Below are 55,295 nucleotides of genomic sequence, written 5' to 3'. Positions count from 1 at the left end.
TCCAAGTTTGATCCACGTGATTACCTGAAACCAGCGCGTGAAGCAGCGAAACTGGTGTGCAAGGCGCGTTATCTGTCTTTCGGTTGCGAAGGCCAGGCAGGCAAGATCAAGCCTATGGCATTGGAAAAAGTGGCAGAACAGTACAAGAAAGGCGCTTTGGCGCAGATCGTCAATTAAGAAATAAGTTAGTTTGTTTCCTCATTCCGGTGTTTGCCGGAGTGAGGGAGTTCAGGGTTTAGACAAAATTGTTTTGTACATCCGTAAATTTGCCGTGATATTCCCTCCCCTTCAAGGGGGGGGCTAGGGTGGGGATGGGTTTCGGTTGATTGACCGTTAAAAAATTATGACAGAACCCCATCCCCATCCCAACCTTCCCCTTGAAGGGGAAGGAGCTAAAACCACCACCAACAATTTTGTGTAAACCCTATCCAGATCGAAATAAAGAAATCCCTCATGACTACGCAAATCAATTCCACTCTTCATTCCCTGCCTTTGCTGGGCCGTGGCAAGGTACGTGACAATTACGCTGTCGGCGACGACAAGCTGCTCATCGTCACGAGTGACCGCCTGTCCGCATTCGATGTCATCATGAATGAACCGATACCCGACAAAGGCCGCGTGCTGAACCAGATGGCGAATTTCTGGTTTGAAAAGCTGGGCCATATCGTGCCTAACCACCTGACAGGTGTCGCACCAGAATCCGTGGTCGCAGCAGATGAAGTGGCGCAAGTCAAAGGCCGTGCGGTCGTTGCCAAACGCCTCAAGCCCATCATGGTAGAAGCAGTGGTACGTGGCTACATCATCGGCTCAGGCTGGAAAGATTATCAAGAGACTGGCGCAATCTGCGGTATACAATTGCCAGCAGGCTTGCCGCAGGCAGCCAAGTTGCCAGCGCCGATATTCACCCCGGCTGCCAAGGCAGAAATGGGTGAGCATGATGAAAACATCAGCTATGCAGAAACCGAGCAGCGCATAGGCGCAGAACTGGCCGCCAAAATTCGCGACATCAGCATACAGCTCTACACTGAAGCCGCAGAATACGCCGCCACCCGCGGCATCATCATCGCCGACACCAAGTTTGAATTTGGCCTTGATGACAATGGCGTGCTGCATTTGATGGATGAAGTGCTGACTGCCGATTCTTCCCGCTTCTGGCCTGCTGACTCTTATGCTACCGGTATTTCGCCACCGTCTTTTGACAAGCAGTTCGTGCGCGATTATCTGGAAACTATTACCAGCTGGAAAAAGACCGCACCAGCCCCAGCCTTGCCGGATGAAGTCGTGCAAAAAACTGCCGCCAAATACCGTGAAGCACTGGAACGCCTGACTGGCGAAAGCCTGAAGGACTGATGATGACTACAAATAAAATCGTCGTCGGCGTCGTCATGGGGTCATCCTCGGACTGGGACGTCATGCAAAACGCCGTCGCCATTCTCAAGGAGTTTGGCGTAGGCTTTGAAGCCAAGGTCGTCTCGGCCCACCGCATGCCCGATGAAATGTTCACCTATGCAGAAACCGCCCGCGAGCGCGGCCTGCGCGCCATCATCGCCGGTGCTGGCGGTGCAGCCCACCTGCCAGGCATGATCGCTGCCAAGACCATCGTGCCAGTATTGGGTGTGCCCGTGCCATCCAAATACCTGCGTGGTGAAGACTCATTACTGTCCATCGTGCAAATGCCTAAAGGCATACCGGTGTCGACTTTTGCAATAGGCGAAGCTGGCGCAGCAAACGCTGCCCTGGCCGCGATTGCGATTTTGGCGACGACCGATGATGCGTTGGCCGCGAGGTTGATCGAGTTCCGCGAAAAGCAAACGCAAGTTGCACGCGATATGGTGTTACCGGTTTGAGTGTGTTTGTAGGTTGGATTAATTTTGTAGGTTGAGTTAACTCCGTGAGTCGGGTTAATCCCGTAGGTTGGGCCGGGCCCCGCTGGGCTACGTCTTATCAGCCCAACATTCGGCGTTTGAATCACGTATACGTTTGTTGAGGCCCAGTGTTGGGCTGGTGAAGCGTAGCCCAACCTACGGCACGGCCCAATCTACGTACACGACCAATTAACGAAACTTGATATCGCAACCCGGATTTCTATCTACCTAAATATCCGTACCTCATTTGATTTGTACTATTGTGTACAAACAATCCCTAGTTTGAAATCACTACCATGACCACTCATTCACAGCCCGCACAGCCCCGCCAGCCATTGTTACCCAACACCCCCGCCAGTTGCCTTGGCATCATGGGCGGTGGCCAACTTGGCCGCATGTTTGCCCAGGCGGCACAAGCCATGGGTTACCGGGTCGCCGTGCTGGAGCCTGAAGCCGGCTGTCCAGCCGCACAAGTGACAGGCCAGCATATCCAGGCTGGGTATGAAAACCACCCTGGCCTGATGGCACTGGCCAAGCTCAGCAAAGCCGTCACCACAGAATTTGAAAACGTCCCAGCAGAAAGCTTAAAGCTGCTGTCACAAACCAGCTTTGTCGCCCCGGCTGCTGCCTGTGTCTCCATCGCGCAAGACCGTCTCGCAGAAAAACACTTCTTCACCCGCTGTGGCGCGACCACGCATGTGTACCCGGCACCGCATTGGGGTATCACCAGTCAGGATGATGTCGCCAAGGTCAGCGATGATCTCTTGCCCGGCATCTTGAAAACCGTGCGCATGGGCTATGACGGCAAAGGCCAGGTCCGCGTGCGTGACCGTGCCGAACTCGCCGCAGCCTTTGCTGGCATGAACGGCCAGGTCTGCGTACTCGAAAAAATGCTGCCACTGGCTTACGAAGTGTCCGTTCTGGTTGCCCGTGGCGTCGATGGTGAAGCGGTTGTGTACCCAATAGCAGAAAACGTCCACCGCGACGGCATCCTCTTCACCACCATTGCCCCCAGCACCCATGTATCGGCAGATGTCGCCAGCAAGGCACAAGCTGCGGCCCTGCATATCATTGCAGAGATGGGCTATGTCGGTGTGCTGTGCATAGAATTCTTTGTGCTCAAGGATGGCAGCCTGGTTGTCAATGAAATGGCACCCCGCCCGCACAATAGCGGCCACTACACGATTGATGCCTGCGTCACCAGTCAGTTCCAGCAACAGGTCAGGGCGCTTGCGCAACTACCGCTAGGTGATGTGCGCCAGCATTCGCCAGCCGCCATGCTCAATATCCTCGGTGATGTCTGGTATGAAGGCGACACCGACAACATGCGCGAACCTGCGTGGGATCAGGTGCTGGCCATTCCTGGCGCTCACCTGCACCTGTACGGCAAGGCAGAAGCCCGCCGTGCCCGCAAGATGGGTCACATTACCTTCGTCTCACCGACGATGGCAGAAGCCCAGGCCAATCTCAGCAAAGCCTGCACCATCCTTGGCATAGCAGCACCGGAGTGGGCATGAAGCCAGTCGCCAGCACGCCTTGCGCTATTGCCGAAGCGGCAGAAGCACTCGAACGCGGCCAACTGGTCGCCTTCCCGACCGAGACCGTGTATGGCCTGGGTGCTGATGCAGAAAACCCCACTGCCGTTGCCAACATCTACGCCGCCAAGGGCAGGCCATCGAATCATCCTGTGATTGTCCACGTTGCCCCCGGTGCGGACATCAGCTACTGGGCCAAGGAAATCCCGGCAGAAGCGCACCAGCTCATCGCCGCCTTCTGGCCCGGCCCATTGACGCTGATTTTAAAACGCGCCGACCATATCCCCGATGCCGTCTCCGGCGGGCAGGACACGGTAGGCATACGCTGCCCATCGCATCCCGTGGCACAAGAACTCTTGCGGGCCTTCAAGGCAGGCAAGGGCGGTGTCGCTGCACCATCGGCCAATAAATTCGGCCACGTCAGCCCCACCATGGCAGCGCATGTGGAAGAAGAATTCGAACAAGAGATACAACCCGGCGGCCTCATCGCCCACATACTTGACGGCGGCCAGAGCGATGTCGGCATAGAATCAACCATCGTCGATCTCAGCCGCCTCGCCACCCACGGCCCCGTTCTGCTGCGCCCCGGCCATATCACCGTCGCTCAAATGGCTGCCGTGCTGGGTGTTACACCAGCAGCCCCAGACGCCGCCGCACCTCGCGCTTCCGGCACGCTGGACGCCCATTACGCGCCGCATACACCTATAATTTTGGTAGAAGCTGCAGAGCTCGACGACACCGTCAACCGCCTGCACGCCAAAAACAAAAAACTCGCCCTCATGAGCTACCAGGCCCATCCTGCTATCCAGGCAGAAGCATGGCGCCACCTGCCCGCCGACCCGGTAGGTTATGCCCACGACCTGTACGCAGGCCTGCGCGAACTTGATCATGCCAACGCTGATTTGATTTTGGTGGAAGCCTTGCCACAAGACAAAGACTGGCAAGGCGTGAATGACCGTCTGCGTAGGGCGGCATTTGACTCGCGGGATGTGTTAAAGGGAATGCTGGGATAGCGGGGGCTACTTTACTCTGACAGACTTGCATCTCATTCCAGCAATGATTAAATGGCTAAAGCACAAAAGTAAACGATGGAACTGGACGAAGCGCTACGATTGAGAAAGTGGATGGCCTTATCCAGGATTGGAGAAAATGCGGAAGCAATTTCCGGCGGGTTTTTTAGTCTTGGGGCAAATCTTTATGTCAGCACCCAAGATTATAATAAAAATCTGGAAAGAGATAACCCGCTGGCTCCATTCATTACTGGCGTATATTGGGCTGCATCCGTCGCAGCCTTGAAATGGGCATATCTGGATAGTGATTTGCCAGCAACCTCAGATACTTCTCTGGCTGCTCCCCCGCAAGAACTGCTGCTGGAGACTTCTGGCACCTATTCTGAACTGCAGCATCAGATTCCTAAAAATGGAAATCGAATTTTTGAACGGGCCGAGTATTCAAATAAAGGTTTATTTTTATTTAAAGAGCTTAACATCGATGGTTTTAAGTATCTATTCTTTGAAAATAAAAATAAACCAAAAGAGCGAGTCTCAGTTATTGGTTTTTCCTTGCAAACTGAATAGGCGCAGGAAAATGATGCATCCCTACAGTGACGTGTAGATATGGCCCAGATTTCTACTAACCCGTAGGAGCGGCTTTAGCTGCGAGTCAAGGTGTGCTCGCTCATATGGGTAATATATATTCAAAATTCAAAGACTATTTGAGTTTCAACTTTTCAGTTGATAAGTGTCAGTTGTTCAGCATGTTCAGTGAGAAAGAGGAGTATTCCATAAGTTGGGCATATTACAGCGTTGCAAAAATCATCTTCTGGCAAATCAGTCTCTAACAAAACATGAACAATACTGCCCTCTTAAATGAAATTGCATCTTCATTCCAAGTAGTGCCTATGCCGCTCAAGGGGGCACTCTCGGTTCATCAGCGTGATTGCCCACAATGCGCTTACTTGAGGAATTATCTGGAAGAACAACGAGACCGGAAGATTACTGGGGATGTTATCCGCTATCTGCATAATGAGTTGAGTTGCTTATCGACTGCCGGATTAAAATGGATACTTCCCCACTATCTGGAATTCTGTCTGACGCCAGAAGCAGAGTACAGCAAGCTGGAAACAGAGTTCTTGATTTACCATCTTGGGCCGGAGTTGAAATTCCAGCATGACGCGAAAGCGCAGCTTTCGGGTTTGCATCAAAAACAGATTGACTGTCTTGTGCACTTTCTGGAATGGTGTGAAATTCATCCCCGCTGGAGTGAATATTGTCCTGACGATATACAAAGAGCCTTGAATTTTATGCGCACATTGCTTTGACGCTTCGTCATTCAATGATCAAATGTCTCTACTCTGGAGTGCATTTGCTTGCGCTCTGGTACTCTTCTCCAGTCCTGAAAGTAAATTTACTATGTTCGATTCCTTCAAACAATATATCTACATCCAGATTGCTCCTGATCGCTTAAGCGTGAAGAATCTTAAATCTGGCGAGTGCATTTCAGAAGTGCCGGAACTGGCGATCAGTGCACCACCTGATCAAAAGATCCTGGGTGTTGGTGCTGCGGCGCGGTCTTCGATAGTGGGAAAAGCCGGTGCCGTTGTGCTTAATCCTTTTGCTCATCCTCGCTCACTAGTATCTGATTTTACCGTGGCACAGCAACTCATCAAGGCCTTTGTTAAGCGCGTCAAGTCCAGTTCTGCCATGGCGATGAGTCCCATCATCATCTTCCACCCACTCGGCAATCCTGACGGCGGTTTTACCCAGGTAGAAGGCCGCGCATTTCGTGAGTTGGCGTTCGGGGCTGGTGCATACAAAGTCATACTCTGGTACGGCGACGAACTGACTGATCAGGAAATATTGTCCGGCCAGTACCCCGCCTATGGGCGTGTTATCGAGTAACGCAATTGGCATGAATGTCTAGTGTTTACCGATGAAGTGAGTAGAGTACGGTTAATGCAAGGTCTTTGTACGCATGGCAATTAAGTTCAGGCGACTTGATAGAAGATAAGGCTCGTGAAATTAATGTCAATCCGAATAAAAATCGTCAATCTTCGCAGCTAAATAAACTAAATGACTTTGAAATTGATTTCGTAGGGATTATAGTTGTTGCAGTAAATTATTGCTTTCTGCATCGCCTGATTTGCACAGAGATTCTTTGTATTTAAATTTTATGATATGTAGAACTATGAAAATTTTTCCAGCGGGCTTAATTGCTGCCACCCTTGCCTTATCGCATTTGACCAACGCAACTGCTGCATCAGGTACGCCGCCTTCACCAAAATCGAAGCAAGTGCAAGGCATTAAATTTTCGATTGACATGCTGGAGAAAAACAAGCTTCCCTTGAATATGAAGGGTGCCAATCTCATGGAGACAATCAATGCGTTGGAAAAAATTTCGCTCATGAAAAAGGGCGAATTTGAAACAACAGTTGATTTTGAAAATCGCAAGTCTGCAGCATATTCGACTAAGCTTCCAGATGGCCTAAATCTTCAAGATTATTTTGCTTTCGATTTTCCAGTAAAAGCCGTTCGCGATATTTCGTCCGGGTTGGTGTACAACTATGACGCAGACTCTAGTGAAGTGCAATTTTTTGCACTTCCTCTTACTCCTCAACTAAATGGCATAGGTTCACCAGATCATGTTACTCAGAGTGATTCGGTACTTAAAAATCTGGATGTTTTTGATTTTTATTCAAAAATTGAATCTAATGAGAAATTCCGTGGACGCAATGCTTATGGGGTGACTATTAATATTCAAAGAATCAGTTCGATCGCATTTGGTATTGTGTCAAAAAATATTTCATATCTCTATTTTAAGCGCCATACTTCCTACTACGATCTTCCGACCTCAGTTGCCCGGATGAATATGGCAGGCACCACCGCTGCAAAAGAGCTACCTTCTTTAAGAGCCTTAATGGTAACTAAAGTGGTTTCGCCCTACCTTATCTATCATTTCAGTTCTTTGAAACCTGCGATAGACAGACCAAGGGAAAGTTTTCTAGAAAAAAAATACTTGAATACAGCTGTATCTGGAGTGATTTTTTATTCAGGCAGGACTGGTGAAATTTATGCCCGCGTACCAGAAAATTTCGGTTTGCAACCTAACGAGTAATTATTGTAAAGACGGATATTAGTCCGCTTGTACTTAACGTTGGGCGTAAAAATAGTAGAGCAGCAGTGTTTGTTATGCTTGTTGATGTTCCCCTTTTGCCATATCTACGACTATGTTTCAGTAGCAGTAATTGGGCTTGCTATTTGAATGTCGGTGTCAATTCAAAGCAAAGAAAGAGTGTGCATCTGGCGGATATTTTAGAGCACGTTGTCCCGACAACTCCAGACTTAAGTATTCATGCCTTGCAAGGCACCTGACAATCTCATCAATGAGACTGTGTTATCGTCCTATAGCCGCTTACCGATAATGCATTTCTATCGTCGAATGCACGATCTCTTCATGAATGGCTAGCTGTTCTCGTATTTGCGTCGCGGTGAGGCTGGCGTTGCTGGTCAGTATGCTCAGTGCGCATGAATAGGATTGCCTGCCTACGCGCCAGACATGCAGGTCAACCAGTTTGGTGTTTTGATCTTCCACATCGTTTTCGATGACTTCGCGGATCTCATTGACCACTGGTGCATCCATCTCGCGGTCAAGCAGCACTTTGCCTGTTTCTACCATCAGGTTCTTTGCCCACACCGCAACCAGTACTGCACCGACGATCCCCATGACAGGGTCGAGCCAGGCCCAGCCATATATCCAGCCACCGATCAGGGCAGCAATCGCCAGAACGGACGTTGCCGCGTCTGCGATGACGTGGATGTAAGCAGATTTAAGATTTAGGTCGTGGTGTTTGTGTTGATGCTTCTTTTCCTGATGGTGATCAAGATGATGGGCATGATCATCATCGTGAGCATCATCGTTCTTGCCATGGGCATGGTGGTGCGCATGGTCATGACCGTGATGATGGCCGTGGTCACCGTGGTGATGGGCGTCGCCGAGGATGAAGGCGCAGACGATGTTCACCACCAGACCAATGACGGCAATGATAACCGCATCCTGATAATGGATAGGTTGCGGCGAGAATAGCCGTTCGACTGAACCAAATGCCATCAACACCGCAATGCCAAGCAGGAAGATGGCACTGGTATAGCCAGCCAGTATTTCTATCTTCCAGGTACCAAAGGCAAATCGTGGGTCTTTTGCATATTTGCGTGCAGCGGAATAGGCAAAGGCACTTAAGCCAATCGCAAACGCGTGCGAACTCATGTGCCAGCCGTCGGCGAGCAAGGCCATGGAATTAAACCACCAGCCTGCCGCGATTTCCACCACCATCATCGCGGCGGTGATCCACATCACCCAGCGCGACCCCCTTTCTGCCGTAGTGTTACCTTCATCAAAGAGGTGATCGTGGTGCAAGCCCGCGCGCTTTATATCTTGTTGTTCAGTGCCAGACATGCGTGTTCCTTTTTTAATGACTGCGTCATAGTTTGGTCAGTTTTTTCTCGCGATGCGAGCGATCATTGACAATCTGATGGCGGCGGTGGTCTGTCATTTTCTTCCACTCCCGCGCTTCCTTGAGAGTGCGCAGGCATCCGGTGCACAGCCCTGACTTGCCATCGAATTTGCATAATTCTATGCAGGGTGATTTGACGCTCATTGACTTGTAACCTAACCGCTCACTTTAAATAAGTACGGACAATTTCGACCAGTTCGTCTGCACCCTTTAATCGTTCTGCCGCGCTTTCTATGTCGGGGCTGGCGACATGCTCGCGGATGTGATCTTCCATGACCTCTGCCATCAATCCATTCAAGCCACCGCGGGTGGCCGCAAGCAAATGCAAGACTTCTGCGCATTCAGTATCTGCTTCCAGGGCACGCTCCACAGCTTCAATCTGGCCTCGTATGCGCCGGACGCGATTCAACAGCTTTGATTTTTCCTTGATGGTATGCGACATGGCTTGATTCTAAAATAGTATAGGGGGGTAGGGTATCATGAATTAAAGCAATCCGCTTGTCTTACTTTTGATTCTTACTTTTTATGATGATGATGATGATGATGATGATGATGGCAAGAGCTACGACACGCTAGACCGTTCTACTCAACCATTGGTCAATCGCGCTCAATGCATGGAAATTGGATGGGATAAAAGCATGGCTTGCCGGTACAGGTATCGCCTGCGCCTGTGACGATGGAATGGCTTCATCAGCAGCAACCATGCCATCGTGTGGCAAGTCAAAGCCAAAGAAAAAACAGAAAGCACCAAGCCAGGGCCATGTGCCATAGACGTGGGCGCAGGGAATGCTGAGCATGGGGACTTTGCTCATTCTGTCTTCATCAGCGGCAAACTGGCCGCATTCGCCAGTCAGTATCTGATAGATTTTCCAGTGACGTAATCTGCGGGCGAGGCGCATGGCGCGCAGTGGTGATGCCAGCAATACTGCGCGCCTGGGCCGCAAGTGCGGCTCCAGTTGCTCGTTCAGGCTCCTGAGAAGCACGCCGCCAAAAGAATAGCCAACAGCATGATATTCACCTTGACCACCAACCGCAGATAAAAATTCGCTCAGGTTCTTTTTGATTTCATCCAGGGATTGGGAGGATACCTTGTAATCAAAGCATAGTACATTGTAGCCGCGTCGTTCAAAGTAGCGGACAAATGTACCGCGCATATAGCGCTTGCCGCCGACTCCATCGATAAAAACAATTTGGCGGGTACTATTGTTCATGCAAACGCTCCGTTAAGACCAGGACAAGTTCTCAGTGCCCGTCGTACAGTTCTCTGTCATTATCCCTGGCATTGATGCAGAATAATAAATTCTGTGATTATTGATGATGGCTGTCTCGGAAGTGGTTTTTCCCCTGAGAATTCTTGTAGTATTGTAGCCTGATCCAGACTTTGACAGTGCAACAGGCGGGCGCACATTTTTGTGATCTTCGTTTGCTCAGGTCTATACTTTTTCCCGGTTGGACAGTTATGGTCTCTGCACACTTTGTGCAGGGCATTTTTTTGCCAAATTTCACCCGCTGTGCTTATCGACTTTTCTTATCAACTGCTTTCATCAATTCTTTAAGATCATGAAAATTTCCTCAACGCTGTTAATCGCAGCTAGCGTAGTCTTGTCAAATTTTGCAGTGGCAAGTACAACACCGAGCGCAAAGCCTGCCGCGCCAAATGCCAAACAAGCGCAAGCTGGTAAGTTCTCCATCGAGATGCTGGCGAAGGACAAACTCCCTGCCAATTTCAAAGGTGCGAATTTAATTGAGACTATCAATGCGCTTGAGAAAATGTCCCTTATCAAGAAAGGGGAGTTTGAAACCACCGCAGATTTCGACAACCGTAAAGCCAAGGCATATGCAGCTAAATTGCCCGGCGGGCAGGGCATTGATGATTATTTTGCTTTTGCTTTCCCGGTATCTGTTGCAGATTCTCTCCCTGTGGGGTTCAGGTACAAATACGATGCAGACGCTGGTGATGCGCTGTTTTACATGCTCCCCACCAATGCGTCTCTTAATGGTATAGGCTCACCTAACCATGACATCAAAGGTGTAAGAGTCGATAGGCTGGATGCGCTTGATTTTGATCTTAATATTGACAAGACCAGGACATATCGTGGAAGCAATGCCTATGGCGCAACGGTCAATGTTGAAGAGACCTCGACGACAGTATTTGGCCTGGCGTCACCCACTATCCCATTTCTCGACTTCAAGCGTGAAGTCGGTTATTACAGGGACTTGATACCCGTTGGCCGCGTCAGCATGCCAAGCGCCATTGCAGCAAAAGAGCTGCCAGCGATAAAAGCACTGGTCATCGCCAAGGTCACCCAGCCTTATCTCATCTACGACTTTTATCACTCAGAGCCAACCAGGGATAATCCAAAAGAGAGCTATCGCCAGAAGAAATATTTAAGCACAGCTATCGAAGGCGTGATTTTCTATTCTCCAGCGACAGGTCAGATCATTGCCCGCCTGCCGGATGGTTTTGGTCTGCCAGCGAAACAGTGATTACAGTGATTATTGTCAGGCGATGAAGAAGAAGCCCTGGTGTGCCCTGGGATAGTAGCGTTTCATAGGATTAGCCTGGCGTTGATTGATATGCTTAAGATGTCGATTGCGACCGGCTAGCCAGTGTGAGCGCAAGCTTCGCCGTTTTAACCCCTGCACTTGAGCATGACACATTTTTTAACAAATGTTATGATAGCCAGCTTTATCGCTTAAAGAAGTGTGCAGAAATAAATGAAGAAACTTTCCTCTTCCCTGTGGATGGCTGGTCTGCTGACGCTGTTGTCTGCTTGTGCAACCAAGCCGGCTATTACTTATCTAAACCCTGGCCAGAACAAGGCGCGTGAGATGAGTGATCAATTGATGGCGCAGCAAAGGCTCAGTAATCAGGAGAAGGCGAAAAACATAGACCATCACCGTGTCTGGTACGCCGGATTTGGTTTACATTCAGGCTCCAAGGCATTTTTGGGTGATGTGCAACTGGCCAAACAAAGGCTGGAAGAAATCAATCCTGAACTGATCAGCTATAGCTTCAATAATGACCCGCATCCGGACAAGCTTGATGCCCCTTTTGCCCACCTCGGCAGCCTGGACCAGACGGCCAGGGATATTGCCAGCCAGGCCAGGGAAGGGGATGTGGTAACTATTCTGCTCAGCAGCCATGGCTATACCGATCTGGTCGCTGTTGAAATAGGCAATAAACCCACGGCACCCATTTGGACGCGCTATCTCAAAACGGCACTGGCACCTCTGGAAAAATTCCCGACGGTGCTGATTATTTCTTCCTGCTATTCGGGTTCCCTGATCTCGCAATTGAAAGCACCGAACCGCATTATCGTGACTGCGTCGGCACAAGACAAGGTGTCTTATGGCTGCCAGCCGCTGGCAAACAATACCTTTTTTGTCGATGCCCTGTTTGGCAGCAAACTCGATTCAGGTCAAAACCTGATGCAAGTGTTTGAACATACCAAAGAGCTGGTGACTGAGCGCGAGAAGAAAGCGAAATTTGATCCCTCGTCACCACAGATTTTTGTTGGCGAGAAAATGCAGGCTTATGCGCAGCAGCCTTTGAAGTCCTGGTTGCAATAGGGGCGATGTATTCATTGCGCAGCCACCATCAATGAGCAGCCATCATCACTGCGCAGCTACCGTAAAATAAACAGGGCCGTCATCAGATGGCCCTGGCTTTTTTTGGCGTTGCTGAGGTCCTAGCGCAACACGGTCAATAGCGGTACTGCCTTCACCACTGGCAATTTTGCTGCTTGCCATGCAGCGATGCCGCCGCGATACCAGTACAGGTTGGAGTAGCCCATGCCCTTGAGGCGCACCAGGGTATTGACGCTCATCCAGCATTCTTCAGAAACACAAAATACCGCGATGGCAGCCTCTTTTTGCGGAAAGTTTTTTTTCATGACCGCACGCAAATCTGCATCCAGGTTTTTATTGAAGGCAGCTTCAGGGTCGTCTGCAAGATTGGCCGCACCGTCAAGCGAGATGGCAAACGGCAAGGTCATGCCGCTATTGTCTATACCCAGCGCATCAATCACGCTGATCTGTTTTTTAGCCAGTTTTTCTGCCAGCTCGGGAGTGCTGATATTCTTTATGCCTTCTATGCTGGCAGGTGTGGCATAGTGGAAGCCTTCACTACCAGGGCGCAAATGCTTCACCGGGGGTAAAAACCAGTCGGCATTTTCAAAATCCTGATAACCATTCTGGACCTTGAGATTTTTTATTGCACGCTCAGACTCTGTCAGAAAAAGTGCATACTTGTCCTGGAAGGCCTGATCATCAAGGTCATAGAGATTGCAGTTGACCTTGCTGCGTCGCTGGCAATTCGACAGGGCTGAGCGCACGGCCAGGATGTCGTTACTCATGCCATAAGCTACGCCCCAGGCGCCGTCTGGCGCCACGGCAAACGCTTTCTTGGTTTTATGTTCCTTGTATTTTTCAAATCCAGTCTGGGCGCTCTTGCCCAGTTCAATCGGACCTTGCCATAACTCCTGGGCATGGACAGCGCTGAGTGCGCAAAAATAAAACGTCAGGACAGCAGAAATTTTCATGGTTCACAATAATGAAATATGGTCACATTGTTTGATGCCCTGCATGTACGGCTAAGCAGGGAAATTCAAATATGATTGCCATTTTACATTATTTAACTTTCGCGTGAGTCGCGCTCTTGAGCAGGGCACTGGCTTTGCTCATCTACTTTTTAAGCGCTGCTTTTTTGCGCAATACTTTTTGCGTGATGCTTATCGCGGGAAACGAGTGCAGCGCCTGTGTTTCAAGCAGACGTTTATACAAGGCTTGAGTCCTGCCTGCCTATTAGCAATGCTCATGGCCCCTGCGCTGGCTATCGAAAAAGATCAAGATACAACTACAACAAACTCTCCCGCAGTTCAAGAATTTGGTTTTTGTCTTTTTGCTTTTCAAAGACCAACAGTTTTATATCGCATTGATATTCGCCAGGTACAAAATCGATAAAGTCATTGTCATACGTCAAAAACGTTGATTTGAATGTGCACCTATTTTGTGGGTGTCAAAGTAATTGAAGAGCGCTTTCCTGGCGTGACATTCATCACGCATCCAAATGAAGCGTCATCATCCCCAGCCTTTGTGAGCAAAGCCCCTGTGACGTCGACAGGATAGGTTATCTCAATCGGGATATCTGTTTTAATTTCAATATCGACAGGAAATTTATGAACCATGCTTGAGCAGGTATGGCTATTGACTGGTTGAGCGACGATATACATGGTGTGGTTTATATTATTACTAGCGCCGTATAGACTATCATTAATGCACTTAATCTCAGGTCTCGCTGATTAATTTTTTCATCTATTAGCTCCCTCGGCTAAAATGCCTGCAAGCTTTGATGCTGTGGCTCTCTCTGCAGTTTTAATGATGATACGGACCGTGTTTTCGATTGAATTTTTACCTACGCGTGGTCCATATTTCTATCAGTACCAAGTGCAAATACTCACAAGTAAATTCGCGTCGATGGCTAAGGCTTGCCCAATTCCGTATCGATCAGCAATTTGTACGCCTCTGTATCAATGGTCAAGATATCTGGACCAGGTTGTCTTGGCAACTTTCCATCCGTTGGTGACAGATTTGTAGCGTAATCGATATTCCAATTCAGACGACCATCCTTTAAATCCGGAACGGGAGCTTTATGAAATTGTTCGAAAATATTCGACGAAAATGTATTTCTTGCACCAGGCGGAGTTTGTTGGAAAATGTAAAAACCATTATCCAGAGCATGACTGTTATTGACGACGCTGATTGTAGATTTAGTTGCGGTCATACATTCTCCATGAACGAATTGAAACTTGCCGTAGATTAACCGTCTCTATATGCATTCATGTCGCTTCATCTGTGATTGAGAGAATGCCAATTGAAATCAGAATATAGCAAATAAAATAATAAATTGCTACGATCAGCAAGCACAGGCGCAATGAATGTACCGAAATCGCCCGCATATCATGCGCTGAAAAATACGGGCCCCGCAAATATGATTGACTTTGGGTAATTGTACTTTTGGCGATTCACTGCAAATACGTCGAAAAAAGATAGCGACCACTGTATTCGATTGAATTCTCCGTATAAAAGCAAAAAACCTGGACCCGTTTACCAAAGGCAAACAGGTCCAGGTTTTTTTACTATTTCCTTTAAACCTTAGCTAAAGTCTTATTGCCCAGGCTTGACCGGCACAACCAGTTCACGCGAGATGCCGCCGCTTTGGGCGCTGCCGGATTGTGTTCCCTCACCGCGCATGCGTTGCAGGCAATATTCACGATCTGCTGGTGGGAGGGCGTTGCAGCGGAGTTCGCGGTTGCGCTGGAGTTGGTCTTCGCTTGCTGTGGTGAGGCTGTCTGATTTGGCTTGTTGCCTTGCTGCACCGGCTTCGCGCAGGCAGGTGTCTTTTGATTGATTGGATTGGCCGTTGAGGCAGAGATTTTTCTCATGTTCGTAACGTGCGCTCGCGCTGGTATCCTGGCGATCTGCTGCCACGCTCACATTAATGAACAGAAGTGAGGAAATAATGCCGGCAATCAAGCCTGCTGTTTTTTTTGCGGTGTGCATGCGTGATCCTTTGTGCTGGCTATGGAGAGCGTTGATTTTTGTTTGACCGTGTTTCATGGCATGACCTCATTGAGATGGTAAAGATGCTGTACATGGAGGCATAGGGCAGTTGGAATATTGCCACAAGCCAGCAGTTTATCTTGTCACTGGCTTCAGTGTAGGCGAAAGCAGTCTTTGTTTCTGCGTGCTACCGCACATTGGAAATGAAATCTTTGTATGCCGGGGCAAGGGGGTTGCGAGTAACAAATCAAGTATCATATCTTGGTCTACCCTGTGAATGGCAACGTCACTGGGCAGCATCCGCACTTATCCATCGTATTTGAAAGATCAAAAATCCATGAAGCTTGCTACCTCTACTAACTCTATCCAATTCGCAACCCTGTTACTGGGCGTCGTGCTGCATAACAGCAGCCAGGCGCAACAAAGCCCACCCTTTGGCAAAAAACTGCCAGCAACGGCGCAGGCACTGCGTGATTTTGTGCCATCTGGATGGACGGTGGAAAACCAGGTCAGTGGTGACCTCAATGGCGATGGCCTGGCCGATATTGCTGCCGTGGTGGTGGAGGGCAAGGGCACCGCTGAGGCTTATGACCGGCAGCGTGGCCTGATCGTCTTGCTGGCGGGTGCGGGCAAGGGATACAGTTTATTGGGCAGCAATGACAAACTTTTGCAATGCCAAGGTTGTGGTGGCGTCAAGGATGGTGTCAATGTCGCGGTTAAAAACGGCGTGCTGGTCGTTAGCCAGTACAGCGGTTCGCGTGAATACTCAGTCTATACCTGGCGCTTTCGCCTGGATGCTGCCAGCCAGCGTTTGCAAATGATAGGTATAGATGAAGAAGAGGCAGATGGCATGGTGGGCAAGGGTTCTACCGTCAGTACCAACTTGCTGACTGGCCAGCAAATCAGCGAAAGCTATCAATATGATGAGAAACGTGATCGTAAAGTCATATTGAGTTCAAAGAAAGGCAAGGTCGCAAAAAGCATGACTTTGCTGGAGGATGCCGCCGGGAGTCAATAGGGATTTTGAGGTGAGCTTAATGCGGCGTATTCGAAAATATACTCAAGCACTCCAGTCGCCTCAATTGACAATGACCGAAGTTATCGGGGTATAGTGAAAGCGCATGATTAAAGTACTTACTTGGAATTGCAACGGCGCGTTTCGGAAAAAATGGTCAACAATTGCCGATTTAGGTGCTGATTTGTTGATTATTCAGGAGTGCGAGGACCCATCAATGTCTTCAGATGGGGTCTATCAAGATTGGGCTGGAGTTTACCATTGGACAGGATTAAACAAAAACAGGGGCCTTGGTGTTTTTGCTCGCAACGGCCTTGTGCTTAATCGAGTGCCCCTTTTCCTTGACCCGTTGGAATTATTTTTGCCTCTACTGATTGACGATAAGTGGCCGTTGCTAGCAACATGGACTAAGCAAGCCAATTCCCCTACATTTGGCTATATTGGACAGGTCTGGAAATTTTTGCAGTCAAATAGAGAATTTTTACGCCATCCAGGAGCGATGCTAGTCGGTGATCTCAACAGCAATGCGAAATGGGATGTGTGGGACCGCTGGTGGAATCACACGGATGTAGTTAACGATTTAGCGGATACTGGCTTAAGAAGTGCTTACCACGAACATTTTTGGGAAGCGCAAGGGCAAGAACAAAAACCTACGTTTTATATGCAACGCAAACTAGACAAATCGCATCATATCGATTATGTGTTTTGTGGATCTCTTTGGACCGTACTGGATGTGGAGATCGGATATCCAGAGGACTGGTTGCAACTCAGTGACCATATGCCACTAATTGCGACTTTGGAGCTTAATAGTAAAAGTGTGATTGCCGCTACGTAATTGCACTAATATTAATAATCTTTAGACGCATTCGTGAAAGAAGTTTCTTCACTTTATCAAAGTGTATCTAGATAGTAAGTTGCATTTCTCTTAGGCGAAAATACAAGCCGCCATCTATAGCATATTGGTCGGCCGCTGTATTTCTGAGGAATGGCAAATTTGCGAATCATAAAAATTCATCCCGCTTGCCCAAGGGCAAACGGGATGAACAAGCGACTTAGTTAAAACTTGCAGAGCTGGTGTTCGTATTCGTCAGCGTCTGGTTCTTGAAATTGATGGTGAAGCGGTCGCTGGGTTTGCCTGAACCCAGTCCTTTGAGGATGCTGAATACTTGCTTGAACTGGTTTTGGAAAACCACATTGACCGTATTCTGGTCTGAGGGTTTTCCATCCAGCATGCTGATGGCAGCCGGGTTGGCTGGGAAGGCGTTCATCAGAACCTTGTATTGCTTGACCCGGTCGGTGCCCATGTCACGCAAGGCGAGTTCGCCGGCATAGACGGTGCGGTGGAAGTCGCCATAGAATTCATAAGCGCTGATCTTGGCGAAATCATCCAGCTTATAACCGGCAGCAGTGGCGAGTTGCGTGGCCTTGTTGGTGGCTACTGTCCAGTCGGCAGTCAATTGGCTGGCGGAGACAGGCGCGCCGCTGTTGGTACCGCTATTGCCTTTAGACATGCAGGTGGCCGTCAAAGGCAAAACGCCGGGGATGTCTTTCAATTGTGCGAACGTGACCTGGGTTTGCAATTGCGACAGGATCAGCATCTGTTTGGCGTCGAGGCTGGTGGCGGCTTCTTTCATTTCGCAGGGCCAGTATTCATCCATGAAGCGCAGGCGTGACAGTTCACCAAAATAGAAGCGGGTAAATTCGCCATAGGATTTGGTGGCGAGGATGTCTTTGCTCCAGCGTTTGCTCACATCAGCGGCGAGGCTGCTGTTTTGCAGGTAGTCGTACTCGGTCTGGTAATACTTGAAGAGTTCGTTATAGCGTGCCACGTTGTTGAGGGACACGGTTTCGATATCGACAGTATCCTGGTCCTTGTATTTGACGATCTTGTAGGCGGCACCAAATACGGCCAGTGAGGGTGACTGCACGTTGACGAAGTAATTGCCAGATGCGTCCTTGTAATCATTTGTGCCATTGAAGTGCATGTGACCGCCCATGTGCAATTGCATGCCTGTGGCTGCGAGGGCGGTGGTGGTTGCCTGATCAGGCACACGTGCTACCTGGAAGGCGCCGGACTTGAAGACGGCCTTCATGGTATCAGTCTGGTTGGCGTAAAAATCCATGGTCGGATAATGCGAGAAAGCAATCAGGCGCTTGCCCTGAGACTTGGCGCGGGCAGTGACAGTCTTGATCCATGCCAGCAAATGTTTTTTATGCGTCAGCACTTTGTTCCAGCCCGCATTGCCAGCGCCATCAAAGCCTTTGAATGCCTTGGCGTTGACAGGGTCAAATGCGCTGTTAGGGATGTGGACATTGGCGTCAATCGAGAGCAGCCAGACACCCTTGACAGGTTCTACCAGATAGCTGGAATCGATGATGTTGGTGCATTTGGTAAATGCCTTGCCCAGATTCTTTTCGCCTTCGGCCTTGTAGCTGCCGCCTTCGCCTTCTGCGCAAATTTCAAACTGGCGGTTTTTTACGTCGGCACTGCTGAGTGCTGCGTCATAGGTGTAGGTAGCATTGGCATAGCTGGAAAACGGGGTTTCCCAATACACGTCGGCCTTGTTGGGCATGTAGCCAAATTCACCCAGTTGGGCGATCAGCTTTTCGTAGCCGAGTTCCATGAGCTGGTTGGTGCAGGCGACAGTGGCGTCCTGTGATTTGCAGCCGGAATAATTGACTGCATAAACTTTTTGTTCTTTGCCTTCTGCCGTCAGGAAATCGTTTTTGCCAGCTTCGTCATCGTCATAAGGTTCGTTAGGATCGTGATTGCCGGGCGCGATAAAGAAGCGCATGCCTTTGGCCTGGTATTCTTTCAAGATGGCGGCAATGCCATCGATGTTGACGGGTTGTGCATCGTCAGAATAATCGCCTGACAATGCCACCAGCCTGATGCCGCGTGCATAGGCATCGTCCAGCGCACCACGAAAGGCAAAGTAGTTTTCATTGAACAGGCGGGTGGAAGTCAGTTGCGCATACATGGTACGTATGGTGGCAAATTTGCCGTCACCAGTCGGTATGCCTGAGAATTTGGCATTTTTGAGATCACCATAGACGTTTTCAAAATGCACGTCAGACATGACGGCCACTGCAGGCGTTTCGGCCACGGGTTCTGGTGTGGGTGCTGCTGCATCCTTGCTGTTGCCGCAGGCGACCAAAGCCAGTGGCAAACATAATGAAAGCAATTGCCTTGCAGCCTTGCGCTCATTTAATAAACGAAAATTCATGGTCTTTCCTGTCACAGGTTCGGAGACACACCAGGCACATTTGCGCCAGGTGGAGATGGGTAGCGGAACTGTTTTGGGGCGGAAGTTAAAGGCACTAGCCACCCACAGTGGCTGGCATTGTAAAGTTGCCTTGTGACAAGTTAATGACGATGGTCCTGTAGGTGTTGCTGGAATTGCGGTCATGCTTCATTTGACCAGCATGACTTGCATAAAGCGGGGGAGTAGCAGCTGTCGTGAATTGCACTGCTGCCAGGTGTGATCGACTCGACGTCTCTTTTCATCGGTGCGTTGTCGGTAACGTCGAAAAACTTGACGGCTGGATCGGCGCACATGGACGTTGCTCTACAAGTTTGGTGCCTCCACTTTATGGGGGGGCAGCAAGAAATTGCAGAGGGGCGTGTCAGTTTATTTCTGACAAGTTATATATTTGGTTGATTGTGCATATAAATTGCTTTTAAGACACTTTATTTAAAAAAGAAAAGATACTATGCTGCAAGTGGTTCTGGTTAGGAGCATTGGTTCAATATTTGATTTACCGCACTTTGTCTAAATGCTGGAAGGCTTCGCCGCTCTTTTCTTTTCTATTGCTTCGCCTTGTATTTCTTCATGTTTTTTTGTCGCGGATAGCCACGAAATTGTTATTTTTTTAAGCTGTTGCGAATACGGCGAAAAGTTCAATTCTGTTTGCAAACGATTGTAATTTTCTTGCCATGTATCAATTTCTTTCTGTACTTTTTTGCGCAGGGTCAACAAACTAGGCATCATCATGTCAGGCGTTATTGGGCCGCAGGTCGTATCCCTTTTGGGACAGACTCCGGCTTTTTTTACATCTTGGCATCTCGTTAAATTTCGAATAATAAAAGGGGGGGAGTATGCTTGTTCAGCATGTTATAAAAACCAGGCCGCTTAAATTGGCGGTTGCGATCGCACTCATTTTCTCCTTGCCTGCTTATGCGGCGCAGTCGGATAAAGAAAGAATTGCAGAGCTGGAGAAAAAGCTGGAGCGTAGCCTGGCTGTGATCGATAAATTAAGCCAACGAGTTGATCAGCTTGAAGCACAGAAAACGATTGCAGCCAAGGTATCAGAAGGTGATGCTGAGTCGCGCGCCAAAATGAATGAGTCTGTCAAACTCGCAACGGAAACGAGCCAGCAGCAAGTTGCCCGTATTGATCAGTTGGAGAGAAACCTGGTTCAGGTATCTGAGCTGAGTGCAAAAAAACGGGAACTGGGCTTGCCTCTGCACGGCTTTGCTGATGTGGGTTATGTGCACACCTCCAAAGTGATCGATGGGAGAAAATCTGGTTTCGCACTTGGCAATCTTGATTTGTATCTTACGCCCGAATTTGGCGACAGGATTAAATCCTTGTTCGAGCTGACCTTCGAGTTCAATGAAAAAGGCGAGTCAGTAGCGACAGACCTTGAGCGCTTGCAAATCGGTTATACCTTCAGTGATGCGCTGACCTTGTGGGCTGGCCGCGTGCATACGCCTTACGGTTACTGGAACACTGCATTTCACCACGGCGCGCAATTGCAACCATCGATCTTAAGACCCAAGATGGTCGCCTTTGAAGACCAGGGCGGTATTTTACCCGCACACTCGGTTGGTTTGATGGCGAGCGGCGCTACCAAGGTTCAGGGCGGACGTCTGGAATATGATTTTGCTGTGGCCAACGGCAGCCGCATTGTTGGTGAGGCCGGTGACCAGGTGATCGACTATAACGCTGGCAAGGATGATAATTCCAACAAAGGGCTGGCTGCCAACGTGCGCTACCGGTTTTCTGGCAGTCTCGACGGTTTGACCGTGGGTATGCACGCGCTGACTCAGCAGGTTAATCAAGAAGGGACAGCGAATAAAACCGAGCTCAATATGTTGGGTGGCTTCCTTGTTTTTGATACCGATGACTGGGAAATCATCAGTGAGTACTACAAGTTCAGGAACAAGGATTTGTCTGGCAACACTGGCACCCACAATAGCTGGGCTGGTTTCTTGCATGCGGGCTATCGTTTTAACGACCTGATACAGCCCTATGCAAGACTGGAAAAGGCAAGCCTTGACCAAAGCGATAATTATTTTGCAGCACTCAGGAGCGGCCGCTCCTACAACCGCCAAATCCTGGGATTGCGCTACAACTTGTCGCCGATTTCTGCATTGAAATTTGAATTAGGTCAGACCAACGAGAAACAAGTCAATGGTAGCGAATTTAAATACAATGAAACGCGCCTCCAGTTCTCTGTTCGCTTCTAAGGAGATGAAAATGACATTTCTTAAATTTACCTTGGGTGCGATTTCTGGTCTGGCGCTTGCAATGCCGTGTGTTGCCGCTGATATTTATGTGATAGGTCATAAAGGCCTGGGTGTCGCCGGGGCGGATATTCGTGATGTTTTTGTTGGTGACAAGCAGGTTGAGGGCGGCACAAAAATTGTCCCTCTGGATAATTCAGCTGCACAAAAAGACTTTCTTGAAAAAGTCGTCAAAGTTGAGTCAGCCAAATATGCATCAATCTGGGCCAAAAAAGGGTTTCGAGACGGTTTGAACCCCCCTGCGGTTAAGTCGGGTGATGCTGAAGTGATCGCTGCCGTGAAGTCAACGCCGGGTGCAATAGGCTACGTGACGAGCAAACCGCCGGAAGATGTGAAGCTGATACAGAAGTACTGATGACAATAACACCCCCGGCATTTTCTGCATGATAGCCCGGGGGTGTTGCCTTACTGATCTTGGTCTTGATTTTATAGCGATCCAAACATGAAAAATCCCCCGTCCAGTCAACCTTGGTTTTTACGTCCTGGTGTTACTTTATTTAGGAACTTGCTGTTCAGGACGAAGTCTGTCCTGATTTCTGTGGCGTTTCTGGTGCCCATTTTTGTGCTCGGCTATTCATTTGTGCAATCAAAGTGGGAAGGAATAGCCGTTACACAAAAAGAAGTACGGGGCCTTGAGTACGCAAAGCAAGTATTGCCTGCTGTGAGGCTGAGCAGACAGTACCGCCGGTTTACCATGCAGGAGCAAAGTGAAGGTAAGACCCCAGCAGAACTGAAAGAGGTAAAAGCCAAGCTGGAAGCGCAATTTATTCTCATGCAAGAACAGGATAGAAAGTGGGGTGCCGAATTTAAAACTGACGATGATTTGGAAGCCGCATTGACAGCGTATAAGGCGGCGGCACCCGCTAGTGACGGCCTGTTCAAGGTTTTTGCCACGCACACAAAATTCAATAGTCTGATGGGGAAACTGCTCTCTGAAGTGTCTGACGGCAGCGGACTGACTCTGGACCCCGAGATCGATACTTATTATTTGATGGATGCAAGTGTCAATACCATGCCGGCGTTGCTTGAAGCGACTGCCAAAATGCGGGTGCTGGCGGCATCTGTTGCAAGATCGGGCAAGGACGTTGAAATAGCAGCACAAGAGCTGTCGCAGGAAGAGGGTCTGATTGATTATCTTGAAGGCGTGGTCCAGGCCGACCTGGCCAAAGTCATTGGCGAACACCCGGAATTAAAAGACAAGCTCAGCATAGATGAATCCCTCAAGGATATCAAAAAATTACGTGATACTGCCAGTGACGATGTTGGTAAGGGCGGGCCTGAAGCGGCAAACAAAATAGATGCGTTAGGGGCAAAAGTCATCAATGGCCTGGAAGCCATACAAGGTACGGCAGTTGATTACCTCGACCAATTCCTCAACAACCGAATCACTCGCTTCAAAACCGAGTTGTATTCTGGCATTGCCCTGGTGGTGTTCTTTATCCTGGTTGCTGCTTACATGTTCGTTTGTTTCTATCGTGCAATGAATTCGGGCATGTTCCATGTTGGTGAGCACATGCGCTTTATGGCTGGCGGTGATTTGTCTATCAAGCTCACACCTAAAGGTGCAGACGAGACCACGGCACTGATGCAAACCATGATGGAGATGCAGACAGCAATAGGAAACATAGTTGGCTTGATGCGCAATAGTTCCGGACAAATCGAGGCAAGTAGTATAGAAGTCTCTGCTGGGGCCGCAGATATGGAAGAGCGCACTGGGGTGACCTTGCAAAGATTGCAGACCACGGCATCGTCCATGGTGCAAATTTCCACGACGGTGCAATCTACAGCTGATAATGCGCAGCAGGCTACCAGGCTCGCCAAAGAAAATGCCAGTCTGGCGACCAAGGGCGGCGCGGTGATCACCGAGATGATGGAGACTATGGAAGATATACGTCAGTCTTCTCACAGGATAGGCGACATTATTAGCGTGATTGACGGCATTGCCTTCCAGACCAATATCCTGGCATTGAATGCTGCTGTGGAAGCAGCGCGTGCGGGCGAAGCTGGCCGCGGTTTTGCTGTGGTGGCGTCGGAAGTGCGCTCACTGGCACACCGTTCTGCAGAAGCTGCGAAAGAAATCAAGCAGTTGATTGGAGAGAGCGTCGATAAGGTTGAGGCCGGTAACACTACGGTGCAAAATGCTGGCGTGACCATGGAGCAAATTGTTCAATCGGCCGAGGGAATCAGTCATTTGCTTGGCGATATCAGTGCCGGTGCGCATGAGCAATCTCTGGGGGTGAAAGAAGTCGAGCGTGCTGTGCAGGAACTTGATAGCATGACCCAGGAAAATGCCGCTTTGATCGAGCAGACATCGGCTACGTCAGAGAACCTGCGTGATCTTGCCGTTGAGCTGGTCCATGAGGTGCAACGATTTAAACTTGGTTGACGCCTGTCTTTTTCTGCCTGCTCTGTTTCATTTGCTGGCTGGTAGTCCTTGTACAAACTCTTCAAGGTTACCGCCAGCATTTGTCATGTTGCGGATGACATTGCCGTCTTTGTCCAATAGCGTAATCATGAAATCATGAATGACGTGGTCGTGGTAGATCCAGTAGTTGATCCCCAGATTCCCGGCCAGGGATTTGGTATCAGCGGGGTTGCCCGATAAGAACGACCAGTTACTGCGTTGCAGCTTGCGCATCTGTCTGAAGTCTTGCCAGTCTTCTGGCTTGTCTGATTTTGGATCCAATCCCACCACAATAAAATTCGCATCGACATGACGCTGATCCAGGATGTTCTGGATTTGCTCCATGCGGAAAATCGTCGTTGAGCAAATCCGCTTGCACGCACCGTAGGCCATCGCCAGCACCATGGGCTTGCCACTATACGTGGCAAGCTTGACTGCTTGTGTTTTTTCGGTTTTCCATTGCAGCGGTAATTGATAGAGCAGGCCACTGGCAATGGCTACATTGCAATCTGCCAGCATCAATAACAGGCTTGCGCCGATGAGAAGTTGTCGTCTTGCCTTGACTGTTTTTTGCATGACGACCTTTCTTTGTAACTTGACTTCGAGTCAGTGTAGTGAGCATTGTCGTATTGTTCCAGAGATTGTTGCTTCTGTGCACGCCCGAATGAAAACTTAACATTCGGTCCAGGCTGGCAGAAGAGCGTTTTATTCATTTGTAGGGATGTGCGCAAGCAGGATAAATTTTTCTTGTTGATGAAATCTGTTTGGGAGCAGGGGCATCTCTCACACATCGCAGCCGTGCTCACCTCGTTTACTTATCAATGGCCCGGTCGCAGCCAAACCCAGTGCAAGGAGCAGCATAAAACTCGCCACCAAAAAACTGATGCGCATGCCGTAGGCAATGGCGACGGGAGATGCAGTCCGAATATCCATGCTGCCTGATGCCCAGGCGAATACTGCCCCCATCAACGTTGCGCCGGTGATCAGGCCAAGGTTGCGGGAGAGGTTGAGCATGCCGGAGACAAGGCCGCGCTGGTTGGGGGCAATGTCTTGCATGACGGCGGTGTTGTTGGCCGCCTGGAAAAGCTGGTAGCCGGGTGTGAGGATGGCTATGGCGATGATGTAGCCGGTGATTCCTAGGTTAGCGGGCAGCAGGGCGAGGGCGAATGCACCTGTGACCATGGCGACGAGCCCGGTGGTGACTGTGGCTGGTGCACCCATGCGATCTACAATGCGGCCTGCGACGACACCGCTGCAGGCAGAGATGACAGGCCCGATGGACATGAGCAGGCCGACCATGGCATCGCTGAGTGCCAGTGAGCGTGACAGGTAGAAGGGGCCGACCACCAGCGTGGCCATCATGACGGTGGCGACCAGGGTATTCATGGCCAGGCTGGTGCTGAGTGTGATGTCGCGGAACAGGGCGGGGCGTATTAGTGGTGATGCGACTTTGGTTTCTACCAGCATGAACAGGGCGGCACCAAGAATGGCTGCCAGCAACAGTGCCAGGTTGAGCACTCCAAAATGGCCGCGGCCCAGGGTCATGGCGAGGGCGTAGGCGGCCAGGGTCAGGACCAGCAAGAGCGTGCCTATGTGGTCAAAGCGCGCGCTGGCTTTGTTATTGGCTTTGTTATCGGCTTTGTTGCTGGCTTGCTGGTCTTGCGGCAGGTAACGTCGTGCCAGAAAAAAACTCAGGATGCCCAGCGGCAGATTGATCAGGAAGATGGCGCGCCAGTCGATACCTGCAATCAGTAAGCCGCCCAGCGAAGGGCCAAGCGCAGTACCAACGGCAGACATGGTGCCCAGTAAACCCATGGCGCTGCCGGTTTTTTCTTTGCTGACGGTTTCACTGACAAAGGCCATTGTTAGCGCCATCATGATGGCAGCACCCAGGCCTTGCAGGGCGCGGGCAGCGATCAGCATATTCAATGTGGGTGCTGCGCCGCACAGGGCAGAAGCTACCGTGAACAGGGCAATGCCGGCCAGTAACAGGCGTTTGCGCCCCATCATGTCGCCCAGGCGCCCCACGCTGACGATGAGGGTGGTGATGGCGAGCAGGTAGGCAACGACTACCCATTGTACTTGCTGGAATGAGGCATTGAATACGTGGGTAAGGCTTGGTAATCCTACATTGGCGATACTGGTGCCCAGTGAAGACAGCAGCATGGACAGCGACAGGCTGGCGAGTATCCAGCGGGCAGAGGCTGATATTTGCTGGCTGCCTGTTTGGCTCGTGGCAGTCGCAGGGATGGATTCTGGTATGGCTTTCATTTTTTGCTTGCGTGGGTGGCGATACCTGATCATAGGCTTTTGTCATATATGGCGGAAGACGCACGGTTTGCACTTTATTCATGCGTATGACGCCATATCACTTCAAAGGGCGTTAGAATAAATGCATGTCTATCCCCGACCTGAACCTGTTGATTACCCTCGATGCCGTACTTGCCGAAGGCAGCGTGGCGCGTGCTGCTGCCAGGCTGCGGCTAAGTCCATCTGCCATGAGCCGCGCGCTGGCACGCCTGCGCGAGACCACGGGTGACCCTTTGCTGGTCAGGGCAGGGCGCGGCCTGGTGCCCACACCCAGGGCGCTGGAATTGCGTGAACAGGTCTGTCAACTGGTGCAGGATGCGCAGGCGGCATTGCGCCCGGTAGCTGAGCTTGATCTTGCGAAATTGACGCAGACTTTTACCCTGCGCACCAGCGATGGCTTTGTCGAAAACTTTGGCCCCGCCCTGATCGCACGCGTAAGTGCAGACGCGCCAGGTGTGCGCCTGACTTTCATGCCCAAGCTCAACAAGGACAGCGCGCTCTTGCGTGATGGCACAGTCGATCTGGAAACCGGCGTGGTCGGCGATTCCATCAGCCCTGAAGTACGTACCCGCGCCTTGTTCCGTGATCGTTTTATTGGTGTCATGCGCATGGGGCATCCTTTGAGTCAGCTTGTGATGACGCCAGCCGTGTATGCATCTGGCCAGCATGTGCTGGTGGCTCGCCGCACGCAGAGCAAAGGGCCGATGGCGGATGCATTGAAGCCGTATGGACTGGAGCGCGATGTGCTGACTACCGTGGGAGGCTTTTCTGCGGCGCTGGCCTTGGCGCGGGCTTCTGATTTGATTGCTACTGTGCCTGAGCGACACACGGGCAATTTGCGGGCGGGCATGCATAGTTTTGAGCTGCCATTTCTTGCGCTGGAGATTACTGTCTCTATGTTATGGCACCCGCGTATGGATGCTGATCCTGGGCATCGGTGGTTGCGGCAGTGTTTGTGGGAGGTTTGTGCGGGGTAGGGCGGAGATGAGTGGGACTTCTGTCAGCGGACGCGCTTAAACGTACTTCACGGCTTAACGATACTGGATGCCAGATCGAGTCTCACTGCTGCCCGGAATAATTATCTTGACTCATTTGGAGAGTCAAGTACGAACAGCGTCGCGGCGATTCTTCTACGTCGAAGACTTAATTCTGCAATTGAATAATTTTTGCCAGCGATCATGCTTGAAGCTCCTTCCCCTTCAAGGGGAGATTTGTGGGAATTCGCAAAGCGAAGCTTTGTGCCACAAATATCTAAGCCGCTTGCAAGCGGCGCGGTGGAATGGTTGGGATGGGGATGGGTTTCTGTAGCAAAATCATGTACAGCCAATCGACCGAAACCCATCCCCACCCTAAGCCGTCCACTGCGCCGCTTGCAGGCGGCTAAGATTCTGTCGGCACAAAGCATGCTTTGCGAAACCCCGACGACATCCCCTTGAAAGGGAGGGAATTTACTCGTTATTGTTTGTCAAGGACATTATTCTGGACAGCAGTGAGATCGAGTCTGGCATGACGGTTGGGGGGGGGGCTGGTGCTTGGTGGTGGAGATTGCCGTGTGTTGGCGAGCACGGCAAAGGCTATATTTATCTGGCACGGATAATCTATGTTGGCTGCCGCTTCTAATTTTATATAAAAACAAAAGTAAAATATATTTTGTTGTAGAATAGGTACCGCTGACGCTTTTCCCCCCTTGCCACATACTTCAAGAAGTGGATGCCTATGAATAACTACTTTCCTGGCAGTTTTCGTTTGTTGAGCAGTCTTGTTCTTGGAGCAGCCTTGTTGCCTGCTATTGCCATTGCGCAAGTGACGGCCAAATCAACTACCTATATCACTGAAGCCAGCCTGCATTGTGATGAGCTCGATGTCACTGTCGAAACCTATTGCGAAGCTAATGAACGTCTGGATGGCGCATGCTTCCTGCAAAAGGTGAAGCTGCGCCAGGCGGGCACAGACAAGTTTTCTGAAAAACTGTACCTGTATGAAGATTACCTGAAAGACCGTTCACTGATTACGCAACTGGCTTGCGTCAAGGGTAAAGGGGGCAAAGGTAAAGAAGACAAGGGGCGGAACAAGATCGTATTGAGTTCCACCAATCTCGGTAACTGCAATTCTTGCGAGTGGGATGACTATTTTTCTGATACTGGTGTCTTCCTTGGGTCCAGCCGCGAAAAATTTGGCGCGACGAATTTCAAGCCCAGGGCCCTGCCCGGCAATCTTCTGCAAAAGCACGGTTTTGTGCTGGACGACAATGGACGTTTCACTGAAATTGAAAAAGTATCAGTAAAGCGCATACAGCGCGAGGGGAAATAAGATGACAGGCGCAAAACATCATAAAACCAAGAACTTTAGCCATAACGGCGATCCACTGACGGCAGACTCCCAGGGCGACAGTCGCACCTGGGGGGACGCGAATGATCACGTCAAGTTTGAAGTGCAAAAAGAAATTGTGCAGCAGGCGGGCAAGGCCAAGCTGTCGCAAAAGGACACTGCCAACCTGCTGGCGCTGGCGGAGGTGGAGTCTGGCTTCAACCCTGACGCTGCAACGACTTCGCGCAAGTCGTCTGCCTCTGGCGTGTTTGCGATTACCGACAGCACGGCCAAAGATGCAACAGAAAGGCTGAGCGGCACCAAGCGCATAGGTGGTTATGAGGTGGCCGACAAATACGACAGATTCAACACGGCATCGAATGTGTCTTTCGGCATTGCGGTCTATCTGGATAAAAAGAAGGTCGCTGGTTCTGATGATGTCGGCGATATCTACAAGGCCTGGAATACCAACCCGGCAGAATACAATAAATTGCTGACACGCCTGGACAAACATGCGACGCAATATGACAAAGACCTGACCAACAAGGTCTGGGATGGCCCAGGCCCGGCAGCACCCGTCAAACCCGCAACGCCCGCCAAGCCTGGTGAAACAGCAGAGCCAGCTAAATCCACCAAACCAGAAGTAGAAACACCAAAAAAATCTGGCGATGTGTTGTCATCCATCCCGCTGTTGAACAAGGCGGGGCAGGATGCCGACAAAAACTGGAATATGCTGATGGGTACGGATTCACCCTCCAGCCGTATGATGATGCGGGTGCCAGAGCCGGTCAAGAAAGAAACTGTCAAGCCGCAATAGCTTGAAAATAGATGCGAGTATATGGCGGACGCTGCGAGGGTTTCCGTCATAAATATCATTGTCTGCGTAGTTCTACGTTTTCCGTAATTGGTCCCACGTAGTTCCAAACGCCCACTTGACGCTCCGTATGCCGCGTTGCATGGCATTGCCCAACATCAGCACTTGTTCGCCTTCTACATTTGTGCCACGCAAAGTTGGGTCGAGAATTTCAAATGCCCGGCCAGCCTGGGTTGGGCGATACGGAAAAGCTATTTTCAACTGCAACGGCGATGTGCCGTAAGTATAAAGAATGACTATCACCGCATCGAAACGGCCTTCTTCAATATCAGCGTAACCATCATAAGAAAACACTTGCCATGTTGCGCCGTCCTGGTTTTTTTCCAGGCAATCAACACCATACTGCAAAGCCTGTTCAGGGCTTTCACCTGGCAGGCCAGACATCAGCGCGCACCAGGACATGGGCGCAGTTGAGCGCAGCATCAAGGGTAGCACTGCACCGCCGTCAGCCGCCATCATCATTTGCCATGAGGCAGTCCGCCCCAGGGCCTGCATGCCTGTCCACCAAATGACAGGTGCGTTACGCTCGAGTTGCTGTATCAGGCTTGTGACATAGTCTGCAGCTTTTGATTGCTGGCTGTCTGCAAATATCTCTGCTTCTATCCAATCCAAAGGCATAAATGCGACGCCCTGGTCAGGCGCAAGGGCAATCAGCCGGGCAAACGGCTCGTTGGGTAATTGCATGCCAGCCGGTAATTCCTGGAGTGCCGATGCCTTGTCATGCCAATCGATATGCGCGCCAGTACGGCGACGCAGGACTTCAATCACATGATAGGCAATCAGGGCGCAAAAGTTGCGACCTTGCAGCGACCCTTGCATGTCTTCTCGGGATGGCTTTACACGTTCCCGCATGGCCGCAAATAATTGGTCCAGCCGCTGTAAACCTTTGTCCGAATAATCAAGCTGGGCTTGCTGCAAAGCTTTGGCAAATTTCCAGCCACCTTCTATTTCGCCACCGCTGGCATAGGCATCCAAAAAACTTTTGGCTATTTCATTCATGTCGCAATCTTTCGGTGTGTTACTGAGGTGCCCAAGGTAAAAGTATCTGCTGTCTTTCGTCTTGGGAACGCCATTTTTTAGATGGATTGTAACGTATCAGTCAAATAGCAAAGATGTTGCCACCCATATTGAGAGGATAAGATTAAGTGATCAGGGCTTAAAAGAATTGCTCTGACCGATGTCCCAAATTTATAGTGTGGCTTATGACAATACCTGCTAAAGAATTGAAAAATAACCACAGGCTGCAAGCATCTGGCGTGTACTTGAGCAGGGCCTCATTGCTCTTGGTATCGCGATTTTCATGATACTCAAGCCAGCATTAATGCTGGATATTTTCTCGTAAAGAAGTTTACTGTTCGCGCATACCTTCCAATCATCAAGAAAGCCTTGCTTGACATGCAGGCATTTGCCTGCCTATAATTGGAAATGCAGGTGTTTGCCTGCATATTATTGTGTTTCAGCCATACATGTCCTGTACATGAAGCCCGTTTAAATTTTCAGATGCTATACATCAATGACAGAAATAGACAAAGTCTTCAAGGCACTGGCTGACCCCAGTCGTCGCAAATTGCTCGACAGCTTGCATGCCAAAAATGGGCAGACATTGGGCGAGCTATGCAATGAGCTGAATATGGCGCGGCAGTCGGTGACCCAGCATCTGGGTTTGCTCGAAGAGGCCAATCTGATTTCTGTCGAGCGTCAGGGGAGGGAGAAGCTGCATTACTTCAACCCTATACCTATCCATGAGATTTATGAGCGCTGGATACGTAAATTTGAACGACCCCATCTTGAGGCCATGCACGACCTCAAAACCAAACTGGAAAGGAAGTGATCATGAACCAAGAGAAGTTTGTCTATGTGAGCTATATCGCCACGACAACCGAGAAAGTCTGGCAAGCCTTGATGGACGGTGAGCTGACCCGGCAATTCTGGAAAAGCGAAATCGTCTCAGACTGGACACCAGGTTCAAGCTGGCAGCATATTAAGGATGATGGCAAGGGCACGGTAGAGCATGTGGGCACGGTGCTTGAATGCATACCCGGCAAGCGTCTGGCACTGACCTGGGTGGGGCCAGCGAATGCGGCAGACCCGGCCAAACATTCAAAGCTGGCGATCGATATTGACAAGGGTGATCCCAAGTCGGGTGAACTGGTGCGCCTGACGGTGACGCATGAAGAGCTCAGCCCTGAAGTGCATCGCGGCATCAGCTTTGGCTGGCCGCTGGTATTGTCCAGCCTCAAATCACTGCTGGAAACCGGGCGTGGCATCGATTACTGAGCTGGTTTTTGCGAGTCTGCGCAATATTGGCTTTATCGCCTGATCGTGCCTGATCGCGCCTGATATTGTCTGGTTGACCATCCCCCCTGGTCATCGTATGCTGCTGCTTGATTATCTTTGCGCAGGAGCGTACATCTTTCATGCCGGTTACTCCATTTCATTTTGGTCTCGGTGCTGCCCTCAAAGCGGCAGCGCCGCGCCACGTCAGCTTTTTGTCTTTCGCTGCCGTGAATGTGTTCATTGATGTGGAGTCTGTGTATAACCTCATGCATGCGCGCTTCCCTGTGCATGCCTTCTTCCATACCTATCTTGGCGCACCTTTGATGGCGGGTTTTACGGTTTTGCTTTTCCTGCTGGCACGCTGGTGCGCGCGACGATTTTATCTGCCCAATTTTAATCACTGGCAGCAACTGACGCTGCTGCAGGTTAGCATGGGCGCCTTGCTTGGTGCCTTGTCCCATGTGGTATTCGACAGCATCATGCATGCAGACATACGGCCCTTGCATCCTTACAGTGATGAAAATGTCTTGTATGAAATCTTCCCTTTGATCTACCTGCATTTGCTCTGCGTGTTTTTGGGTGTGCTGGGCTTGATAGGGGTGTATGTGCGTAAGGCGGATGAAGTTTGATGTCTTGATCCACCTTGGCGCAACCGGATTTTTTTTAACAGGAGGGTAGTTTTGCCTTCCAGCGAATATTTCAAATTTAGGAGAACTTATATGGGTGCCTGGGCTGCCGATTCTTTTGGAAACGATACTGCATGTGACTGGGCTTATGCCATTGAAGACTGTAATGATCTGTCACTGGTAGAAGAAACGCTTTACAAGATATTGCAGGAAGGCGATGGCTATATTGATGCTTCTGATGCAGAAGAGGCAATTGCCGCTATCGAAGTGATTGCCAGGTTGCAGGGCAACTGGGGCATGCGCAATGCGTACAGTGAAAGCGTCGATAAATGGGTCAGAAAAACAAAGCTGGTGCCGGGCAAGGAGCTGGTCGAGAAAGCCCATCAGGTGATTGCCAGAATCCTGGGGGATGAATCTGAACTCAAGGAACTTTGGGAAGATTCCAAGCTGTCGAATGAATGGAAAGTGTCGGTGCAGGAGCTGTCGGATCGGGTGAAGCTTTGATGTTATGGATGAAGATAAAAATAAGAATTTTTTGTTGCTGATTTTTTCTCTTGTCGAGTCAAAGTATCTCTCCGTTGCAGAGATCAACAATCTCGCAAGCGCGGCAGGCGTGGCAAGTGAGCTTGAAGTGATGCCAGAATTTTGGCTCACTGAACTGGCTGTGTGCCAAACTGCAGATGAGGCGCAGGATATTTTACTGGAACAAATGAGAGAGCAGCATGTTGTTTTTGACGAGCGCTATGTGTCGCTTTTTCTGGGTTTTTTGTATCTGGGTGTTCAGGAGGGGAAAATATCTTTATCAGAGTTCGAAGCTGAGCTAGTCGATCTTATTGATGGTTATAGTAACTACATGATTTTGACGATAGAAGACTTCTGTCATGATTTCTCGCCGTTGAATTGCCTGCCAGACCAAAACACAGCGTTAGGTTGTTACCTGATTGATGCAGCAGAAAAATCCAAAAATGCATTTTGTGCGGCAATAAAACCATTGCTGAATACTTGATTTTATTGATGGCAAGAAAAATATGGTGCAGGGATATGCACACGTCAATGCCAAAGACATCACCTAGAAAGTGAAGCGGCTGGCAAAGATTGTCCGTGCGATATAGTGCGCGGTAGGCATCATGCGGCCACAGGGGGAGTCCCTGGTGAAGCCGCACGGCTGTTTGCAGCGAATTTTATAAAAAATTACTGGAAGATCATGCCGGGGCAAGCTCATAGTGTACTGATACTTGCCCTTTTTTTTCCTTGATCCTGGTAATGTTGACCTGGCCGATTTGGCCAGTGGACAGCACATGCGTACCTCCACAGGGGTGGGCAGGCAAGTGGCCAAAGCCAATCTGTCGTTGCCCTGCTTGCAGGCTGGTGTGGCGTGGCAGGTCTGTTACTATCCAGGACTGGATTTGTTGCGCCAGTTCGTCTGCGGGCAAGGCGGTGGTGGCACCATCATTTTCAAAGACTACCCTGGCTTCGCCTGGCCAGTGATGTGCCTTGACGGGCCGCCATCCAGCCAGTTCTCCATAGCAGCCTATCAGGTGGCCTGCTGAATGGAGCTGGGTATGCAGCCTGCGAGTTTCTGGACAAACTTCAATCAATGCGCTGCCGACGGCGACAGGATGCCCGGTAAGATGAACAATCTGTTCACCATTTTGAAACACCCGTTTGACCTTGACCCCGGCAATGCTGCCTACATCGGAAGGTTGCCCGCCACCTTGCGGATGAAACAGGGTGGCTGCCAGAATGATCTCATATTCGCCCTCCTGTGTTGGCGTGCACAGTTGTACTTCCGTGTGCATGCTGAGCTCATCGCTCTTGAAATAATGGCGCTCTGTCGTCATGCAAATTCTCCTTGGTGGTGGGCATGAAAATCCTGTTTTTGCCTGGAGCATGCTCCAATTGGGGGGTATGATAAGAGCAGGACTGGCGCTGTGGATTGTAAAAAATTGACTATTAGAACTCATTTCATAAATAGGGTGAGATGCGTTTGCCTCATAACGTGGGCTGGCAAGGCGGACGAGGCAGTCAATAGCTTTGCCTATTGATAACGAGTCCAACGCTGTCCAGCACGCGCTATGAGGTAAACCCTCCGGGAACTGACGATTTGGGCGCATTGCGGCGTTGTGGCCCTCGCTAAGGCAGGAGCCTTAGCAGCGGACCACGCCTTGCACTGCATCCCAAATCGTCTTGTTCGCACTCATCCTATTTATGAAATGAGTTCTAGTATGAGGACGGTGCGACCCCGTAGGCCTGTCTGAAAGCGCGGTTAAAATGGCTTTGATCATAAAAGCCCACCAGTTGTGCCACATCGGCGATGGTCTGCGGATTTTTTCCCAGTAATGAACAGGCGTACTCAAGTCGCAGCCTGACCAGCCAGGCGTGGGGTGTCATGCCTATGCTGTTCTTGAATTGACGCAAAAAATGGAATGGGCCGAGGCCACAAATGCCCGCCAACTCATCCAGGCTTATTTTTTTTGATAGATGCGCCACGCAGTACTCCTTGATGCGCCGGTATTGCCAGGGGGCGAGAGCACCTTTGATGTTCTGGGGCCGTATGGTTTTTGATTGCGTGAAGATAAAATCCAGCAGGGACAGCCAGTCCGACTGTATCGCCAGAGGAGACGCATCTTTATCCGCATACATGGTGTCATGCAGACGCAGTAGATGGGCGGCCTGTACGGGGTCTTCCAGCATCGTTCCCATCAGAGCCGGTTCACGGTTTGTTCCGGAGAGTTCTTCTGTGACCTGGTTCACAAGGTCAAATGGCAGGCGAAAGGTCTTGAGTGTATAGGCATCACCATCCTCTGCCATGCCATCATGGATTTCGCCCGGTGGCATCAGGACGATGCAACCGTCGCCCACCAGCACCGAGTTCCCCCGGAATTCCTGGCGTTGCACGCCTTCCGTCACCAGGCCGATGTGGTAGTCGAGATGATAATGGCGGTCGAAGTGAAATTCCGAAATCCGGCTAGCACTCAGGACCAGTCCCGGCACCTGTGGAACGCGTTGGTAATGTATCTGATCTTTCATTGTATTAATAAGGCATGCTGATACAGCAACGACTGGATTTATTAATTGCGTGCTTCAATTTGCTTGCACCACCTGCAAAGAGAAAATGGCGTTACGTGCCAGGTGAGCATACCTCAATTTCACCTTGGTGGTTTGGCGGTAGTTGAGTCCTGCTTGAAGAAACAAAAACAAGAAGCAAGGAACAAGAAGCAAGGATTTCATGTCTGTAAGGCTGGGTGCGCCAGCGTACAGATGATTCTACGGAATGCGCCTATCTTGCTAATAAGCACCCTCATAGGCTCACAGACCAATGCGGGTTTTGCAACCAGGATGGAGAGCATCATGACACATATTATTGCCGGAAGGCTGCAGCAACAGGACCAGGTACAGCAGGCTATCCATCAACTGATGGTACTGGGCTTTGCCCCAGGACAAATCAGCTCTTTTTATCTTAACCCGCCGGGGCAGCATGATATGTATCCACTTGGTGGTGACCGGGATGAGTCTCCAGGTGCAAGCAAGGCGGGCAATGGCGCTGTCAGTGGTGCTGCTGCGGGTGGGGCGGTTGGTGCTGCGGTAGGTTTGATCGGTGCGCCTGTGACAGGGCCTGTGAGTACGGCATTGGGTGCGCTGGTTGGCGCACATGTGGGCGCGCTGATAGGCAGCTTGTCGCAAATGAAAGACAAGGGTGAGACCACAGATGATGACGCTGAAAATGCTGCATCCGTGCGACGCTCCGGCATGATGGTAGCAGTGAGCGTCAACGAACCTGAGACCGAGCAGCATGTCATCAAGCTCTTGACAGACCTGGGGGCAGACCAGATTGAGCTGGGCGAAGGCACCATCAGCAAAGGTGACTGGACAGATTTTGATCCGCGTGTGCCACCGAATCTTATCCCTGGCGGTTTGCCATCAACGAATTCGGTGGCTGCCGCAGTCGCTGGTTCAACCAGCACTCCTACAGTTGAGCAGCAGGCGGCTGATCAGGAAGTGACTGGCCGTGAACTCTAAACAAGTGAATCTGGACAATAAAAATCGCAAGCAGAATAATGCTGATGAAGCTACATATCAGATTGCTGATGGCTCTGATAAGGCCGCAAAGGTCAAAGACAATGAAGCCTTGCTGCCACACGAGCGTGATCAAACGACCGATGACAGCACTAAGCCACGCAAAGTCATGAAGCAGGCACTAACTGACTTGCAGGATGGTAAGGTCGATACTGACATGCATGGTGCAAGGGGTGTTGAGTCGGTTGTAAAGCCAGTGACGAAAACTGCTACCAAGCCTTAGCCCAGGGACGCTAGAAAAGTCCCGGACTGTTGGCTGGGACTTTTTTAGCATAATTGATTTTGCAGGTTCTAGCCTCGGCACATCCTGGTCTATCTGTTGTCAAGTTTCGATGGACGGTCAGAATAGGTGGTGAGTCTTTGGTACTTCACGCCAGGTGGCAGTGGTGTCGTAATGAAGTTATGGATCAGTCTTTCATTGTCTGCCCGTCTTTCACGCTCAGCATGGCGCTTGTTAAAGGCTTCATTCTGTGCTGCCCAGTTGGTTTCCTGTACTTTTTCTGAGCCTACATATTTTTGATTGGCCTTGACCGACTTTTCCTTGACGCTGGACTTGGGACAGACATTGTCGGTAAAAGTCACACGGCCGTCACTATCAACGCATCTTTGCACTTGTGCTGATGCGCTGTTTGCCAGTGCCATCACGATGGCGGCAGATAAAATATGTGAGAGATTCATGCAGGATGCCTCAGGTTCCGGGTCGTGATCAAGGCCCAAGCTTCTCACATCCTGGCTTTGGATTCAAGCAATCGCCAATATATCAATCAATCGGCTGTTTTTGCCCGTTCTAACTGTCATTGCTGTTGCTGATGACGCTGCTCCGCACGGTTTTTCATGAGGCCGAGGATGGATTGGTGAAAATCGTTGAGCACCATCTTGCCCCACAGGTCACCATAAGTCTTGAGTTGTGACTTGTTGAAGAAGCGGGTGCTCAGGCGCAGTGCTGTACCGCCATCTTTTGCCTTCAGGTCGTAGCCGCCATCAATGACATCAAAGTATTCTCCACCCATTTCCACATGCTTGTCGAGAGCATACTTTGGGATGCCACCGGGCAGGATATGAAAGCGGTAATGCATGGCGGCGGGTCTTTGTCAGGTGGTGATGATTTCTTCAAAGCGCACATCTTTTTCCCTGCGCGAAGTTCTGGCTAGAGCCAGGACTGGAAAATTTACCTGATTTACTTATAGACTAGTTTCATCACGAGGATAAACATGGCCAGCATGAGCGTGATCATATTGGCGATGATGATGGGCAGGGCGCTGAGCATGAGGCCATACACCAGCCACAGAGTGATGCCGAGGACGAGGATGATGTACATGCCGAGGGAGACACCTTCCGCCCGTTTGCGCCGCCAGGTCAGCCAGGCCTGGGGTACAAAGGCAGTGGTCGTCAGACAGGCGGCAAAGTAGCCGACCAGGTCGACAGGCAAAATACTGATCATGGATGTATCTATTCTTTGGTAGGGCGCAGGAACTGGCCGGAATGGAACACCAGCGGTGCCTGTTTGGTGAATTCGCAATGCTCGACTTCGCCGACGAAAATGACATGATCACCCTCAGGATAGCGGCTGCGGTTATGGCATTCAAACCAGGCCGAGGCACCAGTCAGGATAGGGTGACCGGTACGTGACAGGGTGTAATCAACACCTGCAAAGCGGTCAGTCTTGCGGCTGGCAAACTGCTCGGCCAGCCAGGCTTGTTCGGCAGACAGAATATTGACTACATAATGAGAATTGCCGCTGAACACGGGCAGGCTGTTGGCGGCCGTGCCCAGGCTCCAGAGTATCAGGGGCGGGTCCAGCGAGACAGCGTTGAAGGAGGATGCGGTCAAACCCAGGAACTGGCCATCTGCCAGCCGGGTGGTGATGACAGTGACGCCAGTGGCAAATTGCGACAGGGCATCCCGGAAATGGCGGGTATCAAATTCTCGCTTTTCAGAGCGGGGTGAGCGGGTGTGCATGAGTTTCCATCGTTCTTTTTTTGCCATTATCACAGATTTTGGGTCATTTTGGCTTTTTGCGGCTGCAAGTGCTGCTATGCTGCAATAGGAAGTGCGGCGCTGACTGTGTTAAACTTACAGGCTTGCCGGTTTCCCGAGGTTTTGACCTAAGTAGTTGATTCCTTTGAATTTAATCCCCACCAAGAGGTGCCGAGGTATGCCTATGCTGCTGGCTTTACGCCGTGTAATGATGATGTTCATGCTGGTCTTGCTGGCAATGACGAGTTTGCAAGGTTTTGCACAAATACCGGATGAACGTAATTTTCCGGAGAATACCAAGCGCGGCGTATTGAATATGTCGCAATATCCTGACGTACTGATTGATGGTAAAGCCAAAAACACGGCACCGGGTTTGCGTATTTATGATGACCAGAACCTGTTTATCTCGCCTACGCAGATTACCGGCAATTACGTCATCATCAATTATCTGGAAGATAATTATGGTGATGTTGTCAAAATCTGGGTATTGACCGAGATTGAACGTAAAAAGGTATTACCCGCCGCCAAGGAATGGGTGCCACAAATTTTTAAAAATACGAACATGTGATGTAGCGCTGGCTCAGGGGAGTAGTGCAAGGCAGCATGGACAATGTCAGTCCCTTGAGCAGGTAGAGCTTGTAGAAAATTATGCAAAAAAAAGTATTTATCAAAACCTTCGGTTGCCAGATGAACGAGTATGACTCGGACAAGATGGCAGATATCCTCAATGCCAATGACGGCATGGTGAAGACCGATAATCCCGAAGATGCTGACGTGATCTTGCTGAACACCTGCAGCGTGCGCGAAAAAGCATCTGAAAAAGTATTTTCTGACCTCGGTCGCCTGCGCGAACTCAAGCGCAAAAAACCAGAGCTGCTGATTGGTGTCGGCGGTTGCGTGGCATCACAAGAAGGCGATGCGATTGTCAAGCGTGCGCCTTATGTTGATGTTGTCTTTGGCCCGCAAACTCTGCACCGCCTGCCGCAGATGATAGATGCACGCCGTAGTTCTGGCCGTTCGCAAGTCGATATCAGTTTCCCTGAAATTGAAAAGTTTGACCACATGCCGCCAGCGCGTGTTGAGGGCGCGAGTGCCTATGTATCCATCATGGAAGGTTGCAGCAAGTATTGCAGTTATTGCGTCGTGCCTTATACCCGTGGTGAAGAAGTCTCGCGTCCGTTTGATGACGTGCTGGCAGAAGTGGCTGGCCTGGCTGAACAGGGTGTCAAAGAAATCTCGCTGCTGGGGCAAAACGTGAATGCCTACCGTGGTGTTATGGAAGATGGCGAGATTGCCGACTTTGCTCTGCTGATCGAATACATCGCTGAATTCCCGCAGATAGAACGCATACGCTTTGTCACCAGCCACCCCAAAGAATTTACCCAGCGCCTGATCGATTGTTATGCCAAGGTGCCCAAGCTGGTCAATCATTTGTACCTGCCTGCCCAGCATGGCTCTGACCGTATATTGTCGGCGATGAAGCGTGGTTACACCGCCATCGAATACAAGTCCGTCCTGCGTCGTTTGCGAATGGTGCGCCCGGATATTTCTGTGTCGTCTGATTTTATCGTTGGCTTCCCAGGTGAGACAGATGAAGACTTTGATGCACTGATGAAGCTCATCAACGACATTGGCTTTGATAACAGCTTCAGCTTTATCTTCAGCCCGCGCCCTGGTACGCCAGCGGCGAATCTGGCTGACGATACACCGGCAGAACTCAAATTGCGCCGCCTGCAGCATTTGCAGTCAGTGATTGATGCCAATACCAAGAAATACAGCAATGCCATGATAGGTACGGTGCAGCGTATTCTGGTAGAAGGCCCATCGGTCAAAGACCCGAATGAATTGCAGGGCCGCACCGAGAATAACCGCGTCGTCAATTTCGCGGGTTCCAAAGACCTGGTCGGTACGCTGGTGAATACCCGCATTACCGAATCCTATAATTATTCCTTACGTGGCGAACTCGTCGAAGAGGCAGTGACAGCATAATGGCAAAAACACCCGTGCCGGTAGCGCACTTCATCCCTCAACCTCTGGACAATACCCGCCTGGCACATCTGTGCGGGCCTTTGGATGAGAACTTGCGGCAGATATCATCGGCACTGGATGTGACGATATTTCGCCGTGGTGAAAAATTTATCGTCAGCGGCCACAATGCCGAGAAAGCGATAGAGATACTTGAGCATTTCTATGGTCTGGCGAAAAAAATCATCACCATCGATGAAGTGCAACTGGCCCTGGTAGAGCAACGCGCCAGCAAGAGCCTCAAAAAAGGCAAGGGCGGCAAAGATCAGGAGGATGTTATTCCTGCCGATGTCGTCGCGGTGGATGCACCACTGCCGGAAGATGCCGACATCGAAAGCCCTATGCTGAAAACCCGCCGCAGCGATTTGCGCGGGCGCACGCCGCATCAGAATCATTACATCAAGACCATACTCGAACACGACATCAGCTTTGGCATAGGCCCGGCTGGTACAGGCAAGACTTACCTCGCTGTGGCCTGCGCCGTGGATGCGCTGGAGCGTGATGCCGTCAAGCGTATCGTGCTGACCCGCCCTGCGGTTGAAGCAGGCGAGCGCCTGGGTTTCTTGCCGGGTGATCTGGCGCAAAAGGTCGATCCTTATCTGCGCCCGCTTTATGACGCCCTGTATGACTTGCTGGGCTTTGACCGCACGCAAAAAATGTTTGAAAAACAGGTCATCGAGATTGCCCCGCTGGCTTATATGCGTGGCCGCACCTTGAACCATGCTTTCGTCATTCTCGATGAAGCGCAAAACACCACGCCGGAACAAATGAAAATGTTCCTGACGCGCATAGGTTTTGGCAGCAAGGCGGTAATTACTGGTGACCCTACCCAGGTTGATTTGCAGCGTAATGTGAAGAGTGGCCTCATCGATGCCTGCCAGGTACTCGATGGTGTACGCGGCATAGGCTTTACCCATTTTGGCAGCGTCGATGTGGTACGCCATCCGCTGGTCGCCCGCATAGTCGATGCCTATGAAAGTGCCAACGCCAATGCCACCGCCAACAGCGCCGCCATCGGCTTGCTGAAACCTGCAACTCCTTTAAGCTCTGCCCATCATGGTCGCAAAAAGTAAAACCGAAATTAAACCCAAGCTGACGCTGTCAGTGCAATATGCCGACAAGCGCCTGCAAGATATCCTGACCCGCCCGCTGATACGCAAGACCGTGCAGGCGGCGCTGTTCTTCCCGGCAGAAATCACCTTGCGCTTTGTCGATGCTGAAGAAGGCAGGGTGCTCAACCATGATTACCGTGGCAAGGACTACGCCACCAATGTGCTGACCTTTGCCTATACCGAGGATGAAGATGCCGAGGTGACCCAGGCTGACATCATCCTGTGTACCGATGTGCTGGAGAAGGAAGCAGCCGAGCAAAAGAAAACCGTGCTTGAACATGCCCAGCATCTGATTGTGCACGGCGTCCTGCATGCCCAGGGTTATGATCATGAAGAGGATGATGATGCTGAGGAGATGGAGGCGCTGGAGATAGAGATACTGGCGGGGATGGGACTGAGTAATCCGTATCTGTGACGTTTTTTAAACTCCTTCCCCTTCAAGGGGAGATTTGTGGGAATTCGCAAAGCATGCTTTGCGCAACAAATTTATAAGAAGCCTGCAAGCTGCGCGGTGGAATGGTTGGGATGGGGATGGGTTTCCGACGTAAATTAATCTATCGCTAATTAACCGAAACCCATCCCCACCCTAACCCTCCCCTTGAAAGGGAGGGGACTTCATCAGAAAGCCCCCAACATGACCCAACACAAACCGCATGGCCGTAGCATCAGCATGGGTGGCCGTTCTGTCGTTGCCTATGGTTTGCGCACGCAGTTCTGGCAAGATATTTATTACTATGCGATGACCTCCAGCTGGCCAGTGTTCTTTGCTGGCGTCGGTGTGGTGTTCCTGGTCTTGAACCTATGCTTTGCCTCGCTATTCATGCTGGGCGATAACCCCATAGGCAATTTGCATCCGAATAATTTTCTGGGGGCGTTTTTCTTTAGCGTAGAAACCTTGGCGACTGTCGGTTATGGCGACATGCACCCGCAAACTGTGTATGGGCATAGCATCGCCACGCTTGAGATTTTTGTCGGTATGGCGAGTGTCGCACTGATTACCGGCGTCATGTTTGCGCGTTTTTCACGCCCGCGCTCCAGCATTATTTTTGCGAATCACCCTGTCAGCCACATCATGGATGGCAAGCGGGTCTTGCTAATACGCCTGGCCAATGCGCGCATGAATATCATCAGCGAGGCGACCGCCAAACTACGCCTGATGCGGGATGAAAGCACGGCCAATATGGGCAGTTTTCGTAAGATCATCGACATGAAGCTGGAGCGTGAGCAGCACCCTATCTTTATCCTCGGCTGGACGGTCATCCATGTCATTGATGAAAGCAGCCCGCTGTTTGGCATGGATGAAGAAGCCCTGCACGCTTGCAGGGCTTCGCTGATACTGAGCATAGAAGGGGTCGATGACACCACCAACCAGCCGCAAAGGGCACGCCACTATTACCCTTGCAGCCAGATACACTGGAACCATCGCTATGTCGATGTTTTTGAAAGCAACCGTGATTCAGACCAGGTCCAGCACATCCACTATACTCGCTTCCATGACTCGGAAGAGATCGTCGATGTGCCGGAAAACTGAATTAAAAGTGCAGCAGCACTAAAGCCAGCAAGGCTGGTGCCGCCTGTATGTAGAGGATGCGGCGGCTGACGGAATATGCACCATAGGCACCAGCCACGATGACGCAGGTCAGGAAGAAAATCTTCACATGAAAACCTTCGTGGCCACCCATCAGCAAACCCCACACCAGGCCAGCGGCCAAAAAGCCATTGTATAAACCCTGGTTGGCTGCCAGCACCTTGGTGATTTCTGCCTTCTCGGGTGTGTTCTTGAAAGTGCGCAAACCCATGGGCTTATCCCACAGGAACATTTCCAGCACCAGGAAGTAGATATGCAGGGCGGCGACGATGCCGGTCAGTATGTTGGCGATGAGATACACTGTGACTCCTTGTTGTCTATGTTATCGATGTTGTCGAGATTGTTTTCCATGCCCTGATACTAGTTGATCCCCGGCGATTTAAACAGTGTTGAAACTGACAGTCTTGGCGGTTTATGTGCGTGCCCGCATAATAAATTGCGCATAGTCTTGCCACGCAGTCTCCATGCCATACAGGCAGCTCCTGATCTGGTTCAGCAATGCCGTGGCGTGCAATTGCCGTTGTTGTGTTTGCCTTTGCTGAAAATTTGCCCTGGCCTGTAGCGTGCCCAGCTCAGCTACACACAGTGCTTCTGACAAGCCACAGGACAAACCCTGGGACGACAGAATGTCACGCGCCAGCGCTGCATCACCGATCAGTACGCTGCGCTCAGATGTGGCCCATTGCAGCGACACCGGGTAAGCCATGTCGCTGTGAAACTCTACCAGCGTGGGCAAGCCTTGCAGTACCCAGTCAGTCTGAGTGCTCTGCAAGAGTTGTTGCAATTCATCTGCGCTGCCTTTGACTGCCTTGCCGCGCCCGACAAAAACCACATTCTGTACCTCGGGCGTAGCCAGGCTATACACATAACCCTCGGGTAGCGCTGCCACCTTGAAGTGAGAATGGAAATGAGATTGAAAACTTCCGGACGGCCTTGTGTTGCCAGCCAGTGTGAACAGGCGGGCTACCCAGGGGTGCGGCGATTTGTCTATGTTGCTGGCGCTCCTGGCGGCGCGGCCACTGGCATCAATCAGCAGGTCGGCGTGCCAATCCTTGCCATTGCCACCATCAAGGCCATTGGCACCGGCATCATGCAATTGCAGACTTTGCTCGCCCAGGTGCAGGTGGATGCGCGGTTGCTGCAATAACTTTTGCCACAGGGCCTGCTCCAGCGCCGGGCGGTGTATGTGGACGGTCCTGGGGGTGGGCAGGGACATGCTGGCTTTGCTATCCCACTGTATCTGCCTCACAGCATGCGTCTGCCCGGCCCCGATCAGGTGAGGGTGAATACCATATTCGAGCAGCAATGCCAGCAGGCTGACAGGGACAGCCTCAATACGGTAGCCGCCGCCTTCAGCGTCAGCATTGGGTGGTGGTTCGGCTGCCAGTAGCAATACCGGGCCATGACCCTGCCTGGCTGCGTGCAAGGCAGCCAGTATGCCCACCGGGCCATTGCCCAGCACGGCAACACGGTAATGCTTCATAAGCCGGGTGGCGGTGCAACAGGGGCAAAGCGGGGATCACTGATGGTATCAAAAGACAGCAAAAAGCCCGCATTGATGACCGCCCTGGCAACACTGCCAAAACCACTGGCAGCCACCATGTCACCACGGGCAGTGTTGATATCCACCGCGCCCTGCGGCATGCCCGCCTGATAACCGGCGTACAGTTTTTCCAGCAGCTTGCGGTAAGCATTTTGCAGTGCCTGGTAGCTGCTGTTGCTGGCCGGTGCCTGTACCAGGGGTTGGTGCAGATACTGGCCCGGCTGGAAGTCTCTTAGCCATACCTGCATGTTCTCAAAGGTTTCAAAATGGTCCTGCCCCTCGGCCATGATGTAACGTATGCTCTGGCAGTCAGCATCGCTGCCAAAGCCAGGCTGGCGCAGGGTGGCGTAGATGCGTGCATATAATTTGTCAGCACCTCTGTTGGCCTGCTCCAGTGCCAGGAAATCCAGCAGGGCTTGCGGGTCAAGTATCCGCGCATGTGGCGGACGCTGATTGCCAGCAGCATCAGGTATCGTTTTGGCGACTTGCAAGGCAGGTGTATAGGCCGGGCCGTTCAGTGCTTGCAGCACATTATTGACAGCCCGCAGGTGGCGCATTTCTCCATAGGCGATACGCATGAGTTCAGCAAAACTGGCTGTGACCCGGTTGCGCAAGCTGCCTGCTGCCAGGCTGGCCGGGCTGCGCAGCGAATAGGCCGCCGACAGGTATTCCTGTATTGCTGCCAGTTCCAGCCCGGCGGCATAGCGCAGGTATAGTTGTAATTCTTCCCGTGATGCCAGTGGGACGGCAGTGAACTTGCCTGGCTTGTAGGGGCGTATGGTTTCGCGGCCTTCCAGCACAAAGTTCAGGCTTTGCCACTGGTGGTTGATCGCATAATGGCCCAGTTCTTCCGGGGTAGTTGTATTGGCGGGTGAGGGTGGTGTGCTGCCTATGCTGCGGTCCAGCCTTTCCCATGGCACTGGCGCCAGCCATGGTACCCCGGGCTCACTGGCATCTGGTGTCGGTGGCTGGGCAATGTCGGGATGATTGCTGGCCCAGTAAAAACAGCCACAATCGCGAAAATCATGGGTCCAGGGGCTGCACAGGGATTGCGTGAGCTCACCAGGTTCAAACATGGCAGCCAGGCTGCCTGTGCCACTCAGATAGGCCGAGCGCCTGCCCTCCAGGCTGATGCTGCGGGTGCCCAGCCGTATCGTCAGGCTGATGGCCGTATTTTCTGGCAGCAGGCGTATTGCGGTCCAGGCGTCCGGGGGTGCAGTGCTGACGCTGGCGCTGGTACTAGTGCTAGCTGCGCTCGGTGGGCGCAGTTGAGCGATGTTCAGATCATGATTACCAAAGGGCCCGAAATTACCGTTGATCCTGCTAATGATGCAGGGCTGGTTCTGGCTGATGCCCAGCGCCAGGTCGCGGTATTTTTGTGCGACTGCATCGGGTAGGGCCGCTGCCGTGACCGCAGTACTATCGACGGCCACGATGCGTATTTCTGTATCGGCGATATCGACTTCAAGAAAGGGGAAAAAACGTCTCTCCAGATTGCGCAAATCAGCTTCCAGGCCTGGGTAGCAATTGCCGACACCAGATTCCAGACGGGTAGAGACGGGATTGCCAGCTACAGGTTTGATGGCGCTGTCGGCAGTCTGCGCACGGCGCAGGGCGGCAGCATTGCGGGGGACCAGTTTGATGATATCGGGAAGGCTCATTTTATATTCCTTGTGTTCCTGGCTATGCTGGTTTGCTGGCACGTGAAGTTGGCAGGCAATGGGCAAAATAATCCGGTCTGGCTTGACTGAGTTCACAATACGACTGCAGGCAAAAAGTCAGCCACTGACGGATGTAATCGCAAGAGGCCTGGCTGCGGCTGGCTTTTTCCTGATGGCAGCCGCCAGAACACAGATAGCGTGCCCAGCAAGTGTGGCAATCGGTCTGGGCATGGACGTGGCGTTCCTGCAAAAAATGCAGGCGTTTGGGCGCATCCAGCGTGTGCCGGTCACCCAGCCTGTAATCATGATTACCGATCGCACGATGGCAGGCATACCAGTCGCCATCGCTGGCAACAGAAAAATAACCACCGCCTGCACCGCAGGGGTAAGGGCTGCTGGCACCCACATGCAATTGCTTCAACGCAGTGGCGAAATTACTCAGGCGTATCTGCTGGCCCTGCAAGGCGCGTTGCAATTCACGGCTAGCCAGGCTGACCATGGCTTGCTCATATACTGGCCAGTCTTGCTCCTGTAATGCCAGTGCCGAGCCACTGCGCAAGGGTGAAAAGCCTATGTCCTGAAAGCCCAGTGCAGCAATGGCATCAAACTGCTGGCCCAGGTCAAGCGAGAGGCTGTTGGCCGTGGCGCGGGCCGCAAGTTTGCACATGCCGGGTTGGGCGAGCAAGGGCTGGCAGTATTCGATGACTGCAGCATAGGAATCGCGCTTGCCATTGAGCATGGGGCGCTGGCGGTTCTGGACGACACTGCCGCCATCTATGCTGACGGTGACTGCAAAGCGATACTGCCGCAATAGCTCATGGTCTTCTGGTCGTAACAAGGTGCCATTGGTGGTGACGGAATAGCGCAAGTCCAGATGCCGCTGTTGTGCCAAGGCTGCACTGTAGTGTACGCATTGGTGTATCAGGGCGCGATTGACAAAGGGCTCGCCGCCTATAAAGCCCAGGGTCAGTGGCGCTTGTGGATCGGCTGCTGCCAGCAGGCGGTCTATGCTGCTGCGCGCCTGTTCCCAGCCCATGCCCTTGCTTTGCTTGCCCTCAAAATTACCCTGGCTGGCATAGCAATAACTGCAACCGAGGTTGCAACTGGAACTGACATTCAGTGACAGGCTTTGTACAGTAGGCAGGTTTAGTGCGTCGAGGCTGACTTCACTATCCAGAGTGCGTGCCAGCATCTGGCTGAGCGCATGATCGAGGCTGATATCAGCATCAGTTTCCTGTTCGGGCAGGTCATAAATCTGGCTGTGCTGTACCACCAGCAAATGCTGACCCAGGCTGGACCTGAAGCGATAACTGCCAGGAGCTTGCGCCGCAGACGGGAGCGGTAACAGACTCATGGCTGGCCACCGGGCGCGGGTGTGTCCATGCCGGCGAGGATTTCATCCAGCCTTTCATCCGCCCTCCTGGCGACGATGGCAGAGCGCCCCAGCGGTGAGGTAACGGGGGTCTGGACAATCGCATCCACCCAGCTCATCAGCAGATCATATTGCCAGGTACTTAGCGTCAGCGGCAGGGCATTCGAGTTGCGCATCAGTGGCGGCATCTGCATGCTGGTGGCATTGGCTGTTTCTGGTGATCTCAGGTGAAAACTCTGGCGTATCAGTTCTTTCAGCCGGGTGGGGTGCAACTGTACAAAATCATGCAGGGCCTGCAAGTCAGACAGGTAGCGGTGGCGCGAACGAGCATGGCTGGTCAGTGGCAGGGGATCATCGGTATTGCCATTGGATAGTGCGAAATCGGGATTACGCAAAGGGTCACTGGCACCAAATGCCCTGAGTGGCAGGCGCATGCTGTCACCGGGGATGGGCTGGGGACGCCGTGCACCGACGGGCAAGCGCATGGCCCTTAGCTCACGGTAGTAATCGAGGTTGAGCAGGCTCAGGGTTTCATAAGCGCGCTCGAACAGGTCTTCTACCCAGCGCTCGCGCTCGGCTGTGCTCATGGCGGCATTGCGCTGGGCGATGTCGGCACTGCGGTCATTGATTTCATCCGCCATGGACAGGAAAGGCCGGCGGTCCGGGGCAAAATCGGGTGGGGCGACAAAGACATTGGCGGTGCTGCTGATGGTTCGCCCGGTCGCCCCAGGAAAGCGCAGAGTGGCTTTGACCCTGGCTTCGCAGGTATCATCGACGACACCCAGCGACAGCTCGTCATTGGCATCATTGTCGTTGCCATCATCTGCGCCATCATAGGTATCCCAGGGGCTGACGATAGATGCCTGCGTGCCCGTGGTACCGCGCCAGCCAGCATCAGGGTTGAGGAAGTTGAAAGGCTCCAGTACCGGTGGTGCCGGGGCACCCGTAGGTGGCTGGTGATCCTGGCTGGTATCTGGCGGGCCATATACGCGACCCCGCGCCGGGTTAAAGCGAAAGCGAAATACTTCGACATTGACTGCTGCCAGCCAGGGCTGGCCATTGCTGGGTTGGGGTTTGCTGAGCAAGAACTGTATGCTGCCAAGCGGGATATTGCGCCCCGTCGGTATCATGGGGTTGGCTGCTGTGGGTGGGCTGACAGCCAGCAAAGGAGTGTTGGCATGATTGTCTGCCCTTACTACCACAGGTGGATAGGTGCCAAAACGTAGCAGCGGGTTGGAGGCACGCCGGGCCGCCTTGTGGTTTTGCGCATTCACTTCCAGCGACAAGTTGGCAAGCGGTATCTTGAAGCGCTTCAACAGGGCTGGGGTCAGCGGTACATCTGTCCAGCTGCTTTCTGCCGAACCGGGCTCGCCCATTCTTGCCCAGATTTCAAAGAAGGGTGCAACAGGCCTGATCAGTTCCCCATCACGCAGGCTGATTTCTGTTGGCATATACGGCTCCGCCGAACTGTCAGGCAAGATGCGCAGTGACCAGTCCGGGGCAATGACGGTTTCTGCATTGGCGCGCGGTGCAGGATTTTGTATCCACTGGAAAGCTTCTTGCGGCGTACTGCTGCCACCCAGGCGGGCAATTGCCATGGGCGGATTGATAAAGATGGCCTGGATGATTGCTGACATGGATACTCTCCATTGGTAATTTGCTGTTACTGCATCTGGCACTTCTGTCGCTTTTATTACTGCTTTTATTTCAATGTCAGTGCAATTACCAGCGCCAGTGCGGTGTTTGCGGTATGGCCTGGCTTTTTGCCGGTGAGGATGGTGGTTGCGCTTGTGCTTACTTAGGCTTGTACTTTGTCAGCCACCAGCATAAGTTGTCGAAAAACCAAAGGCAATTGTTTTTTTAATCTTTTATTGTCATTGGGTTAATTGATGTTTTTGTACCACGGCAGCTAGTTTGTTAGCCGCCTGATGTGCCTAAAACTTGATCCACAGTCAGGTCGCCAATATGACAGTGGGATGACAAATGGTGTTTTTCGCGGGTTTTGGTCTGCGCTTGCGCATGTTTTGCTGTAGTTTTTGTAACTGCCCATATCAAAATTTGGGAAACCACTCCCATTTGTTGTATTCTGTAGGATTGAAACAACGGCGTTACGCCTATTATGCAAGAGCACTCTAGTAAGGTCAGACCATCTGACCTTAAACCCCACAGGTCATTGTTTGAACGATTGACCGCCCTGATTTCTCCTGAACCTGAAAACCGCGCAGAGCTGCTCGAAGTATTGCACGACGCGCAAGAACGCAACCTCATCGATGCTGATGCACTGGCAATGATAGAAGGCGTGTTCCAGGTATCCGACTTGTGCGCACGCGATATCATGGTGCCGCGCGCGCAAATGGACGTCATCGACATTTCCAACCCCATAGAAGAATGGATGCCAGAAGTGCTGGAGACAGCGCATTCCCGCTTTCCTGCCGTTGATGGTGACCGTGACAAGGTGGTTGGTATCCTGCTCGCCAAGGATTTGCTGCGCTATTACGCGTCTGATGCATTTGATGTACGCGACATGCTGCGCCCCGTCATCTATATCCCTGAATCCAAGCGCCTGAATATCCTGCTGCGCGATTTTCGTGCCAACCGTAATCATATTGCCATGGTGGTCGATGAATATGGCGGTGTCTCCGGCCTGATTACTATTGAAGACGTGCTCGAGCAAATCGTCGGTGACATCGAAGATGAATACGATTTCGAGGAAGAAGAAGACAATATCCTGGCGCTGGAAAGCAAGGGGAATGGCAAGCGCTGGCGCATCAAGGGCCTGACCGATCTTGAGCAGTTCAATAACACCCTGGGTACGACGCTGGGCTCAGACCATGCTGAAACCATAGGCGCTTACGTGGCCGACTATATGGGCGAGTTGCCACACATGGGCGACGAATTTTCTATCGGCAACCTGTACTTTGAAGTCTTGCGCGCCGATGCGCGTGAAGTGCAGATGCTGATGGTAGAACAGCGACCTACCGTGCGGTCCGATGATTAAGGCTGTGCGGTCTTTATTGTCTTCCCTTTCTGTACGTTCATCCTTCCTGCTGGCACTGGTAGCAGGGGGGCTGAATGTATTGTCGTTTGCCCCCTTTCATTTCTGGCCTGTACAGATACTCAGTCTGGCACTCTTGTTCAGCCAGGTTTTGCGTGAAGGCGATGCCGCCATCAGCCGCAAGCGCGCAGGCTGGCTGGCCTGGGCCTATGGCCTTGGCTGGCTGACTGCCAGCACCAGCTGGCTGATATATGCGATGACGGTGTTTGGCGGCTTGCCAGGCGTTTTGTCTCTGCTGGCGTTGATGTTCCTGACTGGTGCGTTGTCCATATACCTGGCGGCCGCCGCCTGGGGCACACGCTGGCTGCAACAACGCTGGAAGATTTCTGCCACCGTCGCCGGCCTGCTGGTCTTGCCTGCTTTGTTTACCATCGCCGAGTGGCTGCGCATTTGCTTTTTGACTGGTTTCCCCTGGACTATCTCAGGCTATGCCCACACTCATAGCCCGCTCGCCGGATTTGCACCTGTCATCGGCGTGCTCGGCCTGTGCTGGCTCAATGCGCTGCTGGCCGGGGCGTTTGCCCTGTTATTGGTCAGTGCTGGCAGCCGCCAGCAAAAAATGGCGCTGCCAGCCCTGATCGTGCTGGTATTTGCCGCTGGTTTTGGCCTGCAACAAATCAGCTGGACCAGGCCGCAAGGCCAGCCCATACAGGTGCGCCTGTTGCAGGGCAATGTCGCGCAAGACATGAAGTTCAGCCAGGAACATCTGAACGACTCGCTGGCGCTGTACCACGACATGATCACGCAAACCCCGGCTGATCTCATCGTCACGCCCGAGACAGCATTGCCCATGCTGACTTCGCAACTGCCGCCAGACTATCTGCCCATCCTCAATACCTTTGCCCAGGACAGTGCCAGCACCGTCATCCTCGGCGTAGGCGTGCATGATGGCGCTGACAAATATTCAAACAGTGTACTCGGCATGTCACGCCAGTATGCCCAGCCTTACCGTTACGACAAACACCACCTCGTACCTTTTGGCGAATTCATCCCGCCGGGTTTCCGCTGGTTTGTGAACATGATGTCCATCCCCATGGGCGAGTTCTCCACCTCTGGCCCGATACAGCCGGCGATGAAAGTCTCAGGCCAGTGGGTCATGCCAAATATCTGCTATGAAGATTTATTCGGTGAAGAAATTGCTGCGCAACTGTCAGCCCAGCACGCTGCAGGCCAACCGGTCGCCAGCATCTTGCTGAACGCATCCAACCTGGCCTGGTATGGCAATTCCTTTGCGATACCCCAGCATTTGCAGATATCACAAATGCGCGTACTCGAAACCGGCCGCCCGATGCTGCGCGCGACCAATACCGGTGCCACCGCTGTCATCGTGCCAGGTGGTGTGGTCGAGCAGTTATTGCCCGAAAATACCCGCGACGTGCTGGCCGCAAACGTGCAGGGCTATACCGGCATGACGCCTTACATTCTCATCGGCAACCTCGGTGCTCTGGGCTTGTCTGCAATGGGAATATTGCTGGCGTTTGTGCTGGGGCGCAGGGCAAGAAAATAGACGGCTTGTAGCATTCTTTGTAGGAGTGGCTAAATCCGCTCCTACAAAGAGTGACAGCCAGTGGCAGGTACAATGAGCGCATTGTACTTCTCCCGTTCTACGTAAATCATTGCAGGAACCACTATGACAGAAGACCTCTCCATTCTGACCCGCAAGGGCACTCCACCTGACCACAACCTGATCTATGGCAGTCATGCCGACCAAGTAGCCGATATACGTTATGGCAGTGACGGTGCACTGCGTCCATTGGTAATGTTGATACACGGCGGTTTCTGGAAGCCAGAATACGACAGGCAGCATACCGAGGCGATGTCCAGCGCACTGGCCGCTGAAGGCTGGACGGTTATCACGCCAGAATATCGCCGCATCCCTGGTAATCCCGACGCCAGTCTCGAAGACATCGCCAGCGCGATAGAAATGCTGCCACACCAGGTGGCGCGACACAACGGCAAGATCCTATTGGCCGGGCATTCTGCCGGTGGTCATCTGGTGCTGTGGGCCGCCGTCAAATGTGCAACGCCCGCACTCGCCGGTGTACTTGCGCTGGCACCAGCCGCCGACCTGCGCATGGCCCATGATTTGAAACTGGGTGATGGTGCAGTGTTGAAGTTTCTAGGCAAGAATCCGGCTGAACGCCCGGACGCCGACCCCATGCAGTTACCCGCACCTGCAGTGCCAGTGACGGTGCTACAAGGCAGCCTCGATAAAGTTGTGCCACCGGTTGTGCCTGAAGCTTACCGCAAGGCTTTCCCCAAAACGCAATTGGTATTGTTGCCTGACGCCGGGCATTTTGCTGTGATTGATCCACAAAGCAATGCATGGCCTGCGGTGTTGTTGGCCTTGCGTGGTTTGTCGGAACTTTGAAAAATTCCCGGACTAAATTCAGCGATAACCGAAGAGCTTAAGAGCTAATCGTATCTACGGGCTAATATGCTGCTTGAAGGCATCGTGTTACATTGTTTCAGAATTAGTGCACATCGTTTCAAATAACGAGTCAAAACTTCTTTTGAGAATTAATGACATGAGACTTTTCATCCAATTTAAAGCCTATTGTCTATCGCTTATGGTTGAATTTAAAATAATGTGAATACTTTTTAAGAGTAGGGGGGAAAATGGATGGAATCGGCGGGCTTGTAGCTCATGAAATACTCTCCAGTTTTATTGAATCATTTAAAGAAAAAATCAATGAAAAACTTACTAGCCATAGAGCGAACTCATATTTTCAAATGTTGATTCAAGAGTATCAGCGGGAGAGAGAGCAAAAACATGATTCAGCAAATTTAAATGAGGCATTAAATAATATCGTCAATAATCCAAAATATTCAGAACTTTTTTTTGAAACATATCGAAAGGTATTGTTTGCTGCTTCGAAGGATATAGGACCAAGAATTATAGGGCTTTTGGTCGCTGACATAACATCAAATGATAGAGTAACCTCAGAAGATGATGAATTAATTTTCATTCTAGCGTCGAATTGCAGTGACAGCGATATGGCCGCTGGTTATCGTTATTTTTGCGAGTGTTCAACTTCGTCGGATGGCGTCAAATATAAATTGATAAGAGAGGTCATGGCGAATGCTTTGCGGAACGGACGTCGAATAGATACTTCACAGATTAATTTGACTAGAGAAGTCGGGGTGTGGGCTTTTCAGTTTAAAAATGCAGGCTTTTTATGGGAGGAAGATTGGCCAGGTGAAACAGAAATTCCGCAGAAAACACGAAAAATGCTTGTTTTCGCAGGGATGTGTGACCGCTTTTTTCAATTGTATCAACGTGCTCTCGCGGCTAGTTCAGCAGATTAGAGTTTTATCTGAAATTTTATTCAAAGCACATTTAATTGCCGCTTCAGGTATCAGTCTGTTTTATTTATCAACCGCAGGTGGAGAAGCGCTGATTTTTCTAGCTTGATGGTCCTGTCGTAAGCCGGATCAGCCTGTAGGTACGATTAGCGCAAGCGTAATCGTACGCATGGCTATTTATCTCAGATACTTTGAAAAGTGTGATACTTATTTTGTTGAATTCAGTAGGTCAATGAGCCGGGCTCTTTTTGAAAAATATCAAATGACAATGTGGGCATCCGACGTAAAACATACGTACGATTACGCGGGGCTAATCGTACCTACGGGCTCTATGCATGGATGCTGGCTCAGCTAGATACGATTAGATACGTAATTGCCCATAAAATTAAAAAATGTAGGCATATCAGACCGGCTCCCTCGATTTTCCAATTAATCGCTTAATTGATGTTACTGCAGATTTACGATTTTTTGCCAACTTAAAATGTTTAGGCAGATGTAATAATGAAGCTAGATATCCCGTATGGTCGTGATAATTCCTATTGGAAGACTGGATAAATTCTAGTAGAACGTTTGCATGTTCCAATGAAAATGCCCAAAGTATTTTTCCTTTTACCTGACACTTCCAAAAAGCATCACGGAGCCTGTAAAAAAATCTGTGTAAGTTCTCCCGGAACTATTGGTGAGCGTTGATGCGCTCCCCAAATTCTATATCAAAGCGATTCAATGCCTGTCGCCAGTGTTGTATAGGCATGGTCCATTTCTT

60 protein-coding genes (1 of these 60 running past the window's edge) are annotated in these 55,295 nt (G+C 51.2%); 36 read left to right on the top strand and 24 right to left on the bottom strand.

The features are described 5' to 3' along the window. The 9 genes from fba to ACO0LN_RS24680 form a co-directional block, all read left to right on the top strand. A protein-coding gene (gene fba, locus ACO0LN_RS24720) for a class II fructose-bisphosphate aldolase (protein WP_422978468.1) crosses the window boundary here: on the top strand, positions 1-177 show its end. 888 nt of this gene lie to the left of the window's left edge; the window shows 177 of its 1,065 coding nt (coding positions 889-1,065); its start codon lies off the left edge, out of view; its stop codon occupies positions 175-177. Positions 178-453: 276 nt separating this feature from the next. Further along, the gene (locus ACO0LN_RS24715; RefSeq protein ID WP_162042490.1) at positions 454-1,350 is read left to right on the top strand and encodes a phosphoribosylaminoimidazolesuccinocarboxamide synthase; all 897 of its coding nucleotides are present in this window, start codon (positions 454-456) and stop codon (positions 1,348-1,350) included. Further along, positions 1,350-1,847 (top strand): 5-(carboxyamino)imidazole ribonucleotide mutase, encoded by a 498-nt coding sequence (gene purE / locus ACO0LN_RS24710; RefSeq protein ID WP_422978466.1) that lies wholly within the window; start codon positions 1,350-1,352, stop codon positions 1,845-1,847. Before ACO0LN_RS24715 ends, purE begins: the two co-directional genes overlap by 1 nt. A 314-nt stretch (positions 1,848-2,161) precedes the next feature. Further along, entirely contained in the window at positions 2,162-3,382 is a 1,221-nt protein-coding gene (locus ACO0LN_RS24705) for a 5-(carboxyamino)imidazole ribonucleotide synthase (protein WP_422978464.1), read from the top strand. After that, a complete protein-coding gene (locus ACO0LN_RS24700) occupies positions 3,379-4,413 on the top strand; it encodes an L-threonylcarbamoyladenylate synthase (RefSeq protein ID WP_422978462.1) in 1,035 nt (344 codons plus the stop codon). The genes ACO0LN_RS24705 and ACO0LN_RS24700 overlap by 4 nt, the downstream gene beginning before the upstream one ends. Before the next feature lie 75 nt (positions 4,414-4,488). Further along, positions 4,489-4,977: a hypothetical protein gene (locus ACO0LN_RS24695; protein WP_422978460.1), complete on the top strand. Its 489-nt coding sequence runs from the start codon at positions 4,489-4,491 to the stop codon at positions 4,975-4,977. Between the two features lie 269 nt (positions 4,978-5,246). Further along, entirely contained in the window at positions 5,247-5,720 is a 474-nt protein-coding gene (locus ACO0LN_RS24690; protein ID WP_422978458.1) for a hypothetical protein, read from the top strand. Positions 5,721-5,811: 91 nt separating this feature from the next. Further along, a complete protein-coding gene (locus tag ACO0LN_RS24685) occupies positions 5,812-6,300 on the top strand; it encodes a rod shape-determining protein (protein ID WP_422978456.1) in 489 nt (162 codons plus the stop codon). Between the two features lie 286 nt (positions 6,301-6,586). Further along, complete coding sequence (locus ACO0LN_RS24680) at positions 6,587-7,513, top strand: hypothetical protein (protein ID WP_422978454.1); 927 nt, start codon at positions 6,587-6,589, stop codon at positions 7,511-7,513. A 297-nt stretch (positions 7,514-7,810) separates the two neighbouring features. On the opposite strand, the gene dmeF is transcribed toward ACO0LN_RS24680, so the two are convergent. The 4 genes from dmeF to ACO0LN_RS24660 all read right to left on the bottom strand — a co-directional run bounded on the left by dmeF (position 7,811) and on the right by ACO0LN_RS24660 (position 10,120). After that, positions 7,811-8,851: a CDF family Co(II)/Ni(II) efflux transporter DmeF gene (gene dmeF / locus ACO0LN_RS24675; RefSeq protein WP_422978452.1), complete on the bottom strand. Its 1,041-nt coding sequence runs from the start codon at positions 8,849-8,851 to the stop codon at positions 7,811-7,813. Between the two features lie 25 nt (positions 8,852-8,876). Further along, positions 8,877-9,053, bottom strand: a complete 177-nt coding sequence (locus ACO0LN_RS24670; RefSeq protein WP_422978450.1) for a DUF1289 domain-containing protein — start codon at positions 9,051-9,053, stop codon at positions 8,877-8,879. A 19-nt stretch (positions 9,054-9,072) separates the two neighbouring features. Next, complete coding sequence (locus ACO0LN_RS24665; protein WP_422978448.1) at positions 9,073-9,351, bottom strand: metal/formaldehyde-sensitive transcriptional repressor; 279 nt, start codon at positions 9,349-9,351, stop codon at positions 9,073-9,075. A gap of 130 nt (positions 9,352-9,481) precedes the next feature. Further along, a complete protein-coding gene (locus tag ACO0LN_RS24660; protein WP_422978446.1) occupies positions 9,482-10,120 on the bottom strand; it encodes an esterase/lipase family protein in 639 nt (212 codons plus the stop codon). A 349-nt stretch (positions 10,121-10,469) separates the two neighbouring features. On the opposite strand from ACO0LN_RS24660, the gene ACO0LN_RS24655 reads away from it, so the two are divergent. Continuing rightward, positions 10,470-11,396: a hypothetical protein gene (locus ACO0LN_RS24655; protein WP_422978444.1), complete on the top strand. Its 927-nt coding sequence runs from the start codon at positions 10,470-10,472 to the stop codon at positions 11,394-11,396. Between the two features lie 231 nt (positions 11,397-11,627). Beyond that, positions 11,628-12,482 (top strand): C13 family peptidase, encoded by an 855-nt coding sequence (locus ACO0LN_RS24650; protein ID WP_422978442.1) that lies wholly within the window; start codon positions 11,628-11,630, stop codon positions 12,480-12,482. A 119-nt stretch (positions 12,483-12,601) separates the two neighbouring features. On the opposite strand, the gene ACO0LN_RS24645 is transcribed toward ACO0LN_RS24650, so the two are convergent. After that, a complete protein-coding gene (locus ACO0LN_RS24645; RefSeq protein WP_422978440.1) occupies positions 12,602-13,453 on the bottom strand; it encodes a rhodanese-like domain-containing protein in 852 nt (283 codons plus the stop codon). A 103-nt stretch (positions 13,454-13,556) separates the two neighbouring features. Here ACO0LN_RS24645 and ACO0LN_RS24640 point away from each other — a divergent pair, with 103 nt between their 5' ends. Beyond that, on the top strand, positions 13,557-13,874 hold the full coding sequence (locus tag ACO0LN_RS24640) for a hypothetical protein (protein WP_422978438.1): 318 nt from the start codon (positions 13,557-13,559) through the stop codon (positions 13,872-13,874). A 41-nt stretch (positions 13,875-13,915) separates the two neighbouring features. Here the strand turns inward: ACO0LN_RS24640 and ACO0LN_RS24635 are convergent, their stop codons facing one another. From ACO0LN_RS24635 to ACO0LN_RS24625, 3 genes are all read right to left on the bottom strand, one after another. Further along, positions 13,916-14,143, bottom strand: coding sequence for a hypothetical protein (locus tag ACO0LN_RS24635; protein WP_422978436.1), 228 nt, complete (start codon positions 14,141-14,143; stop codon positions 13,916-13,918). 248 nt (positions 14,144-14,391) lie between these two features. Beyond that, positions 14,392-14,694, bottom strand: coding sequence for a hypothetical protein (locus tag ACO0LN_RS24630; RefSeq protein ID WP_422978434.1), 303 nt, complete (start codon positions 14,692-14,694; stop codon positions 14,392-14,394). 383 nt (positions 14,695-15,077) lie between these two features. Then, positions 15,078-15,530 carry a hypothetical protein gene (locus tag ACO0LN_RS24625; RefSeq protein ID WP_422978432.1) on the bottom strand — a complete coding sequence of 151 codons (453 nt, stop codon included), beginning with the start codon at positions 15,528-15,530 and terminating at the stop codon, positions 15,078-15,080. A 220-nt stretch (positions 15,531-15,750) separates the two neighbouring features. Here ACO0LN_RS24625 and ACO0LN_RS24620 point away from each other — a divergent pair, with 220 nt between their 5' ends. Further along, complete coding sequence (locus ACO0LN_RS24620) at positions 15,751-16,491, top strand: hypothetical protein (RefSeq protein WP_422978430.1); 741 nt, start codon at positions 15,751-15,753, stop codon at positions 16,489-16,491. A 103-nt stretch (positions 16,492-16,594) separates the two neighbouring features. Beyond that, entirely contained in the window at positions 16,595-17,323 is a 729-nt protein-coding gene (locus tag ACO0LN_RS24615; RefSeq protein ID WP_422978428.1) for a hypothetical protein, read from the top strand. A gap of 217 nt (positions 17,324-17,540) precedes the next feature. On the opposite strand, the gene ACO0LN_RS24610 is transcribed toward ACO0LN_RS24615, so the two are convergent. Both ACO0LN_RS24610 and ACO0LN_RS24605 read right to left on the bottom strand, forming a co-directional pair. After that, positions 17,541-19,715: a metallophosphoesterase gene (locus tag ACO0LN_RS24610; protein ID WP_422978426.1), complete on the bottom strand. Its 2,175-nt coding sequence runs from the start codon at positions 19,713-19,715 to the stop codon at positions 17,541-17,543. Between the two features lie 546 nt (positions 19,716-20,261). Beyond that, positions 20,262-20,483 (bottom strand): hypothetical protein, encoded by a 222-nt coding sequence (locus tag ACO0LN_RS24605; protein WP_422978424.1) that lies wholly within the window; start codon positions 20,481-20,483, stop codon positions 20,262-20,264. A gap of 143 nt (positions 20,484-20,626) precedes the next feature. On the opposite strand from ACO0LN_RS24605, the gene ACO0LN_RS24600 reads away from it, so the two are divergent. From ACO0LN_RS24600 to ACO0LN_RS24590, 3 genes are all read left to right on the top strand, one after another. Further along, complete coding sequence (locus ACO0LN_RS24600; RefSeq protein ID WP_422978422.1) at positions 20,627-21,961, top strand: hypothetical protein; 1,335 nt, start codon at positions 20,627-20,629, stop codon at positions 21,959-21,961. 10 nt (positions 21,962-21,971) lie between these two features. After that, positions 21,972-22,373 carry a hypothetical protein gene (locus tag ACO0LN_RS24595; RefSeq protein WP_422978420.1) on the top strand — a complete coding sequence of 134 codons (402 nt, stop codon included), beginning with the start codon at positions 21,972-21,974 and terminating at the stop codon, positions 22,371-22,373. 339 nt (positions 22,374-22,712) lie between these two features. After that, positions 22,713-24,404 carry a methyl-accepting chemotaxis protein gene (locus ACO0LN_RS24590; protein WP_422978418.1) on the top strand — a complete coding sequence of 564 codons (1,692 nt, stop codon included), beginning with the start codon at positions 22,713-22,715 and terminating at the stop codon, positions 24,402-24,404. A gap of 27 nt (positions 24,405-24,431) precedes the next feature. Here ACO0LN_RS24590 and ACO0LN_RS24585 read toward each other — a convergent pair whose 3' ends face one another. After that, on the bottom strand, positions 24,432-24,998 hold the full coding sequence (locus tag ACO0LN_RS24585; RefSeq protein ID WP_422978416.1) for an SCO family protein: 567 nt from the start codon (positions 24,996-24,998) through the stop codon (positions 24,432-24,434). Between the two features lie 207 nt (positions 24,999-25,205). Then, positions 25,206-26,693 (bottom strand): MFS transporter, encoded by a 1,488-nt coding sequence (locus ACO0LN_RS24580; protein WP_422978414.1) that lies wholly within the window; start codon positions 26,691-26,693, stop codon positions 25,206-25,208. 125 nt (positions 26,694-26,818) lie between these two features. Between ACO0LN_RS24580 and ACO0LN_RS24575 the strand changes: the two genes are divergently transcribed. The 3 genes from ACO0LN_RS24575 (at position 26,819) to ACO0LN_RS24565 (ending at position 29,856) form a co-directional block, all read left to right on the top strand. Next, a complete protein-coding gene (locus tag ACO0LN_RS24575) occupies positions 26,819-27,709 on the top strand; it encodes a LysR family transcriptional regulator (RefSeq protein WP_422978412.1) in 891 nt (296 codons plus the stop codon). Positions 27,710-28,448: 739 nt separating this feature from the next. Beyond that, entirely contained in the window at positions 28,449-29,042 is a 594-nt protein-coding gene (locus ACO0LN_RS24570; protein ID WP_422978410.1) for a hypothetical protein, read from the top strand. 1 nt (position 29,043) lies between these two features. Then, a complete protein-coding gene (locus ACO0LN_RS24565; RefSeq protein WP_422978408.1) occupies positions 29,044-29,856 on the top strand; it encodes a transglycosylase SLT domain-containing protein in 813 nt (270 codons plus the stop codon). 72 nt (positions 29,857-29,928) lie between these two features. Here ACO0LN_RS24565 and ACO0LN_RS24560 read toward each other — a convergent pair whose 3' ends face one another. Next, positions 29,929-30,912, bottom strand: a complete 984-nt coding sequence (locus ACO0LN_RS24560) for a hypothetical protein (protein ID WP_422978406.1) — start codon at positions 30,910-30,912, stop codon at positions 29,929-29,931. Between the two features lie 514 nt (positions 30,913-31,426). On the opposite strand from ACO0LN_RS24560, the gene ACO0LN_RS24555 reads away from it, so the two are divergent. From ACO0LN_RS24555 to ACO0LN_RS24535, 5 genes are all read left to right on the top strand, one after another. Beyond that, positions 31,427-31,744, top strand: coding sequence for an ArsR/SmtB family transcription factor (locus ACO0LN_RS24555; RefSeq protein WP_422978404.1), 318 nt, complete (start codon positions 31,427-31,429; stop codon positions 31,742-31,744). A gap of 2 nt (positions 31,745-31,746) precedes the next feature. After that, entirely contained in the window at positions 31,747-32,190 is a 444-nt protein-coding gene (locus ACO0LN_RS24550; RefSeq protein ID WP_422978402.1) for an SRPBCC domain-containing protein, read from the top strand. 140 nt (positions 32,191-32,330) lie between these two features. Next, entirely contained in the window at positions 32,331-32,819 is a 489-nt protein-coding gene (locus ACO0LN_RS24545; protein WP_422978400.1) for a hypothetical protein, read from the top strand. A 90-nt stretch (positions 32,820-32,909) separates the two neighbouring features. Beyond that, positions 32,910-33,320, top strand: a complete 411-nt coding sequence (locus ACO0LN_RS24540) for a DUF4259 domain-containing protein (RefSeq protein ID WP_422978398.1) — start codon at positions 32,910-32,912, stop codon at positions 33,318-33,320. A gap of 4 nt (positions 33,321-33,324) precedes the next feature. Next, positions 33,325-33,822 carry a hypothetical protein gene (locus tag ACO0LN_RS24535; RefSeq protein WP_422978396.1) on the top strand — a complete coding sequence of 166 codons (498 nt, stop codon included), beginning with the start codon at positions 33,325-33,327 and terminating at the stop codon, positions 33,820-33,822. Positions 33,823-34,018: 196 nt separating this feature from the next. Here the strand turns inward: ACO0LN_RS24535 and ACO0LN_RS24530 are convergent, their stop codons facing one another. Together ACO0LN_RS24530 and ACO0LN_RS24525 are read right to left on the bottom strand one after the other, a co-directional pair. Beyond that, positions 34,019-34,657, bottom strand: coding sequence for an alanyl-tRNA editing protein (locus ACO0LN_RS24530; protein ID WP_422978394.1), 639 nt, complete (start codon positions 34,655-34,657; stop codon positions 34,019-34,021). Between the two features lie 379 nt (positions 34,658-35,036). Then, positions 35,037-35,846 carry an AraC family transcriptional regulator gene (locus ACO0LN_RS24525; RefSeq protein ID WP_422978392.1) on the bottom strand — a complete coding sequence of 270 codons (810 nt, stop codon included), beginning with the start codon at positions 35,844-35,846 and terminating at the stop codon, positions 35,037-35,039. Positions 35,847-36,167: 321 nt separating this feature from the next. Here ACO0LN_RS24525 and ACO0LN_RS24520 point away from each other — a divergent pair, with 321 nt between their 5' ends. Beyond that, entirely contained in the window at positions 36,168-36,836 is a 669-nt protein-coding gene (locus ACO0LN_RS24520; RefSeq protein ID WP_422978391.1) for a hypothetical protein, read from the top strand. Further along, positions 36,826-37,116, top strand: a complete 291-nt coding sequence (locus tag ACO0LN_RS24515) for a hypothetical protein (RefSeq protein WP_422978389.1) — start codon at positions 36,826-36,828, stop codon at positions 37,114-37,116. The genes ACO0LN_RS24520 and ACO0LN_RS24515 overlap by 11 nt, the downstream gene beginning before the upstream one ends. Before the next feature lie 89 nt (positions 37,117-37,205). On the opposite strand, the gene ACO0LN_RS24510 is transcribed toward ACO0LN_RS24515, so the two are convergent. The 4 genes from ACO0LN_RS24510 to ACO0LN_RS24495 form a co-directional block, all read right to left on the bottom strand. Continuing rightward, a complete protein-coding gene (locus tag ACO0LN_RS24510; RefSeq protein ID WP_422978388.1) occupies positions 37,206-37,571 on the bottom strand; it encodes a DUF4124 domain-containing protein in 366 nt (121 codons plus the stop codon). 116 nt (positions 37,572-37,687) lie between these two features. After that, complete coding sequence (locus ACO0LN_RS24505; RefSeq protein ID WP_422978386.1) at positions 37,688-37,969, bottom strand: hypothetical protein; 282 nt, start codon at positions 37,967-37,969, stop codon at positions 37,688-37,690. A 101-nt stretch (positions 37,970-38,070) separates the two neighbouring features. Further along, positions 38,071-38,334, bottom strand: a complete 264-nt coding sequence (locus tag ACO0LN_RS24500; RefSeq protein WP_422978384.1) for a SemiSWEET transporter — start codon at positions 38,332-38,334, stop codon at positions 38,071-38,073. Between the two features lie 8 nt (positions 38,335-38,342). Next, positions 38,343-38,852, bottom strand: coding sequence for a flavin reductase family protein (locus ACO0LN_RS24495; RefSeq protein ID WP_422978382.1), 510 nt, complete (start codon positions 38,850-38,852; stop codon positions 38,343-38,345). Positions 38,853-39,048: 196 nt separating this feature from the next. Here ACO0LN_RS24495 and ACO0LN_RS24490 point away from each other — a divergent pair, with 196 nt between their 5' ends. From ACO0LN_RS24490 to ACO0LN_RS24470, 5 genes are all read left to right on the top strand, one after another. Continuing rightward, entirely contained in the window at positions 39,049-39,438 is a 390-nt protein-coding gene (locus ACO0LN_RS24490; RefSeq protein ID WP_422978380.1) for a hypothetical protein, read from the top strand. 80 nt (positions 39,439-39,518) lie between these two features. Then, a complete protein-coding gene (gene miaB / locus ACO0LN_RS24485) occupies positions 39,519-40,859 on the top strand; it encodes a tRNA (N6-isopentenyl adenosine(37)-C2)-methylthiotransferase MiaB (RefSeq protein WP_422978378.1) in 1,341 nt (446 codons plus the stop codon). Next, positions 40,856-41,968, top strand: a complete 1,113-nt coding sequence (locus tag ACO0LN_RS24480; protein WP_422978519.1) for a PhoH family protein — start codon at positions 40,856-40,858, stop codon at positions 41,966-41,968. Before miaB ends, ACO0LN_RS24480 begins: the two co-directional genes overlap by 4 nt. After that, positions 41,952-42,422, top strand: a complete 471-nt coding sequence (gene ybeY, locus ACO0LN_RS24475; protein WP_422978376.1) for an rRNA maturation RNase YbeY — start codon at positions 41,952-41,954, stop codon at positions 42,420-42,422. Before ACO0LN_RS24480 ends, ybeY begins: the two co-directional genes overlap by 17 nt. A 219-nt stretch (positions 42,423-42,641) precedes the next feature. Next, positions 42,642-43,538: an ion channel gene (locus ACO0LN_RS24470; RefSeq protein ID WP_422978374.1), complete on the top strand. Its 897-nt coding sequence runs from the start codon at positions 42,642-42,644 to the stop codon at positions 43,536-43,538. Position 43,539: 1 nt separating this feature from the next. Here the strand turns inward: ACO0LN_RS24470 and ACO0LN_RS24465 are convergent, their stop codons facing one another. The 5 genes from ACO0LN_RS24465 to ACO0LN_RS24445 form a co-directional block, all read right to left on the bottom strand. Then, a complete protein-coding gene (locus ACO0LN_RS24465; RefSeq protein WP_422953991.1) occupies positions 43,540-43,896 on the bottom strand; it encodes a DUF1304 domain-containing protein in 357 nt (118 codons plus the stop codon). Positions 43,897-44,007: 111 nt separating this feature from the next. Then, the gene (locus ACO0LN_RS24460) at positions 44,008-45,078 is read right to left on the bottom strand and encodes an FAD-dependent oxidoreductase (protein ID WP_422978372.1); all 1,071 of its coding nucleotides are present in this window, start codon (positions 45,076-45,078) and stop codon (positions 44,008-44,010) included. Next, positions 45,075-46,799 (bottom strand): ferritin-like domain-containing protein, encoded by a 1,725-nt coding sequence (locus ACO0LN_RS24455; RefSeq protein WP_422978370.1) that lies wholly within the window; start codon positions 46,797-46,799, stop codon positions 45,075-45,077. Before ACO0LN_RS24455 ends, ACO0LN_RS24460 begins: the two co-directional genes overlap by 4 nt. Before the next feature lie 22 nt (positions 46,800-46,821). Beyond that, a complete protein-coding gene (locus ACO0LN_RS24450) occupies positions 46,822-48,153 on the bottom strand; it encodes a radical SAM protein (protein WP_422978368.1) in 1,332 nt (443 codons plus the stop codon). After that, the gene (locus tag ACO0LN_RS24445; protein WP_422978366.1) at positions 48,150-49,808 is read right to left on the bottom strand and encodes a hypothetical protein; all 1,659 of its coding nucleotides are present in this window, start codon (positions 49,806-49,808) and stop codon (positions 48,150-48,152) included. Before ACO0LN_RS24445 ends, ACO0LN_RS24450 begins: the two co-directional genes overlap by 4 nt. A gap of 482 nt (positions 49,809-50,290) precedes the next feature. Between ACO0LN_RS24445 and ACO0LN_RS24440 the strand changes: the two genes are divergently transcribed. From ACO0LN_RS24440 to ACO0LN_RS24425, 4 genes are all read left to right on the top strand, one after another. Further along, the gene (locus ACO0LN_RS24440; protein ID WP_162059935.1) at positions 50,291-51,169 is read left to right on the top strand and encodes an HlyC/CorC family transporter; all 879 of its coding nucleotides are present in this window, start codon (positions 50,291-50,293) and stop codon (positions 51,167-51,169) included. 16 nt (positions 51,170-51,185) lie between these two features. Further along, positions 51,186-52,733: an apolipoprotein N-acyltransferase gene (gene lnt, locus ACO0LN_RS24435; protein WP_422978364.1), complete on the top strand. Its 1,548-nt coding sequence runs from the start codon at positions 51,186-51,188 to the stop codon at positions 52,731-52,733. Between the two features lie 123 nt (positions 52,734-52,856). After that, positions 52,857-53,597: an alpha/beta hydrolase gene (locus ACO0LN_RS24430; RefSeq protein WP_422978362.1), complete on the top strand. Its 741-nt coding sequence runs from the start codon at positions 52,857-52,859 to the stop codon at positions 53,595-53,597. 248 nt (positions 53,598-53,845) lie between these two features. Next, complete coding sequence (locus ACO0LN_RS24425; RefSeq protein WP_422978360.1) at positions 53,846-54,535, top strand: hypothetical protein; 690 nt, start codon at positions 53,846-53,848, stop codon at positions 54,533-54,535. The last annotated feature ends 760 nt before the right edge of the window (positions 54,536-55,295 follow it).

Source organism: Undibacterium sp. TC9W (genome assembly GCF_049339865.1).
GTDB lineage: Bacteria > Pseudomonadota > Gammaproteobacteria > Burkholderiales > Burkholderiaceae_D > Undibacterium.
This window is presented reverse-complemented; position numbering and strand designations above follow the sequence as displayed.

What these genes read in the sequence shown, in the direction of transcription:
- ACO0LN_RS24715 (WP_162042490.1), top strand. Translation starts at nt 454, where the DNA reads ATGACTACGCAAATCAATTCCACTCTTCATTCCCTGCCTTTGCTGGGC.
- purE (WP_422978466.1), top strand. Translation starts at nt 1,350, where the DNA reads ATGATGACTACAAATAAAATCGTCGTCGGCGTCGTCATGGGGTCATCC.
- ACO0LN_RS24705 (WP_422978464.1), top strand. Translation starts at nt 2,162, where the DNA reads ATGACCACTCATTCACAGCCCGCACAGCCCCGCCAGCCATTGTTACCC.
- ACO0LN_RS24700 (WP_422978462.1), top strand. Translation starts at nt 3,379, where the DNA reads ATGAAGCCAGTCGCCAGCACGCCTTGCGCTATTGCCGAAGCGGCAGAA.
- ACO0LN_RS24695 (WP_422978460.1), top strand. Translation starts at nt 4,489, where the DNA reads ATGGAACTGGACGAAGCGCTACGATTGAGAAAGTGGATGGCCTTATCC.
- ACO0LN_RS24690 (WP_422978458.1), top strand. Translation starts at nt 5,247, where the DNA reads ATGAACAATACTGCCCTCTTAAATGAAATTGCATCTTCATTCCAAGTA.
- ACO0LN_RS24685 (WP_422978456.1), top strand. Translation starts at nt 5,812, where the DNA reads ATGTTCGATTCCTTCAAACAATATATCTACATCCAGATTGCTCCTGAT.
- ACO0LN_RS24680 (WP_422978454.1), top strand. Translation starts at nt 6,587, where the DNA reads ATGAAAATTTTTCCAGCGGGCTTAATTGCTGCCACCCTTGCCTTATCG.
- dmeF (WP_422978452.1), bottom strand. Translation starts at nt 8,851, where the DNA reads ATGTCTGGCACTGAACAACAAGATATAAAGCGCGCGGGCTTGCACCAC.
- ACO0LN_RS24670 (WP_422978450.1), bottom strand. Translation starts at nt 9,053, where the DNA reads ATGAGCGTCAAATCACCCTGCATAGAATTATGCAAATTCGATGGCAAG.
- ACO0LN_RS24665 (WP_422978448.1), bottom strand. Translation starts at nt 9,351, where the DNA reads ATGTCGCATACCATCAAGGAAAAATCAAAGCTGTTGAATCGCGTCCGG.
- ACO0LN_RS24660 (WP_422978446.1), bottom strand. Translation starts at nt 10,120, where the DNA reads ATGAACAATAGTACCCGCCAAATTGTTTTTATCGATGGAGTCGGCGGC.
- ACO0LN_RS24655 (WP_422978444.1), top strand. Translation starts at nt 10,470, where the DNA reads ATGAAAATTTCCTCAACGCTGTTAATCGCAGCTAGCGTAGTCTTGTCA.
- ACO0LN_RS24650 (WP_422978442.1), top strand. Translation starts at nt 11,628, where the DNA reads ATGAAGAAACTTTCCTCTTCCCTGTGGATGGCTGGTCTGCTGACGCTG.
- ACO0LN_RS24645 (WP_422978440.1), bottom strand. Translation starts at nt 13,453, where the DNA reads ATGAAAATTTCTGCTGTCCTGACGTTTTATTTTTGCGCACTCAGCGCT.
- ACO0LN_RS24635 (WP_422978436.1), bottom strand. Translation starts at nt 14,143, where the DNA reads ATGTATATCGTCGCTCAACCAGTCAATAGCCATACCTGCTCAAGCATG.
- ACO0LN_RS24630 (WP_422978434.1), bottom strand. Translation starts at nt 14,694, where the DNA reads ATGACCGCAACTAAATCTACAATCAGCGTCGTCAATAACAGTCATGCT.
- ACO0LN_RS24625 (WP_422978432.1), bottom strand. Translation starts at nt 15,530, where the DNA reads ATGAAACACGGTCAAACAAAAATCAACGCTCTCCATAGCCAGCACAAA.
- ACO0LN_RS24620 (WP_422978430.1), top strand. Translation starts at nt 15,751, where the DNA reads ATGGCAACGTCACTGGGCAGCATCCGCACTTATCCATCGTATTTGAAA.
- ACO0LN_RS24615 (WP_422978428.1), top strand. Translation starts at nt 16,595, where the DNA reads ATGATTAAAGTACTTACTTGGAATTGCAACGGCGCGTTTCGGAAAAAA.
- ACO0LN_RS24610 (WP_422978426.1), bottom strand. Translation starts at nt 19,715, where the DNA reads ATGAATTTTCGTTTATTAAATGAGCGCAAGGCTGCAAGGCAATTGCTT.
- ACO0LN_RS24605 (WP_422978424.1), bottom strand. Translation starts at nt 20,483, where the DNA reads ATGATGATGCCTAGTTTGTTGACCCTGCGCAAAAAAGTACAGAAAGAA.
- ACO0LN_RS24595 (WP_422978420.1), top strand. Translation starts at nt 21,972, where the DNA reads ATGACATTTCTTAAATTTACCTTGGGTGCGATTTCTGGTCTGGCGCTT.
- ACO0LN_RS24590 (WP_422978418.1), top strand. Translation starts at nt 22,713, where the DNA reads ATGCAGGAGCAAAGTGAAGGTAAGACCCCAGCAGAACTGAAAGAGGTA.
- ACO0LN_RS24585 (WP_422978416.1), bottom strand. Translation starts at nt 24,998, where the DNA reads ATGCAAAAAACAGTCAAGGCAAGACGACAACTTCTCATCGGCGCAAGC.
- ACO0LN_RS24580 (WP_422978414.1), bottom strand. Translation starts at nt 26,693, where the DNA reads ATGAAAGCCATACCAGAATCCATCCCTGCGACTGCCACGAGCCAAACA.
- ACO0LN_RS24575 (WP_422978412.1), top strand. Translation starts at nt 26,819, where the DNA reads ATGTCTATCCCCGACCTGAACCTGTTGATTACCCTCGATGCCGTACTT.
- ACO0LN_RS24570 (WP_422978410.1), top strand. Translation starts at nt 28,449, where the DNA reads ATGAATAACTACTTTCCTGGCAGTTTTCGTTTGTTGAGCAGTCTTGTT.
- ACO0LN_RS24565 (WP_422978408.1), top strand. Translation starts at nt 29,044, where the DNA reads ATGACAGGCGCAAAACATCATAAAACCAAGAACTTTAGCCATAACGGC.
- ACO0LN_RS24560 (WP_422978406.1), bottom strand. Translation starts at nt 30,912, where the DNA reads ATGAATGAAATAGCCAAAAGTTTTTTGGATGCCTATGCCAGCGGTGGC.
- ACO0LN_RS24555 (WP_422978404.1), top strand. Translation starts at nt 31,427, where the DNA reads ATGACAGAAATAGACAAAGTCTTCAAGGCACTGGCTGACCCCAGTCGT.
- ACO0LN_RS24550 (WP_422978402.1), top strand. Translation starts at nt 31,747, where the DNA reads ATGAACCAAGAGAAGTTTGTCTATGTGAGCTATATCGCCACGACAACC.
- ACO0LN_RS24545 (WP_422978400.1), top strand. Translation starts at nt 32,331, where the DNA reads ATGCCGGTTACTCCATTTCATTTTGGTCTCGGTGCTGCCCTCAAAGCG.
- ACO0LN_RS24540 (WP_422978398.1), top strand. Translation starts at nt 32,910, where the DNA reads ATGGGTGCCTGGGCTGCCGATTCTTTTGGAAACGATACTGCATGTGAC.
- ACO0LN_RS24535 (WP_422978396.1), top strand. Translation starts at nt 33,325, where the DNA reads ATGGATGAAGATAAAAATAAGAATTTTTTGTTGCTGATTTTTTCTCTT.
- ACO0LN_RS24530 (WP_422978394.1), bottom strand. Translation starts at nt 34,657, where the DNA reads ATGACGACAGAGCGCCATTATTTCAAGAGCGATGAGCTCAGCATGCAC.
- ACO0LN_RS24525 (WP_422978392.1), bottom strand. Translation starts at nt 35,846, where the DNA reads ATGAAAGATCAGATACATTACCAACGCGTTCCACAGGTGCCGGGACTG.
- ACO0LN_RS24520 (WP_422978391.1), top strand. Translation starts at nt 36,168, where the DNA reads ATGACACATATTATTGCCGGAAGGCTGCAGCAACAGGACCAGGTACAG.
- ACO0LN_RS24510 (WP_422978388.1), bottom strand. Translation starts at nt 37,571, where the DNA reads ATGAATCTCTCACATATTTTATCTGCCGCCATCGTGATGGCACTGGCA.
- ACO0LN_RS24505 (WP_422978386.1), bottom strand. Translation starts at nt 37,969, where the DNA reads ATGCATTACCGCTTTCATATCCTGCCCGGTGGCATCCCAAAGTATGCT.
- ACO0LN_RS24500 (WP_422978384.1), bottom strand. Translation starts at nt 38,334, where the DNA reads ATGATCAGTATTTTGCCTGTCGACCTGGTCGGCTACTTTGCCGCCTGT.
- ACO0LN_RS24495 (WP_422978382.1), bottom strand. Translation starts at nt 38,852, where the DNA reads ATGCACACCCGCTCACCCCGCTCTGAAAAGCGAGAATTTGATACCCGC.
- ACO0LN_RS24490 (WP_422978380.1), top strand. Translation starts at nt 39,049, where the DNA reads ATGCCTATGCTGCTGGCTTTACGCCGTGTAATGATGATGTTCATGCTG.
- miaB (WP_422978378.1), top strand. Translation starts at nt 39,519, where the DNA reads ATGCAAAAAAAAGTATTTATCAAAACCTTCGGTTGCCAGATGAACGAG.
- ybeY (WP_422978376.1), top strand. Translation starts at nt 41,952, where the DNA reads ATGGTCGCAAAAAGTAAAACCGAAATTAAACCCAAGCTGACGCTGTCA.
- ACO0LN_RS24470 (WP_422978374.1), top strand. Translation starts at nt 42,642, where the DNA reads ATGACCCAACACAAACCGCATGGCCGTAGCATCAGCATGGGTGGCCGT.
- ACO0LN_RS24460 (WP_422978372.1), bottom strand. Translation starts at nt 45,078, where the DNA reads ATGAAGCATTACCGTGTTGCCGTGCTGGGCAATGGCCCGGTGGGCATA.
- ACO0LN_RS24455 (WP_422978370.1), bottom strand. Translation starts at nt 46,799, where the DNA reads ATGAGCCTTCCCGATATCATCAAACTGGTCCCCCGCAATGCTGCCGCC.
- ACO0LN_RS24450 (WP_422978368.1), bottom strand. Translation starts at nt 48,153, where the DNA reads ATGAGTCTGTTACCGCTCCCGTCTGCGGCGCAAGCTCCTGGCAGTTAT.
- ACO0LN_RS24445 (WP_422978366.1), bottom strand. Translation starts at nt 49,808, where the DNA reads ATGTCAGCAATCATCCAGGCCATCTTTATCAATCCGCCCATGGCAATT.
- ACO0LN_RS24440 (WP_162059935.1), top strand. Translation starts at nt 50,291, where the DNA reads ATGCAAGAGCACTCTAGTAAGGTCAGACCATCTGACCTTAAACCCCAC.
- ACO0LN_RS24430 (WP_422978362.1), top strand. Translation starts at nt 52,857, where the DNA reads ATGACAGAAGACCTCTCCATTCTGACCCGCAAGGGCACTCCACCTGAC.
- ACO0LN_RS24425 (WP_422978360.1), top strand. Translation starts at nt 53,846, where the DNA reads ATGGATGGAATCGGCGGGCTTGTAGCTCATGAAATACTCTCCAGTTTT.